This is a genomic window from Variovorax sp. 05T418, from assembly GCF_056396385.1.
Window position 1 is genome coordinate 109,529 of the sequence record NZ_JBFTLJ010000010.1, and the last position, 53,519, is coordinate 163,047.

Genomic DNA, 53,519 nt, shown 5'->3' on the forward strand with positions numbered 1-53,519 from the left:
CGAACCTGAGCACGCAGGTGGTCGACGACTACACCGTGGTGGTCATCAACAAGGAAATCGACCCCGACCTGCCCTTCGTGCTGGGCCAGGCCACGGCCGTGATCGTCGAGCCCAAGAGCGCCGACGGCAACGCCACCAAGCCGGTCGGCACCGGCCCCTACAAGCTCGACAACTGGGCCAAGGGCTCGTCGATCACGCTGAGCAAGTGGGAGGGCTTCCGCAGCCCGGCCACAGCCAAGATCAACAAGGTCACCTTCCGCTTCATTTCCGACACGGCCGCGCAGGCCGCCGCGCTGATGGCCGGCGACGTCGACGTGTTCACGCGCATCGGCACGCGCGCGGTGCCGCAGTTCAAGATGAACCCGCAGTTCCAGGTGATCCTGGCCGGCTCGCGCGCCAAGACCATCCTGTCGATCAACAACAAGAAGAAGCCGCTGGACGATGTGCGCGTGCGCCGCGCCATCCTCGCGGCCATCGACCGCAAGGCCGTGATCGAAGGCGCGGCCGACGGCTTCGGCGTGCCGATCGGCAGCCACTACGTGCCGGGCGCCGCGGGCTATGTCGACACCACGGGCATCAACCCCTTCGACCTCGAGAAGGCCAAGAAGCTGATGGCCGAGGCCGGCGTGAAGACGCCGCTCGAACTCACCATGACGCTGCCACCGCCGCCCTACGCACGCCAGGGCGGCGAGGTGATCGTGGCGCAGCTCGCCAAGATCGGCATCACGGTCAAGGTGCAGAACGTGGAGTGGGCGCAGTGGCTCAGCGGCACCTACGGCAACAAGGACTACGACCTGTCGATCGTCTCGCACGTCGAGCCCTTCGACCTCGGCAATTACGCCAAGCCCGACTACTACTGGGGCTACCAGTCGAAGCCCTTCAACGCGCTGTTCGACAAGATCAAGGCCACAGCCAATGCGGCCGAGCGCAACAAGCTGCTGGGCGAAGCGCAGAAGATGCTGGCCGTCGATGCAGCCAACGGCTTCCTCTACCAGCCGCAGTTCCCCACCATCGCGAAGAAGAACGTGAAGGGCCTCTGGAAGGAGAACCCGATCTTCGTGAACGACCTCTCGGCGCTGTCGTGGGGATGAGTGCCGACGTGTCCTCCTCCTCATCCTCTTCTTCATTGAACGAGCTTTCCGCCCAGGAACTCTCCGCCGCCTACCGCGACAGGCGCCTGTCGCCTGTCGAAGTCACGCAAGCCGTCATCGCGCAGATCGAGCGCTGCGAGCCCAGGCTGCAGGCCACCTGGCTCTTCAGGCCCGAAGCCGCGCTCGAGCAGGCACGCGCTTCGGAAGCACGCTGGCAGCGCGGCGACGCGCTCGGCCCGCTGGACGGCGTGCCGGCCACCATCAAGGAGAACATCGCGACCCGCGGCGATCCGATGCCGGCCGGCACGGCCGCCGTCGACCTGAAGCCCGCGGCCGCCGATGCACCGCCCGCCGCGCGCCTGAAGGAGGCCGGCGCGGTGATCGTGAGCAAGACCACCATGCCGGACTACGGCATGCTGTCTTCGGGGCTATCGAGCTTCCACACGCTGGCGCGCAACCCGTGGGACCTGAGCCGGACCCCCGGCGGCTCGAGCGCCGGCGCCGGTGCCGCGGCCGCCGCGGGCTACGGCCCGCTGCACATCGGCACCGACATCGGCGGGTCGCTGCGGCTGCCCGCGAGCTGGTGCGGCATCTTCACGCTCAAGCCGAGCCTGGGCCGCATCCCGATCGACCCGCCCTACATGGGCCGCGCGGCCGGGCCGATGACGCGCAGCGTGGGCGATGCGGCGCTGATGATGCAGGTGCTTTCGAAGCCCGATGCGCGCGACAGCATGAGCCTGCCGCCGCAGGACATCGACTGGGAGAGCTTCGACGTGTCGCCCGACCACCTGCGCGGGCTGCGCATCGGCCTGCTGCTGGACGCGGGCTGCGGCCTGGCGGTCGAGCCCGAGATCCAGGCGGCGGTCGAGCATGCGGCGCGCCTGTTCGAAAAGGCCGGCGCCATCGTCGAGCCGATGCAGCCGTTCATGTCGCAAGCCATGCTCGACGGCATGGACCACCTGTGGCGCATGCGCTCGCTGGTGGACATGAAGGCGCTGCGCCCCGACCAGCGCGCCAAGGTGCTGCCCTACATCCGCGAATGGGCCGAGAGCGCGGCCGAGTTCAGCGGCGAGCATGTGTTCCGCGGCTTCAGCCAGTTCCATGCGACCCGCGTGGCCACGGTGCAGGCCTGCGCGCGCTTCGACTACGTGATCTCGCCGGTGTCGCCGAACATGCCTGCGGCCGCGGAGGCGCCGTCCCCCACCAACGATCCGCTGCGGCCGCTGGAGCACATCGGCTTCACGGTGCCGTTCAACATGTCGGAGCAGCCGGCGTCGTCGGTGAACTGCGGGTACTCGGCGAGCGGGCTGCCGATCGGGCTGCAGATCGCAGGGCAGCGCTTCGACGACCTCGGCGTGCTGCGCGTGTCGCGCGCGTTCGAGCAGATTCGGGAGCCTCAGCGGCCCTGGCCTGTGGCGCCTTGAACGATGGGACAGCCGCTGCTGTTCAGGGCGCGCTCCCGCCGACGGGGTACCTTGCTCCGCGAATGTCCTCCGGCCTGCGGCCTCCCCCTTGATTTCGCTGCGCAAGGCACCCCATCGACGGGAGCGTTATTCAGAGCGGTCGTTGATCAGCGGTACACCAGCAGCGTGCCCCAGTGCCCAGGGCATCGGGTGCTCCCCGCAGCGAAATAAAGGAGGAGCCGAAGGCGGGGGACATTCGCGGAGGGGAGTACCCGGTGGCCTGGGCACGCGCCCTGAAAAACAACAGCGCTCGAACAAAACAGCAGCAACAAGAAATCAAGTCGCAGCGTAGCGCCCCGGCCTGTGGTTGATCCATAGAAAAAGCCCCATCACCACCGCAGCCAGCACCGACCATCCCACGCGCTGCGGCGGAATCACGAACAGCGCGAGCAGCACCACCGTGCAGTCGATGCCGATCTGCACCTTGCCGGCGGGCCAGCCGCGCTTTTCCTGCAGGTACAGCGTCAGCACCGTCGCGCCACCCAGGCTCGCACGATGCCGCGCGAGGAACAGGCATCCTGTGCCCAGCAGCAGGCCGCCGAGCACCGCTGCGAAGGCCGGGTGCAGCGAATCGATCGAGATGTAGCGCGGCGCCCAGTCGGTCATCACCGACAGCAGTGCAATCGCCGAAAACGTCTTGACCGTGAAGGCCCGCCCCATGTGGCGCCATGCAAACCAGTAGAACGGCAGGTTCACCAGGAAGAACACCTTGCCGAAGCTCACGCCCGTGGCGTAGTGCAAGAGGAATGCGACACCGGCCGTGCCGCCCGTGAGCAGCCCCGCCTGGCCGAACAGCATCATGGCAATGGCGACGAACAGGGTGCCCGAAAAGATGGCCTGCGCATCGTCGAAACGCGAGTGGCGCAGCAGTTCGGGGCGCGTGGCGGGTTGTTGTGGCGCATCCATGGCGGGCCTGACGCAAATCCCGCGCCACCTGGCGGCCTCAGACCAGGTGGGTCGCCAGCATCTCCCGCGCCCGCGTCACGAATTCGGTCTCTCCGCGGCGCGCGGGCAGGAACTGGAACGCGACCCGGGGCAGGGCCGGCAGGCCGTGCGGCGGCGCCAGCCGGCCAACCCCTTCGCACACCGCCGATTCGTTCAGGCAGGCCACCCCCAGCCCCGCAGCCAGCGCCGACTGCAACCCCGCGACGCCCGACGCCACGTGCGCCAGCACATACGGCACGCGCCGCCGCCGCAGCAGCGCCACCGTGTACTGGTGCAACGAGCAGGTGTCCGGCAAGGCCAGCAGCCGCACCGGCTCGCCGCGTGCGAGCCGCATGCCGGCCGCGCCGAGCCACGCGAGCGATTCGCGCCGGATCACCGGAGCCTTCGCACCCGGCTCGGTCGATGGCGACGTTCCGGCGATGTTCATCGCGAGCCCCACGTCGAAATCGCCGTGCGCATAGGCGGCCCGCAGCGCGTCGCTCTTCATGATGCTCACGTGCAGCCGCACCTGCGGATAGCTCTCGCCAAGGCGCCCCAGCAGCCGCGTGAGATCGCCGGGGCGAAAGTAGTCGGTCACGGCGAGCCGCAATTCGCCCTGCAGCGTCTCGCCATGCAGATCGCGGAACGCCTCGTCGCTGAGCGCGAGGATGCGACGCGCATAGGCCAGCAGGCGCGTGCCGGCCTCGGTCGGCGCCACGCCGGCCTTGCTGCGCGTGAGCAGCGACTGCCCTGCCCGCTCCTCGAGCTTGCGGATCTGCTCGCTGACCGACGACTGCGACAAGAACACGCGCGGCGCCGCGGCCGTGAGGCTGCCGGCATCGATCACGGCGGCCAGGGTGCGAAGCTGCTCCAGGTCGAAGGTCTGCATGGTTCATCCATCCGTTTACCCGATGGATACCATCATATCTTCCCGCTTTTCCGATTTCACTGCAGTTCCCACAATAGCCCCATCGTTCACTCATTCCTTCATGGAGCTCCCCATGCCGCACATCGTTGTCCACCTCTCGGGCGAGCCCGACGCCCAGCTCACGCGCAAGACGGTCGACGTGGTCGCCGAACTGACCCAGAGCGTGCTCGGCAAGCAGCTGCCGGTGATCGCCGTCACGGTGCAGTACATCGCCGCCGACACATGGTTCATCGGCGGGCAGTCGCTGGCCTCGCTCGGCAAGTCGGCCTTCCACCTCGACATCAGCATCACGGACGAGACCAACACCAAGGCGGAAAAGGCGCGCTACCTGCGCGAGGTGCATGCCGCCATGGCGCGGCTGCGGCCCGACCTGCACGAGGTTTCGTACATCCACGTGATCGACGCCCGCGGCGCGGCCTACGGCTACGGCGGAAAGACACAGGAGTACCGCCACCAGCAAGCGGGCGTTTGAAGCCCGCGGCGGGGCATGGCACCATGCGGCCATGCCCCCCGCCACCCTGCACGCCGACAGCTTCGGCAACCCGCTCACGCTCGACGATGCCGCCAGCCTGCCGCTGGTCGAAGACTTCACCATGGGCTTCGTGTCGACCGAGGCACGCGCGGTCAATCTGCTGGCCCTGGCCGACAGCGACGCGAGCCCGATGGTGCAGGCCTACTGCGCAACGCTGCACCTCTTCGCCGAATCGCGCGATGCCGCGGCCAATGCGCGGCCCTTTCTTGCCAAGGCCCGCGCCGCATCCGAACGCGCCACGCCGCGCGAACGGCGCTACATCGCGGCCATCGAAGCCTGGGCCGAGGGCGACATCGCCAAGGCCATCGCCCTGCACGCCGAGCAGGCTCGGGAGCATCCGCGCGACCTCGTGTCGGTGAAGCTGGGGCAATACCACTGCTTCAACACCGGCGACTGCCCGGGCATGCTGCGCCTGGCGCTCGCCGCGCTGCCGGCCGCATCCGACGTGCCCTATGTGCATGGCATGGCGGCCTTCGGCTACGAGCAGTGCCACCTGATGCGCGAGGCCGAGGCCAGCGCGCGCCGCGCCATCGGCATGTGCCGCAAGGAGCCGTGGGCGCACCATGCGCTGGCGCATGTGATGCTCACCGAGGGCCGGCTCTGCGAGGGGCTGGCCTTCATGCAGGGCGTGAGCGACAGCTGGAGCGGGCTCAACTCGTTCATGGTCACGCACAACTGGTGGCACGTGGCGCTGTTCCTGATCGAGCTCGGCCGCGACGATGAAGCGCTCGCGCTGTACGACCGCGAGGTGTGGGGCGTGGTGAAGGACTACTCGCAGGACCAGATCGGCGCCGTCTCGCTGCTGGCGCGCTTCGAGCTCGCGGGCATCGGCGTGGGTGCGCGGTGGGACGACGTGGCGAGCCACCTGCTGCAGCGCACGGCCGACCACGTGCTGCCCTTCCTCGACCTGCAGTACCTGTATGGCCTGGCGCGCGCCGGGCGGCCCGAAGCGGACACGCTGCTGCGCAACATCGAAGCCCATGCGGCGCGCGCGCCGCTCTCCACGCGCGCCGCCTGGCAGAGCGTGTGCGTGCCGGCCGCGCGCGGGCTCGTTGCCCATGCGCGCGGCGATTTCGCCGCCGCCATCGAAGGACTCGGCAGCGCCCTTCCGCGCATGCTCGAGATCGGCGGCAGCCATGCGCAGCGCGACCTGTTCGAGCAGGTGTACCTCGATGCGCTCGTGCGCACCGGCAGCCAGGCCGCGCTCGCGGGTGCCCAGGGCATCCTGCAGCAGCAGCTCAACGGCCAGCCCGAATCGCTGCGCCTGCGGCGCCAGGCCGGCGAGGTTTATGCGCGGCTCGGCCTCGGGCAGCTCGCCTCCCGTCCTTGAGAAAGGCCATGCCTTCCGGTCATGGGAGTTGGCGCAAAAGGAATTAACGGACACGCGGGGGCGACTTCTAAACTGCCCGCTCCACATCGCTCCGGTTCCTTTCCCATGCAGAAACCAGTTGTCGTGCTCGCCATCTCCGCGGCCTTGGCAGGCCTCTCGTCCGCAGCCCCAGCTGCGACCGATGCCCCCGTCGAACTCGACCTGCTGCTGCGCGGCGGCACCGTCTACACGGGCGATTCGGACCAGCCCGTGGTGGGCGATGTCGGCATCGTGGGCGACCGCATCGTCTTCGCGGGCCGGAAGGCGCCGCCGCAGTTCAGCGCGCGGCGAACCATCGACGCGGCCGGCCTCGTCGTGGCACCGGGCTTCATCGATGCCCACACCCACGCCGATGCCGACCTGCATTCCACCGATCCGCGCAAGCGCCTGAACATTCCCTTTCTCACCCAGGGCGTGACCACCGCGGTCATCGGCAATGACGGCTTCGGCGGCTTCGACATTGCCGCGCAGACGCAGCGCCTGCGATCGGCGCCCGTTGGAACCAACGTCGCCATGTACGTGGGCTTCGGCCCCGTGCGCATCGACCAGCTCGGCGAAGCCAATCGCACGCCGACGCCCGAGCAGCTCGACGCCATGCGCCGGCACGTGAGCCGCGCCATGTGCGACGGCGCGCTGGGGCTTTCGACCGGGCTTTTCTATCCGCCGCAGAATTTCTCGAAGACCGAGGAAGTGATCGAGCTCGCGAAGGTCGCGGCCCGCCACGGCGGCCTCTACGACAGCCACATCCGCGACGAGTCGATGTACAACATCGGGCTCAAGGGTTCCATCGAGGAAGTGATCCGCATCGGCCGCGAAGCCCGCCTGCCGGTGCATGTGGCGCACATCAAGGCACTGGGCGTGGACGTGCAGGGCCAGAGCGGCGACATCATCCGCCGCATCGAGAAGGAGCGTGCCGCCGGCCTCGACATCACGGCCGACCACTACCCGTGGACGGCATCGAGCACGCGTTTCTCGGCCGCGCTCGTGCCGCCCTGGGCGGTCGACGGCGGGCGCGCGGCGATGCTCAAGCGCTTCGATGACCCGGCCGTGCAGGAGCGCCTGCGCACCGGCATGCGCGAGAACCTGCGCCTGCGCGGCGGTCCTGAGAGCATCCTGTTTTCGGCCGGCAGCACCAAGTACGTGGGCAAGACGCTGGCCGACGTGGCCAAGGCCTCGGGTGCCGACCCGGTGGATGCCGCCATCGCCGTGCTGCGCGACGGCGACCTGATGATCGCCTCGTTCAACCAGAGCGACGACGACGTGCGCGCGTTCATGAAGCGGCCATGGGTCATGACCTCCTCCGATTCCTCGCTGGGCCATCCGCGCGCCTACGGCACCTTCGCGCGCAAGTACGACCAGTACGTGGTGAAGGAGCACACGATCTCGCTGGGCCAGTTCATCCGCAGCAGCTCGTCGCTGACCGCGGACACGCTGGGCCTGAAACAGCGCGGGCACCTGCGGCCGGGCTACTACGCCGACGTGGTCGTGTTCGACCCCGCGCGCTATGCCGCCAAGGCCACCTACACGCAGCCGACGCTGCTGTCGGAGGGCGTGGTCACGGTGTTGGTGAACGGCCGCCTCGCGGTGGATGCCGGCAAGCCCACGGGCGTGGGCGCGGGCCAGCCGTTGCTGCGCACGCCGAAGGCCGGCAGCTGCACCTGACGCGGCTCAGCTCTTCTTCAGATGCCGCCGCTGGTCGTAGGTCGGCTGCGGCGGCAGGTCGGCCAGGTGCCGCGTGTCGGCCCAGTCGAGGATCTCGATGGCGTCGGGCATGGCCGGGTCGGCAATGCGGATGCGGTTGAAGCCCGCGTTGGGAATGTCGCTCTGGCGCGGCCCGCTGAGGCTGAGCCCGCGCGCGGTGCGCCACACCATGTCGAGCACGCCGCCGTGCGTGACCACCACCAGCCGCTGCCCCCGGTGCGCAGCCGCCAGCGCGCCGATGGCCGCGACGATGCGCGTGTGGAATTCGCGCGCCGTTTCGCCTTCGGGCATGGCGTGGTCCTCGCGGAACTCCAGCCATTGCTCCCAGGCTCGCGGATGCAGCGCCTGGATCTCGTCGGCCCGCATGCCTTCGACAATGCCGAAATACTGCTCGCGCAAGCCCACCGACGTGACCACCGGCAGCGACAGCTGCTGCGCGGCCGGCGCGGCGGTCTGCTGCGCGCGCATGAGGTCGCTGCTGATGATGTGCTGCGCGGTGTCGCCCGCCAGCCGCAGCCCGAGGCGGCGCGCCTGCTCGTGGCCGATGTCGTTGAGCGGCACGTCGGCATGCCCCTGGAAGCGCAGCTCGCGGTTCCAGGCGGTTTCGCCGTGGCGGATCAGGATGAGTTCGGTCGCGGAGTCGGGTGAAGGCGTGGGCATGGACGCCCATTCTCCACTGCGTGCGTGACGCTCGGGACCTGGGTGGCGGCATCTGTTGCAGCGCCGCCACCTGCAGCTCGAACGGCGCCGCACTCGCCGCGCCGGCGATGGCGCAAAATCCGGCCATGCCCCACCTTGTCCTGCTGCCCGGCCTTGCCTGCGACGAGCGCATCTGGGAGGCCCAGCTTCCCGCGCTCGAGCCCCTGTTCGAAACGCGCGTGACCGATGCCCACATGCGGCACGACACCATCGAAGCCATGGCTGCGGCCGTGCTGCGCGAGAACCCCGGCCCGCTGCTGCTGTGCGGCGCGTCAATGGGCGGCATGGTCGCGATGGAAGCCGCGCGGCAGGCGCCCGAGCGCATCGCGGGGCTCGCGCTGCTGGGCACCAACGCACGGCCCGAGGCGCCCGAGATGTACGAGCTGCGCGAAAGCGCGATCGAACTGTTCGAGCGCGGCGAGCTGCGCGACGTGATCGAGCCCAATGTGGTGTTCGCCTTCCACCCCGCGCAGGCCGCCGATGAAGCGCTGGTGCAGCGCTACGTCGAGATCGTGCTGGACGCCGGCACGCAGCAGCTCATCACGCAGAACCGCGCGGTGATGCGGCGCCCCGACGCGCGCACCCACCTGCCCTCGCTGCGCGCGCCGGTGCTGCTGGTGTGCGGCGATACGGACCGGCTGACCCCGCCCGACTGCACGCGCGAGATCGCGGCGCTGGTGCCGCATGCCGAAGTGGTGTGGGTGCCGCAATGCGGCCACATGCTGACGATGGAGCAGCCCGCGTCCGTGAATGAGGCGCTGCTCGGCTGGCTCGCTCAGTGGAGCTGACCGCCGGTTTCGGCCACGTCCTTTTCAACGGCCAGCGCGGTCGCCACCGAGATGCGCAGCGCCTCGATCATGGTGGCCAGCGACATGCTCGGCACGCCGGGAAAGCGCGCCGCCTGCTCGGGCAGGTAGGGAATGTGGATGAAGCCGCCGCGCAGCCCGGCCGCCGGATGCATGGCGATGCGGTGCATCAGGCCGTAGAAGATGTGGTTGCAGACGAAGGTGCCGGCCGTGTTCGAGACCGCCGCCGGAATGCCGGCCGCACGCAGGTCGCGCACCATGGCCTTGATCGGCAGCGTCGAGAAATACGCGGCGGGCGCGCCGGGCACCACGGGCAGGTCGATGGGCTGGCGGCCAGCGTTGTCGGCAATGCGGCCGTCGTCGATGTTGATGGCCACGCGCTCGGGCGTGATCTCGGCGCGGCCGCCGGCCTGGCCGATGCACAGCACCAGCCGGGGCTGCAGTTCGTCCATCGCACTTGCGAGCACCTCGATGGCCTGGCCGAACACGCAGGGCATCTGGCGCGCATGCACGGTGGCGCGGCCGCACCGCCAGCCGTCGAGTGCGCGCACGGCCTCCCATGAGGGATTGAGGGCTTCGCGGTCGAACGGATCGAATCCGGTCAACAGGACATCGGTTCGCTGCGCCACGGCTTGAATCAGGCCATCGCGCGAACCGCGATGCCCTCTTGCTGCAGGCGCTCGCGAATGCGGCGCGCAAAGGCCAGCGCGTGGGCGCCATCGCCATGCAGGCACACGGTCTGGGCATTGACCGGCACGATGCTGCCGTCGATCGCCTTGACCTTGCGGTCGCGCACCAGCGAGAGCGTCTGGGCGAGGGACTGCTCCTCGTCCTCGATCAGCGCGCCGGGCTGGCTGCGCGGCACCAGGCTGCCGTCGGGCATGTAGCCGCGGTCGGCAAAAACCTCTTCGACCGGCGTGAGGCCGGCACGGCGCGCGGCGTCGATCATGCCGCTGCCCGCAAGGCCGAAGAAGCGGAGCGAGGGATCGAAGCGCCGCACCGCTTCGCAGAGTGCGTCGGCGAGTTCGGGCTCCTTCACGGCCTGGTTGTAGAGCTGGCCGTGCGCCTTCACGTGCGAGAGCTGGCCGCCCTCGGCCTTGGCGATCGCGGCCAGCGCGCCGACCTGGTAGAGCACGTTGGCCACGATCTCGTCGGGCGGCAGGTGCATGGTGCTGCGGCCGAAGTTCTCGCGGTCCGGAAAGCTCGGATGGGCGCCGATGGCCACGCCGTGCGCGATGGCCCAGCGCACGCATTGCCGCATGGTCTTGGCGTCGCCCGCATGCCAGCCGCAGGCGATGTTGGCCGAGCTCACGAGGCCGAGCAGCGCTTCGTCGCTGCCGGCGCCTTCGCCGAGGTCGGCATTCAGGTCGATTTGCATGGGGTGGGTTCCTTCTTCAAGACGGGCCGGCGCGTCGGGCCAGCCGGCGCGCCTGCGCTGCTCGCACAGTCTATGCCGGTCTCGTCCAGCCCGCTGCCGCCAGCCCTTGCGCGACCTGCGCAAGATAGCGCTGCTGCCCGGCCCAGGCCTCGAGCGCCGCGGCCATGTCGACCTGCACCAGCCGCAGTCGGCCGTCCAGCGGCGCCTGCGCGAGCTTCCACAGGTCGGCGCGGATCACCACGCCGATGCGCGGATAGCCGCCGGTGGTCTGCGCGTCGCCCATCAGGATGATCGGCTGGCCCGAGGGCGGCACCTGGATCGTGCCGGGAATGACGCCCGACGAGAGCATGTCGGCACTGCGCCGGCGCTTGAGCTCGGCGCCCGCGAGCCGGCTTCCCATGCGGTTGCTCTGCGCGGTGATGCGCCAGCGCTCGCTCCACAGCAGCGCCTGCGAGGCCACGGTGAACTGGTCGAACTCGGGGCCGGGCAAGACGCGCAGGGCGATGGCCGAATCGCTTTCCTCCGCTCCCCAGTCCGGACCGCGCAGGCCGAACGGGCGCCGCGCGAGCCGGGCGGCATCGAGCGCCGTGGCGCCCAGTGGGAGCCGGTCGCCCTTGCGCAATGCGCGTCCCTGGTGGCCGCCGAAGCCGGCCTTGAGGTCGGTGCTGCGCGAGCCGAGCACCGGCGGCACGTCGATGCCGCCCGCCACCGCGAGCCAGCTGCGCAAGCCGGCCTTCTTGGCGCCAGCCGCGTTGGCGCCCGCGAGCTTGAGCGTTTGCCCCGCCGCGACAGGCACGCTCCAGCAGGGCCAGAGCGGCGCGCCGTCGAGCCGGGCGCCAAAGCCGTCGCCCACCAGCGCGATGCGCGTGGCCGTCTCGAAGCGAATCTCGCAGCCGCCCATGGTGAGCTCGAGGCCGGCTGCACCGTCGGCATTGCCGACCAGCCGGTTCGCCAGTGTGAGCGCCAGCACGTCGAGCGCGCCGCCGGGGCAGATGCCGAGCTGGCGGTGCCCGTGCCGCCCCAGGTCCTGCACCGAGGCCAGCATGCCGGGCTTGTGCACCAGCATCATGTCTGCACGCTTTCGACGACGAAGCGCACGTGGTCGCCGGGGCGCAGCAGGGTCGGCGGCTCGGCCGACGGATCGAAGAGTTCGAGCGAGGTGCGGCCGATCAGCTGCCAGCCGCCCGGCGACACCAGCGGATAGATGCCGGTCTGCTCGCCGCCGATGCCGACCGAGCGCGCAGGCACCGCCGTGCGCGGCTCGGCGCGGCGCGGCGTGGCAAGCTCGGGCGGCAGCCCGCCCATGAAGGCGAAGCCGGGCAGGAAGCCCAGCAGGTAGACCACGTAGTCGGCCGCGCTGTGGCGCCGCACCACCTCGGCCGGCGTGAGTCCGGTGTGCGCCGCGACATCGGCAAGATCGGGGCCGTGCTCGCCGCCATAGGCCACCGGAATCTCCACCCGGCGGCCCTCGATGGCCGTGGCCGACAGCCGAGGCCAGGCCTCGTTCACGCGCGCCATCAATGCCTCGATATCGACCGCGGTCGGATCGAAGGTTAGCGTGAGGTTGTTCATGCCCGGCAGCACCTCGCCCACGCCAGCCCATTGCTGCACCTCGGCGCCCAGCGCCCAGATCTGCTGCTGCTGCGCCAGCGTGGCGGGCGGCGGCAGTTCGCAAAGCAGCGCCGCATCGCCCAGCGGATGCAGGCGCGGCAAGGGAAGCCGGCTACTCACGACCCAAGCTGCGCACCTTGGCTGCGAGCTGCTTCTCCACGTCGGGCGAGACGAACTTGTGGACCTCGCCACCGAGCATGGCGATCTCGCGCACGAAGGTGCTCGAGATGAACTGGTACTTGTCGCTCGGCGTGAGGAACACGGTTTCGACGTCGGGCATCAGCGAGCGGTTCATGCCCGCGAGCTGGAATTCGTAGTCGAAGTCGGTCACGGCGCGCAGGCCGCGCACCATGGCCTTGCCGCCGCGCGCCACCACGAAGTCGCGCAGCAGGCCCGAGAAGCTCTCGACCGTGACCTGGTCGCTGTAGGGCTTCACGGCCTCGCGCGCCATCTCGATGCGCTCCTGCAGGCTGAACAGCGCCTTCTTGTGATGGCCCGCCGCCACCGCGACGATGACCTTGGAGAAGAGCTGGGTTGCACGCCGCACCACGTCCTCGTGGCCGAGGGTGATGGGATCGAAAGTGCCGGGATAAACCGCGATCACGTTGCTGGCCATGGTTGCTTCTTCCTCATGCAGCCGGTGCGGCTTGTTCGGCGGATTATGCAGTCCCGTTTGCGGCCTGCCGCAGCAAGTGGGCGTGCACCGCCCCTGCCTTGAGGTAACGAAAACCAACAAGGCCGAGCGTGGCCAGCTCCTCGTCGCTCCAGCGGCGCGGTGCCTCCAGGTAGACGGCGCCCCCGCTTTTCATGGCGCGCGCGGCGGCCCGCAGCGAGGGTTCGTAGAGGGCGATGCTCTCGAAAGGCGGATCTAGAAAGACCGCATCCAGGCTGCCCGCCGGGGCGCGTTCGAGCGCGGTGAGCCCGCTGCCGCGCTCGATGCGCACGGCCTCGGCCGAGAGCTTGGCCTTGGCGGCCTGCAGCTGGGCCACCAGCGCGGCGTCCTGCTCGCAGAGCAGCACGCTCGCGGCGCCGCGCGATGCGGCTTCCAGGCCGAGCGCCCCGGTGCCTGCGAAGGCATCGACGCAGTGCCAGCCCGGCAGTTCGCCTCCGCCGGCACCCGCGATGCTCGCGAGCCAGTTGAACAGCGTCTCGCGCACGCGGTCGGGCGTGGGGCGAAGGCCCGGCTTGTCGGCCACCGAAAGGCGGCTGCGCTTCCATTGGCCACCGATGATGCGCACCTCGTGCGGCAGCGATTTCGATCGTGGCGACGGCGACGAGGGCGGCGTCGAAGGGGAGCGCCTGGCGGCTGCGGCTTTCTTCTGGGGCATGCGGCAAGCTTAACGCCGCCGCATGCGGGCTCAGGCCCCGAGCAAGGCCCGCCGCGCCAGCAGCGCGGCCAGCAGCAGCATCGTGCCGCCGATCAGCGCGTCGAGCATCTGCCAGGCGCGCGGCCGTGCAAACACCGGCGCCAGCCAGCGCGCACCGAAGCCCAGCGCCGAGAACCACAGTGCGCTCGCAACCGCGGACCCGGCGATGAACCAGGCCTTGAGTGCGCCGCCGTACTGGGCGCCGGTGCTGCCCACGAGCAGCACGGTGTCGAGGTAGACATGCGGATTCAACAGGGTGAAGCCCGCCGCCTGCGCCAGCACGGCGGTGCGCGAGAGCGAAACGCCCTGGGCCTTTGCCTGCAGCGCGCCGGGCTGCCGGGCACGCCACAGCGCGCGCAGCCCGTAGGCACCCAGGAACAGCGCGCCGAGGCCGGCGAGCGCGGTGGCCACCGCCGGCCGCCCTTTCAGTGCCTGCGCCATGCCTGCCACGCCGGCCGTGATCAGGATGGCATCGCTGGCCGCACAGAACAGCACCACGGCGCTCACATGCTCGCGCCGCAGCCCCTGGCGCAGCACATAGGCGTTCTGCGCGCCGATGGCGACGATGAGCACCAGGCTCATCAGGAACCCATTGACGAATGCGGCAGAGATTTGTTCGATCACCATGGCGCCAGCTTGCCGCTTCGTCTCTATTAATTCAAACTAAACTTCCTAAGCCATATTCAGTTTTTCTAATTCACGCGAACCATGCTCGACTACGCCGCCCTGAATGCATTGGCCGCCGTGGTGCGCGAAGGCAGCTTCGAGCGCGCGGCCCGCGCCCTCCACGTCACGCCCTCGGCCGTCTCGCAGCGCGTGAAGCTGCTCGAGGAGCGCACGGGCGGCGCGCTGCTGGTGCGCGGCCAGCCCTGCATCGCGACGGAAGCCGGGCAGCAGCTGTGCCGGCACATCGAACGCGTGGGCATGCTGGAACATGAGCTGCGCGAGGCGCTGCCCGCGCTCGGCATGGGCGGCCGCAGCGGCGAGGGAGCCGAGCGGGTCACGGTGCGGGTGGCAGTGAACGCCGACAGCCTGGCCAGCTGGTTCATGGCCGCTGCCGCCGCCTTTGCAAGGCAGGAAGAATCCGCCCTGCTCGACCTGACCGTGGACGACCAGGACCACACGGCCGAGCGCCTGCGCAGCGGCGCGGTGCTGGCGGCCGTCACCGCGCTCGCGCAACCGGTGGCCGGCTGCAACAGCGAGGCGCTGGGCGCCATGCACTACGTGGCCGCCGCAAGCCCGCAGTTCGTCGAGCGGTACTTCGCCAAGGGCGTGGGTGCGCGCACCCTGGCCCATGCGCCGAGCCTGGTGTTCGACCGCAAGGACCGGCTGCAGGCACGCTGGGTGCGGCGCATCTGCCACCGCAGCATCGAGACGCCGCGGCACTGGCTGCCCTCGGCCCAGGGTTTCGTCGAAGCGGCGCGCGCCGGCATGGGCTGGGGGATGCTGCCGGCCAGCATGGCGGCCGACGCAATGCGCACGGGCGCGCTGGTGGAGCTGGTGCCCGGCTCGGCGCTGCAGGTGCCGCTCTACTGGCAGCAGGCGCGCGCCGCGCCGCAACTGCTCGAGCGCCTCAAGGCCGCGGTGCGCGCAGCCGCCGCGAGCGGCGCGCACGCGCTGCGCTGAAAAACGCGGCCTCGGGACGCGGCCCTATTTGCCGCCCACCACCACCGTCACCATGCGTTCGGGCTGCAGCTTGCGCGCGAAGGCGGCCCGGACCTCGGCCGCCGTGACCGCGTCCATGCGCGCGGTCCAGGTGTCGAGATAATCGAGCGGCAGGTCGTGCCAGGCGATGTTGGCCACATTGCCGATGAGCTTGCGGTTGCTGTCCAGCAGCAGCGGGAAGCCGCCGATCAGGTTGTCCTTGGCAGCCTTGAGCTCGGCGGCGGTCGGGCCTTCGGCCACGAACCTGGCGAGCACGTCGCGCGAGACCTTCACCGCTTCCTCGGCCTGATCGGGGCGCGTCTGGAAACCGACGCGGAAGGCGCCGGCGTCCAGCCCCGGCGCGAAGCCGCTGTAGACGCTGTAGGCCAGGCCGCGCTTCTCGCGCACTTCGTTGGTCAGCCGCGAGACAAAACCGCCGCCGCCCAGCACGTAGTTGCCGAGCGTGAGCGCGAAATGGTCCGGATCCTTGCGCGGATAGCCGGGCTGGCCGATCAGCACGTGGGCCTGGGCCGAAGCGAAGGGAATGCGCTCGTCCTTGGGCGCGGTGAGCGCGGCCACCGGCGCAATCGCCGGGAGCGGCGTGCACGCCTCGGGCCCCGGCAGCCGGGAGAGCAGCGCGGTGGCCATGGCCTCGGCCTCGGCGCGGGTCACGGCGCCCACGATGCTGAGCTTGGCCCGGCACGGCACGATCAGCTCCTGGTAGCGCTGCCGCATGGCGGCGGTGTCGATGCGCGCGAGCGTGGCCTCGGTGACTTCCTGGCCGTAGGGATGGCCGCCGTAGACGGCCTTCGCGAAGGCGCGGCCCGCGATGGTTGCCGGCTTGGTGTTGGCCTCCTTCAGCGAGGCATTGATGCGCTCCCGCTCGCGCTGCCAGATGTCGTCGGGAAAGGCCGGCTCGCCGATCTCGCGCGAGGCCAGCGCCACCACCTTGGCGCGCAGCGCCGGGTCGGACAAGGTGCGCAGCGAGTAGCTGGCGCGGTCGGTGCCGGCGCTGGTGCCGAACTCGGCGCCCAGGTCGGCCCAGGCTTCGCCGAGCGCGTTCTCGTCGAGCGCCGGCTCGCCGTTCTTGCCGGCGCGCACGCCCTTCTCGACCATGGTCGCGGTTGCGCTGGCCAGGCCGGCCTGGCCGGCCGGATCGCGCCGGCTGCCGGCATCGAAATCGATCTGCACGTCGACGATGGGCAGCGCCTGGGTCGACACCAGGTAGATCTTGGCGCCGCTCGCGAGCGTCCAGTGCTCGATCGGCAGCGCGGCCTGTGCGGCGTTCAGGCCGGCGAAGGCCGTGGCGGCCGCGAACAGCGCGGAGCGCAGGATTTTTGTCATGGGGGTCATTGAAGAATCCGGGCCTTTCAGTGCAGTTCGCCCTGCGGGGCGGCAAAACCGCGGCCGCGCGGCCTGGCTTCGAGCGGCAAGGGGCGCAGCGTGGCCACGGTGAGCTGGTCGTCGCCGAAGTACTTGGCGGCCACGGCCTGTACCTGGGCCGGCGTCACGGCCTGCAGCTTCGCGACGATGCGCGCGCTGGTGTCCAGCGGCAGTCCCTGCACCCAGTTGCTGCCGAGTTCGCGGGCCTGCGCCATCACGGAGTCGCGCTTGTAGGTTTCGCTGGCCACCCACTGCGTCTTGACGCGCGCGAGTTCGGCTTCGCTCACGCCCTCCTTCGCGACGCGCGCCACCTGGGCGCGCAGCGCCGCCTCCACCGCTTCGGCGCTCTTGCCGTGGGCCGGCACGCCCACCAGCGTGAACAGCTGCGGCCCGCGGCCGGCCAGGCCCGAGTAGGCGCTGGCCGAATCGGCCACGCGGTCGGGGCCCTGGGTCAAGGCACGGTCGAGCCGTGCACCCGTGTAGCCGTCGAGCACGGCCGACAGCACTTCGAGCGCCCACACGTCGCTGTCCGCGGCATCGATGCTTTCCAGCTGCGGAATGCGGAACGCGAGCGACACGTAGGCCTGCTCGGCCGGCGCCTTGAACTCGATGCGGCGGATGCCGCGCTGCGCGGGCTCGGTGCGCGGCTTGCGCGCGGGCACGGCGCGCGCGGGAATGCTGCCGTAGTACTTCTCGGCCAGCGCACGCACCTGGGCCACGTCGACATCGCCCACCACCACCACGGCGGCATTGGCGGGCACGTACCAGTGGCGGAAGAAGGCGCGCGCGTCGTCGGGCGTCATCGCGTCGAGGTCGCTCATCCAGCCGACCACGGGGCGGTGGTAGGGCGAGGCCGTGAACACGGCCGCGTTCTGCTGCTCGCCGAGCAATGCGCGCGGCTGGTCTTCGGTGCGCAGGCGCCGTTCTTCCTTGACCACCTCGATCTCGCGCTTGAACTCGTCGTCGGACCACTGGTTGTTGGCGAAGCGGTCCGATTCGAGTTTCATGACCTGCTCCAGGCTGGCCACGGGAATCTGCTGGTAGTAGCCCGTGTAGTCGCGCGTGGTGAAGGCGTTCTCCTGGCCGCCCAGCGCCGCCACGCGGCGCGAGAACTCGCCGGGCTTGATGTCCTTGGTGCCCTTGAACATCATGTGTTCGAGCACGTGGGCCACGCCCGAGGTGCCGTCGACCTCGTCCACCGAGCCCACGCGCACCCAGAGCATCTGCACCGCGGTGGGCGCGCGCCGGTCGGGCTGCACCAGCAGCGTCATGCCGTTGGCCAGGGTGAATTGCCGGGGTGCGGATGCGGCCGCGGCGGCAGCGTCGGAGGGAGCGGCGGTGGGAACCGGTGTGGGCTGGGCCTGCGCAGGCATGGCCCACAGCGCGCAAAGCGCCATTGCCAGCACCGCACCGGACGCAGCACGGCGTGGCGAGGGGTGTTTCATAGAATGGGTCGGATTGTAAAAAGCTCCCGATGTTCAGTTTCTTCAAGAAAAAACCGCCTGCCGAAGCCCCGGCCGCGCCGGCGCCCTCACCGGCCGCCGAGCCGGCCCCTGCGCCCGAGCCCGCGCCTGAGCCCGCTGCCGCACCCGCGCGCTCGGTGTTCTCTCCGTCGAGCTGGTTCGGCTCGAAGCCTGCCGCGGAGGAAGCGGCGCCTCCGCCTGCAGCGCCCCCGGTGGCGCCTCCTCCGCCGCCACCCGCGGTTGCGCCACCCGCCGCACCCGTGCCTGCACCAGCACCAGCACCAGCACCAGCACCTGCACCTGCACCTGCGCCGGTGCCCGCTCCCGCTCCCGCCGTCCTCATCGAAGCCGCCATGCCCGCCGAGCGCAAGGGCTGGTTCGACAAGCTCAAGACCGGCCTGCGCAAGACCGGCACCGGCATCCAGGCCGTGTTCGTCAACGCGCAGATCGACGAAGCGCTGTACGAGGAGCTCGAATCGGCTCTGCTGATGGCCGATGCCGGCGTCAAGGCCACCGAATACCTGCTCGACGACCTGCGCGGCCGCGTCAAGCGCCAGATGGCAACCGATGCGGCGCAAGTGAAACGGCTGCTGGCCGATGCCATCACCGACCTGCTCCAGCCGCTCGAAAAACCGCTGGTGATCGGCCAGTTCACGCCGACGGTGATCATGGTGGCGGGCGTCAACGGCGCCGGCAAGACCACCTCGATCGGCAAGCTCACCAAGCACCTGGCCAGCGAAGGCGCCTCAGTGCTGCTGGCCGCGGCCGACACCTTCCGCGCGGCGGCGCGCGAGCAGCTGCTGGTCTGGGCCGACCGCAACACGGTCGAGATCGTGAGCCAGGAAGGCGGCGACCCGTCGGCCGTGAGCTTCGACGCAGTCACGGCCGGCAAGGCGCGCGGCAAGGACGTGGTGCTGGTCGACACCGCCGGCCGGCTGCCGACGCAGCTGCACCTGATGGACGAGCTCAAGAAGATCAAGCGCGTTGTCACCAAGGCCGACGCCACCGCGCCGCACGAGGTGCTGCTGGTGATCGACGGCAACACCGGGCAGAACGCCCTGGCGCAGGTCCGGGCCTTCGACGAGACGCTGGGCCTCACCGGCCTGGTGGTGACCAAGCTCGACGGCACGGCCAAGGGCGGCGTGCTCTGCGCCATTGCGCGCGAGCGGCCGATCCCGGTCTACTTCATCGGCGTGGGCGAGAAGCTGGAAGACCTCGAGACCTTCAACGCGCGCGAGTTCGCGCTGGCGCTGCTGGGCTGACGCGCCGGCAGCGGCCGCCCGCCCTCAAAAACCGAAGAGCGAGCGGGTGTCGCAGAGAAAGCCGCTGCAGTTGGCAGGCTTGACGTAGAGCGTCCTGATCTGGCCGCTCGGCAGGCCGTAGTCGCCCACCAGCGCGTTGCCCTTGGCGCCCTCGGCGTTCGCCTGCGCGATGTAGTCCGCGCTGTTGGCCGCGGGCTGCAGGCTCTGGTAGCTGAACGTGGCCGCTTGCGACAGGTCTTTCTCGTAGAGCAGTTTCAGGCCGTCCGAGAAGACGTAGCCGGTCTTGAACCGGAAGCCCTGGGCGCCCTTCGCCTCGAACTGGGCCAGGAAGTCGGAGTCGCTGCCGGGCTGGTCCAGCGCTTCATAGCCGTAGGTGGCATTGCCTTGCGCGTCCTTTTGGAAGACCAGCACCGTGGCTCCGCCGATCATGTACGCGCCGCCGACGCTGTAGTAGCCGTTGCCGCCCTGCGCATTGATCAGCGACAGGTAGGCGGCGCTGTCGGCGGGTGCCGCCTGCACGGCATAGGTGTAGGTCGATGCCGAGCCGTTGTCCTTGCGGTAGAGCGTGCGGATCTGGCCGCCGACCACGTATGGCCCGCCCCACTTGAAACCCCGGGCGCCCTGGGCGTTGAGTTGGGCCTGCAGGTCCGCCGTGGAGCCGGTGTCCGGCAGCAGTTCGAAGGCGTAGGTGGTGCCGGCATCCTTCACGTAGGCCTCGACGACCTCCGTGCTGGTCGGGCTCGTGGGGAAGGCCAGGCCGCTGAAGAAGCGGAAGGCCCTGGCGCCCTGGGCATTGAGTTGGTCGAGAAACGCCGAAGCGTCGGCGGCGGGCGGCAGCGCCTCGTACATGAAGGTGCGGGTGGCCGGGGCGGGTGCCGGGGCCGGGGCCGGGGCGGGTGCCGGGGCCGGCGCGGGTGCAGGAGGCGGCGGAACCCCGTTGCCCCAGCCAACCGGCAAGCCACCACCGCCTCCTCCACCCCCGCCGCCGCATGCCGCGAGGGCCAGCATGGTGGTGGTTGCGATTGCTACCGCTGCAAACTTGAATCTCATTCGGAATCCTCCCTGATCAATGTGTGTGTGCGACCCAGGGAAGGTACGTCCGGGGGGCTGACGGCCACCAGTGCCGAAAGTCATGACATCGCCGGCTAACGCCCCGGCAATTACCAGCCACACATTCGAAAGTATTCGATTCCGAGCCGCTAAGCGCTTGCCGCTCGGGCCATCATCCGGAACAGCGAATCGGCGGCCACCGGCTTGAACAGCACCGGAATCCCGGATTCCCGCACGCGCTGCAGCCTGTCGGGAGAGGTTTCGCCGGTGATCAGCAGCAAGGGAATCGTGGGCCCGCCCTGCCGCCGGCCGCTCAGGCGCAGGCCCACGTCCAGCCCATCGACGCCATCGGCCAGCCGGTAGTCGCACATCAGCAGGTCGAAAGGCCGCCTTTCGCTGCTCGCCTGCTGCAAGGCGGCGGCAGCGGCGGCTTCGTCCGCGACGGCGAGCGCGTCGATCGAATGCGAGCGCAGCAGGCCCGTCATGGCTTCGCGGATTTCGGATTCGTCGTCCAGCAGCAGCACCCGCGCGGGCAGTGCCGGGGCCGCTCGCCCGGGCCGTTTTTCCTGCCGCGGCGCCGCAGCCTCGGGCAGGAAAGGTCCGGCCAGCGCGCCCGCCTGCGGCGCAACGGCCGGCAGCACCACGCGGAAATGGGTGCCGCGCCCGAGCCGCGAGTGCATCTGCACCGGATGGCCCAGCAGGTGCGAGAGCCGCTGCACGATCGACAGGCCGATGCCCAGCCCCCTCGAGCGGTCGCGCCCCGGATTGTCGATCTGGTAGAACTCCTCGAAGATCCGGTTCGACTGCTCGGGCGCAATGCCGATGCCGGTGTCCCGCACCTCGATCCACACGAACTCCCCGCGTTCGCGAGCCGTCACGGTCACTCCGCCGCGCGCGGTGTACTTGAGGGCGTTGTCCAGCAGGTTGGACAGCATCCGATGCAGCAGCTGAGGGTCGCTGCGCACCCACAACCCGCTGGCGCGCACGCGCAGCTGCAGCTGCTTTTGTTCGGCCTGGGCCGAGAAGGTGTGGTTGAGCGGCAGGAACAAGGCATCGAGCTGGACGGCCTGGCGCACGGGCGTGACCACGCCGGCGTCCAGCCGCGAGATGTCCAGCATGATGTCGAGCGAGGCGCCCAGGGCATTGACGGCGCGCATCAGGCGCTGCGCGTTGAGCTCCTCCGGACGGCCGCGCAACTCGTTCTCGAGCGCGGCGCCGAACAGCGCAATGGCATGCAGCGGCTGGCGCAGGTCATGGCTGGCGCTGGCCAGGAAGCGGGTCTTTTCCCGGCTGGCGCGCTCGGTGGCGGCAATCTGCTCTTCCAGCCGCACGGCCAGGGCTTCCTTCTCGAAGCGCAGGACCAGCGAATCCGCCAGCAGCCTGTGCTCCTGCACGCCGACGCGCAGCATGAGAAACAGGTAGATCGAGGCGAAGGCCGCGAGAAAGAGATGGATGGAGTCGCGCTGCCACGCCAGCGCAACGATCAGCCCGCCCATCATGGGCAGCGTGTGGCCGAACAGCGCTGCCTGGAGCGGCCGCAGCGACTGCACGGCCCGGGCGCAGTTGCCCATCATCACCACCATCAGCGCGGCAGTGACCGGCAGGTTGCCCGCGGGCACGAAGATCCACGGCGCCAGCGCATCGGCAAACCCCAGCAGGGTCACGATGCGGGTGATCCTGCGCGCCCACCAGGCGCTGTCCGCCGCCGGAACCGACGGATTCCAGCGCGGCGTGAAGTACATGCCCAGGTACAGCGTCAGGTGCAGCACGACGAAGGGCAGCACCATCGGGTCGCCCAGCTGCAGGTACATGAATGCACCGAGCACCAGCACGAAGACGACGCGGGCCAGGAAGGTGGCGTTGTAGTTGAAATAGACCGACGCCACGTGTTCGCGCAGCACGCGCTGGTTCAGCGGCGTGTCGGCCATGCGCGGCGGCTCAACGCAGGCTGCTGATCAGCTGCGCACGCGAACGCACGCCGAACAGCAGCAGGATGGTCGATACGTGGTTCTTCACCGTGCCTTCGCTCAGGTTCGCGAGCTGGGCGATCTCCTTGTTCGCCTTGCCGTCGAGCACCCATTGCAACACCTGCATCTGGCGCGGCGTGAGCTCCTGCCAGGCGCTGGCCCGGGCCGATTCGGCGTAGCCGCCGGGCGCCTTCGGCATGGCGGCGGAAGGGGAAGCTTCAGGCGCGCCGGGCTCGAGCAGGCCGCAGGCGCGGATGAATCCCACCACCTCCTTCAGGTCCGCCGACTTCGGAAGAAAGGCGCTCGCGCCCAGCGCCACCGCGCCCTGCGCAAGCGAGGTGTTGCCGGTGCCCGACAGCACCACGATGCGGGCGGACGGGTGGCGCAGGCGGAATTCCGCGAGGCCGCTCAGGCCGTGGGTGTCGGGCAGCGCCAGATCCAGCAGCACCAGGCGGATCGACTCGCGGTGCCTGTCGTACAGCGCCAGCGCCTCGGCCGCGCTGGCGGCCTCGAAGACCTCGATGCTCGCCCCCGAGGAGGCGGTCTGCGCCTCGATCAGCGCACGCACGCCGAGCCGCAGCAAGTCGTGGTCGTCCACCACCAGGATGGCACCCGGCGCCCGCGCGGGGATGCCGCTCGCCAGAAGCGGCGGCGGCGGGTTGGAGGAAGATTCGAGCGAAGGCACGCGGTCGATCTTAGCGACGCGCCCGGCGCGCAACAGTGCACTAAGTCATGGGGTAGCCGCCGTTCCGGGGCATCGCTTGCTCTTGTTTTAATAGCACTTGCCATCCCCTGCGCGCGGGAGCACCATGCGCTACCCGCCGCACCGAACGGCGTTTGGAGACAACAACCATGATGCACACCGCCGATGCCCCGCTGGCAGCGGGCGAGCGCAAGGTCGACCGGCTGCTGGCCCACTATGGCGAAAGCCACCGCCATCCGATCAACGAGCTGATTCACTTCGCCGCGATCCCGGCCATCATGCTGAGCCTCGTCGGCCTGCTGTTCGCGTTGCACCCGTGGGCCGCCTACCTCTTCGTGGCGGCCAGCCTGGTCTACTACGCCCTGCTCCGCTCCCCTGCGTTCCTGCTCGCCATGCTGGCCGGCACGGCCCTGGTGCTGGCGCTGGTCCATGCGATGGGGAGCCTTGTACTGCCGGTTTCCGCCGCCATCTTCGTGGTGGCGTGGATCTTCCAGTTCATCGGCCACAAGATCGAAGGCAGGAAACCTTCTTTCTTCGAAGACATCCAATATCTTTGGGTGGGGCCGCTGTTCGTACTCTCGAAGCTGTTTTTGCGCCTCGGTATCCGCTGGTGATTCCCAGGGTCGGACGCCGCCGCAGGCCGGATCGCCGTCCGGCTGACAACTTTGGCTATCGGTGCGATAGAAACTTAGGGGGAACCCTTGGCTTAGCACTCCCTCCAATCGAGTGCTAATATGGCCAATACAAAGGAGTTTCCCCTGATGACCACGCTGTCTGGAGCCTCTGCCAACCAGCTCGCCGTCGCCAATCCATGGTCGATGGTGCCGCCGCTGGGCAACCTGGATGCTTATATTTCGGCCGCCAACCGCCTGCCGATGCTCACGCTCGAAGAAGAGCAGGGCTTCGCACGCCGTTTGCGCGACCACAACGACCTCGAAGCGGCCGGTGCGCTGATCCTCTCGCACCTGCGCCTCGTGGTGTCCATTTCGCGCCAATACCTGGGCTACGGGCTGCCTCACGGCGACCTGATCCAGGAAGGCAACGTCGGCCTCATGAAGGCCGTGAAGCGCTTCGACCCCGACCAGGGCGTGCGGCTCGTGAGCTACGCCATGCACTGGATCAAGGCCGAGATCCACGAGTACATCCTGAAGAACTGGCGCATGGTCAAGGTCGCGACGACCAAGGCCCAGCGCAAGCTGTTCTTCAACCTGCGCTCGATGAAGCAGGGCTTCAAGGCCGACTCGGCCGCGGCCGACAACGGCACGCACCGCGACACGCTGAGCCCCGACGAGGTGTCGCAGATGGCGACCCGGCTCAACGTCAAGCCTGAAGAAGTGCTGGAAATGGAAACCCGCCTGTCGGGCGGCGACGTGCTGCTCGATCCGGGTCCGTCGGACGACGGCGACGAGGCCTTCGGCCCGATCGCCTACCTGGCCGACGCCACGCAGGAACCCACCGCCCTGCTCGAGTCGCAGCAGCGCGACCGGCTTTCGAGCGACGGCATTGCCACCGCGCTCGAAGCGCTGGACGACCGCAGCCGCCGCATCGTCGAAGAGCGCTGGCTCAAGGTCAACGACGACGGTTCGGGCGGCATGACGCTGCACGACCTGGCGGCGGTGTACGGCGTGAGCGCCGAGCGCATTCGCCAGATCGAAGTCGCGGCCATGAAGAAGATGAAGAAGGCGCTGGCCGACTACGCCTGAGCCCTCTGAGCTTCACCCGAACAAGCCCGGCCGCGTGCCGGGCTTTTTCATGCCTGTTTGGCCAGCGTGCGCAGCGCCCGCCTGGCAATGTAGCGGGTGGCCGGTGTGTCCGACTCGGCCACCCAGCGCGCGCAGAGCCGGTCGACCCACTCGGGCTGGGTCTTGCTCGCGTCGTTGAGCCAGTTGGCCACCGAATTCTGCACATAGCGGCTGGCGTCGGCTCGCAGCGGCGCGAGGAGCGGCAGCGCGCGCCAGGGCTCGGCCTTGAGCGCGTCGATCTGCGCGCACCAGACGCCGCGCGGGCGCGTGAGCTCGCTGGCAAAGCGGCGGATGTTCGGATCGGCATCGGCCGTCCACGGCTGCAGCAGCGCGAGCGACTCGTCGAGCGAGGCGATGACCGCGTCGCGCACCGCCATCCAGGCGATTTCCCGCACGCCGAAGTGCGGATCGGCGGCAAAACGCCGCACCGCCTCCAGCTGCGCCGCCAGCGGCAGGCCCGAAAGCGTGACCCACTGCGCGGCCCAGCAGCGCGCGACGTCGCTCGCGTGCGTGGCCAGCCGGTGGGCGACGGCGTCGCGCTCGGCATGCAGCGCCGCCAGGTCGTAGAGCGCGCGGGCAATGTGGCCGTGCCGCTGCATCGGCTTGAATGCGCCGAGCATGGCGATGGTGTCGGCCAGCCGCTCGCTGGCCGGATCGAGCCCGATGTGGGCCGCCACGCTACGCGCGAGCCGCGGCAGCTCGAGCGCCAAGAATTCGTTGAGGTTGACGGTCTCGAGCAGCCCGTCGTTGAGCGCGCGCAGCACCTCGGGCGGAATGAGTGCGATGCGGAAGGCGCCCCGGCGCGCCTTCAGGTGCTCGACGGAGGCCAGGGCAAGGGCGGCGTCCATGGGCGCGCGGTCAGGACTTGAGCAGCGCCTTCACGTCCGACACCATCGGCGCCACGCCGGCGCCATAGCGCGCGTAGAGCCGCAGCCGGCCGTCGGTGTCGTAGACGAAGCTGGCGGCCGAATGGTCCATCGAGTAGCTCGTGGGAGTCTTGCCCTCGACCTTCTTGAAGTAGACCTTGAAGTCCTTGGCGACCTGGGCGAGCTGGTCGGCCGTGGGAATCAGCGCGACGAAGCCCGGGTCGAACGCGCCCATGTAGGCCTTGAGCACCTCGGGCGTGTCGCGCGCCGGGTCGACCGTGACGAACAGCACCTGCAGCTTGTCGCCATCGCTGCCGAGCTGCTGCTTGACCTGCGCCATCTCGGTCATGGTGGTGGGGCAGACGTCGGGGCACTGCGCGTAGCCGAAGAACAGCACGACCACCTTGCCCTTGAAATCGGCCAGCGTGCGCAGCTTGCCGTCGGCATCCTTGAGCGAGAAGTCGCGGGCATAGTCGGCGCCCGTGATGTCGACCGCATTGAAGCTGGGCTTGGCTTCGCTGCAGGCCGAAAGACCGAGGCCCAGGGTGGCGGCCATGGCGGCCCATCCCGCACCGCCGGCAATCAGTTGGAGGGCATTTCGCTTGTTCATGGGCACGGGCATTCGGTCAGTCAATCAATCAGCGGAGGTAATGGTCGACGAGCAGCGCCGCGAACAGCACGCTCAAATGGATCAGCGAGAACCGGAAGGTCTTGCGCGCCAGCGCATCGGAGTAGTTGCGCCAGAGGGCGAAGGCATAGCCCGTGAAGCCGATGCTCACGCCCACCGCCACCGCCAGGTAGAGCCAGCCGCTCATGCCGTAGATGAAAGGCATGAGGCAGGCCGCGAACAGGATGAAGGTGTAGAGCAGCACCTGCAGCCGCGTGAACTCGTTGCCGTGCGTGACGGGCAGCATCGGCAGGCCGGCCTTGCGGTAGTCCTCGACGCGGTAGAGCGCCAGCGCCCAGAAGTGCGGCGGCGTCCACAGGAAGATGATCAGGAACAGGATCAGCGCCTCGGGGCCCACGTCGCCGGTCATTGCGGCCCAGCCCAGCACCGGCGGCATCGCGCCCGAGGCGCCGCCGATCACGATGTTCTGCGGCGTCAGCGGCTTGAGGATCACGGTGTAGATCACCGCATAGCCGACGAAGGTGGCAAAGGTCAGCCACATGGTGAGCGGGTTGACCTGGAACCAGAGCAGCGCAGAACCGGCCGCGCACAGCAGCGCCGAGAACACCAGCGCCTGCAGGTCGCTGAGCTGCCCGCGCGCCGTGGGGCGCCAGGCGGTGCGCTTCATCTTGGCGTCGATGCCCTTCTCGACCAGGCAGTTGAACGCCGCCGCCGCGCCCGCCACCAGCCAGATGCCGATGCAGGCCAGCACGGCGCGCTGCACGTCGGCCCACGAGGGCAGCCCGGGCACGGCCAGCACCATGCCGATGAGGGCGCAGAAGACGATCAGCTGCACCACGCGCGGCTTGGTCAGCGCATAGAACTGGCGCAGCACGTTGGCGGTGCTTGTCTGCTGCACGGAAATCGGCGTGCTCACGCGGCGGCCTCCCTCTGGTTGTTGTGTGGGGCGCCGGGCGCCTTGTCCGTATCGTGTGCGGTCGCGGTCGCGGCCACGGCCACGCGGCGGCTCTCGCACAGCGCCCATGTCAGCACCACGGCCAGCGCCGCGGCGCCCCCGGTGTGCAGGACCGCGGCGACCAGCGGCCAGCCGAGCAGCACGTTGCCGAGGCCGGTGGCCAGCTGCAGCAGCGCGAGTCCCGCGAGCCAGCGCGCCTGCGGCCGCAGCGGCGGCGTGCGGCGCAGCTGCCACGCGAGCACGCCCAGCGCGGCGAACACGGCGTAGGCCATCAGCCGATGCACGTAGTGGATGGCGGTGAGCGCGGAAAAATCGAGCGGCACGCCGCTGCCGGTCACGCCCAGGTGGCGCCAGATCTCGAAGCCCTGGGCAAAATTCATCGGCGGCCACCAGCTGCCTTGGCAGGTCGGGAACTGGGTGCAGGCCAGCACCGCATAGTTGGTGCTGACCCAGCCGCCGAGCGCGATCTGCAGCAGCAGCAGGGCCGAGGTGGCGATCAGCCCGCTGCGCAGCGCAGGCGACACCGGCGTGGGCAGGCGGTCGGCGGCGGCCTGCCGGTAGCGCACCGCCTGGATGCACAGCAGCACCAGCAGCACCACGGCGCCCAGCAGGTGCAGCGTGACGATCGCTGGAAAGAGCTTCCAGGTGACCGTGAGCGCGCCGAATGCGCCCTGCAGGCAGACCCAGGCCAGCGTGAGCGCGGGCCACCAGGCGCTGAGCGTGGCGTGCTCGCCGTCCGCCGGCGCGGGCGGCATGCGGCGCTGGCGCCGCCGCACGGCCCAGGTGGCGCCCGCCAGCGCGAGGATCAGCACACCGACGCCGGTGGCCAGGTAGCGGTGCACCATCTCGACCCAGGCCTTGCTGTGCGTGACGGGGCCGGTCGGCTGGGCCGACTGCGCCATGGCGATCTCGTGGCGCGCGCCCACCGGGCTCGCGTTGCCGTAGCAGCCCGGCCAGTCGGGGCAGCCCAGGCCCGAATCGGTGAGCCGGGTGAAGGCGCCGAACAGCGTGAGGTCGAAGGTGAGGAACAGCGTCAGCACGGTGAGCGCATGCAGCCGGCGCGCCGGACCGGCGCCCGCGTTGCGGCGCCACACCCACACCAGCGGGCCGAGCGCGATCAGCACGCCGGCAGCCATCAGCCAGGCGACGGGGGTGAGGTCGTAGAGCGAGCCGGTGTCCATCATGCGGTGCTAGCGGCCGGGCTCGTCCCAGGAGGCGGAGGCGCGCAGCAGGCGGTCGAGGTCGCGCTTGGCGCGGCTCGCGCCCGCGGCGTCCATGCGGGCCGGAAATCGCATCATCCAGTTGCCCATCGGATCGACCACGTACAGGTGCTCGGCCAGCCCGTGGCCCGGGGCGGGCGCGAGCCACTTGGCCAACTGCTCGGCCGGCACGCGCAGCACGGTGGCGCCGCGCAGGCCGTTGTCCAGCCGCGCCGGAACCGGCGCCGCATCGCTCACGAGCCAGACGCGGTCGAGCCGGTCCTTCTCGCGGCCCAGGCTCTCGCGCAGCTGGCGCTGCAGGTAGAGCTGCTGTTCGCAGAGCGCGTCGCAGGCCGCATCGGCCACGGCCACCAGCAGCCACTGGCCCTTGAGCGTGGCCAGGTCGACCGGCGCGCCGCTGCGGTCCGTGGTGGCGAGCACAGGCAGCGTGCGCTGCGGATCGATGAGCTCGCCGTAGACGCTGCGCCCCTCGGGCCGGATCACGTAGTAGGTGAAGTACGACGCGATGACGGGCGCGGCGCACATCAGCATCACGGCAATCATCTTCCAGCGCCCGGCCACCGTGCGGCGGCCCTCGGCACCGTCGAGCGCCTGGTTGGGCGACGGCATCGAGTGCACCGTCAGGCCCAGCGGTTCGTCAGAGGCTGCGTTCATCGCGTGCGCGGCGCCTCGAGCGGCGGTAGGGGGAAATGATTTGGAACCAGACATAGAGGATGACCACGAGGGCCGAAAGCCCGAACCACTGGAATGCATAGCCGTAGTGCTTCTCCAGACCCAGAGCGGGGGCCGGCCAGTCGCGCTGCAACCCCTCGGAAGCGGGGCCGGCCTGCTGCAGCGACACGTCGGTTCGCAGCGGCAGCTTGGTTTCGGCGCGGAACGCTTCCAGGTCGAGATTCTGCCGGATGGGCGAAGACCCCGCGGATTCCGGTGCCGAGGCGGCCGCGGCCGGCTTGCCGAGCTCGAACAAGTGGCCCGGCGGCGGCTCGATCAGGCCCGTGACTTCGACGATGCCCGGCGGCGTCTCGACCGCGCCCAGCTGCGTGCGGTCGTTGAAGTTGCGCTGCACCCAGCCGCGCTGGATCATCACGGCCTGGTCGCTGCCTTCCAGCGCGAACGGCGTCAGCACGTAGAAGCCCGGCACGCCATGCATCTGCCGGTTGTCCAGGTAGACCGTCTGTGGCGTCAGCCAGAGGCCGCGCAGCCGCACCGGCCGGTGCAGCTCGCCGGCCGGCGCCTCGAGCGCCAGGAACTCGGCCTGGGCCAGCGGCGGCTTCTGCTTCTGGGCCTCGATCTCGGCCTGCAGCGCCTCCTTCTGCGCGGCGCGCGACAGCTGCCAGCGGCCCAGCGACACCGTGGCGCAAAGGGCCAGCACGGCGGCCAGCGTGACCAGCAGGAAGCGGCCCCGCCTGGGCCTCTGGCGGGCGGAATGAAGGGGTTCCGGCGTCACTGGAGTGGATGAGGCGTGCGGCCGATAATCGGGGTCATGAAATATTTCGTCGCCCTGGTTTTCGTGGGCATCTTCGCGAGCCTTGCCTTTGCGCTCTTCTACATGCTGAAAGACGGGCGCAACGGGCGCGCCAAGAGCGGCGGCATGGCGCGCGCCCTCACCTTTCGGATCGGCCTGTCGGTGTTTTTGTTCCTCTGCATGCTGCTGGCCTGGAAATTCGGCTACATCCAGCCCACCGGGCTCCCGCTCGGCAAGTAGATGGTGCTCGTTCCACGAGAACCATGAAAAAGGCGCCTTCCGGCGCCTTTTTTTCTGCATGCCGCGGGGGTCGCTCAAAGCCAGTACACCAGCATGTAGAGGCCGAGCCACACCACGTCGACGAAGTGCCAGTACCAGGCCGCGCCCTCGAAGCCGAAATGGCGCTCCGGCGTGAAGTGGCCCTTCTGCAGGCGCAGCGTGATGAACAGCAGCATCAGCATGCCGATGAACACGTGCAGGCCGTGGAAGCCGGTCAGCATGAAGAAGGTCGAGCCGTAGGCGCCGGAGCTGAGCTTGAGGTTCAGCTCGGTGTACAGGTGGTGGTACTCGTAGCCCTGCACGCCCAGGAACAGCACGCCGAGCAGCACGGTGAGCCACATGAAGCGGATGGTCTGGGCACGATGGCCGGCACGCAGCGCGTGGTGGGCAATGGTGAGCGTCACGCCCGAGCTCAGCAGCAGCGCGGTGTTGATCGTGGGCAGCCAGAACGGGCCGACGGTCTGGAAGGGCTCGACGATGTCGGCCGGCGAACCGGTGGCGCCGGCTGCAACGCTGGGCCACACGGCCTTGAAGTCGGGCCAGAGCAGCGCGTTGTCCAGGCTGCCGAGCGCCGGCAGCGAATGGGTGCGGGTCCACCACAGCGCGGTGAAGAAGGCACCGAAGAACATCACTTCGGAGAAGATGAACCAGCTCATGCTCCAGCGGAACGAGAGGTCGATCTTGTGGCCGTACTGGCCGCTTTCGCTTTCGCCGATGGCGGTGCGGAACCACACGAACAGCGTGGCGAGCCACCCGACCATGCCCGCCAGCAGGGACCAGGCGCCCCACTGGTGGCCGTTGATCCATTGGGCCGCGCCGAGAATCACGAAGAACAGGCCGGTCGCAGCCATGACCGGAAAGGCCGATGGCCCCGGCACGAAGTAGTAGGGCGTGGCGCCGTGGGTGGTTGAACTCATATCAGCTCCTGGCTTTCTTTCTTCTCTCGATTCGATGGGTTCTGGATGTCGTGGGCCATGCGGACCGGGCTCAGGGCGCAACCACGTAGCGCACCAGCAGCACCAGGCCGACGATGAAAACGATGACCGCTGCAAAGGCCACCGCGATGATGTGCAGCGGGTTCAGCTTGGCCAGGTCGTCCTGGTAGGCGCTTTTCTTGCGCACCCCGAAGAACGACCAGCACACGGCCTTCACCGTGTCCCACAGCGTGGCCTTGGGCGGCGTGTTCGGTGCGGTCACGAACGGGGCTCATGGGCAGCATTCGAAACAGCGGCCACCGGGGCCGCGGGCGTCTTGCCGCCGACTTCGAAGAAGGTGTAGGACAGCGTGATGGTCTTCACGTCCCTGGAGATCTTCGGGTCGATCACGAAGGCGACGGGCCACTGCTTCTTCTCGCCCGGGTCGAGCGTGTACTGGTTGAAGCAGAAGCACTCCAGCTTGTTGAAGTACGGCGCGGCCTGCTGCGGCGCATAGCTCGGGATGGCCTGCGCCGCCATGCGGCGGTTCTGCACGTTCTGGAATTCGTAGACCACGGTGTTGAGCTGGCCGGGGTGCACCTGAATCGTCCGCTCGGCGGGCTTGAAGTCCCAGAGGGCACCGCGCACGTTGGAGTCGAACTCGACCGTGATGGTGCGCGTGGTGTCGACCTGCGTGTTGTCGGGCACGCGCACGTTCTTGCCGCCGCTTGCGCCCCCCGGCACCTCGAGTTCGCTGAGCGCGAGGATGTTGATGCCGGTCATTTCGCAGATGGCGCGGTACAGCGGCACCAGGGCATAGCCGAACGCGAACATGCCGCAGGCCACCACGGCCAGCTTGCCGACCATGCGGACATTGGCGCGCTTGATGCGTTGACCGAGGCTCATGATGCGGGCGGCTCCGTTGGCTCGTGCTTCAGCGTCCGCTGAACCAGATCATGCGGACCAGGAATCCGAGAAAGAACAGCACGGCGATGGAGGCCAGCGTGAGCCCCATGCGGCGGTTGTTCCTTTTCTGTTCGGGCGTGGTCATCGTGGTCATGCAAGCCGGCGGCCGGTGCGGTTCAGCCGATCACCTTGGTGGCGGTCGCATCGAGCTTGGGCGGGTTCTCGAAGGTGTGGAAGGGCGCCGGCGACGGCACTTCCCACTCGAGGCCTTCAGCCGCTTCCCAGGGCTTCTGCGCTGCCTTCTCGCCCTTGCCGAGCATGGTCGGCAGCACGATGAAGAAGAAGAAGTAGACCTGGGCCAGACCGAAGGCGAACGCACCCACCGAAGCCACCGCGTTGAAGTCGGCGAACTGCATCGGGTAGTCGGCATAGCGGCGCGGCATGCCCGCGAGGCCGAGGAAGTGCATCGGGAAGAAGGTGACGTTGAACGAGATCAGCGACCACCAGAAGTGGATCTTGCCGCGCGTTTCGTTGTACATCACGCCGGTCCACTTGGGCGCCCAGTAGTAGTAGCCCGCGAACATGGCATAGAGCGAACCGGCCACCAGCACGTAGTGGAAGTGGGCCACCACGTAGTAGGTGTCCTGCAGCTGGATGTCGATCGGGGCGATGGCCAGGATGAGGCCGGTGAAGCCGCCCATCGTGAACACGAAGATGAAGCCCACCGCAAACAGCATCGGGGTCTCGAAGGTCATCGAGCCCTGCCACATGGTGGCGATCCAGTTGAAGATCTTCACGGCCGTGGGCACCGCGATCAGCATGGTCGCGTACATGAAGAACAGCTGGCCCGTGACCGGCATGCCGGTCGTGAACATGTGGTGCGCCCAGACGATGAACGACAGGATCGCGATCGACGAGGTGGCGTACACCATCGAGGCGTAGCCGAACAGCCGCTTGCGCGAGAACGCCGGCACGATCTGGCTGATGATGCCGAAGGCCGGCAAGATCATGATGTAGACCTCGGGGTGGCCGAAGAACCAGAAGATGTGCTGGTACATCACCGGGTCGCCGCCGCCGGCGGGGTTGAAGAAGCTGGTGCCGAAGTGGCGGTCGGTCAGCGTCATGGTGATGGCGCCTGCGAGCACGGGCATCACGGCGATCAGCAGGTAGGCGGTGATGAGCCAGGTCCAGCAGAACATCGGCATCTTCATGAGCGTCATGCCGGGGGCGCGCATGTTCAGGATGGTGACGATGATGTTGATCGAGCCCATGATCGACGAGGCGCCCATGATGTGCATCGCGAAGATGCCGGCGTCCATCGAGGGGCCCATCTGCAGCGTGAGCGGCGCGTAGAGCGTCCAGCCCGCGGCGGGCGCGCCGCCGGGCATGAAGAACGAGCCCACGAGCATCAGCGCGGCGGGGATCAGCAGCCAGAAGCTGAAGTTGTTCATGCGCGCGAATGCCATGTCGGATGCGCCGATCTGCAGCGGGATCATCCAGTTCGCGAAGCCGACGAAGGCGGGCATGATGGCGCCGAACACCATGATCAGGCCGTGCATGGTGGTGAACTGGTTGAACAGCTCGGGGTTCACCAGCTGCAGGCCGGGCTGGAACAACTCGGCGCGGATCAGGAGCGCAAGCACGCCGCCCACCATCAGCATGGTGAAGCTGAACAGCAGGTAGAGCGTGCCGATGTCCTTGTGGTTGGTGGCGAACACCCAGCGGCGCCAGCCGGTGGGCGCTGCGTGGTGCTCGTCGTGTGCGTGGCCGTCGTGGGCGTGACCGTGGGGGTCGAGGACTGCACTCATTTCGTTGTTCCTTGCAATTTCTTCGTCGCGGGGCGCTTGGACGCGGTCACTTGCCGCGCAGGGCCAGAACTTCGGCCGGCTGCACCAGCTGGCCCGTCTTGTTCGACCAGCTGTTCTTGGTGTAGGTGGCAACGGCCGCGAGGTCGGTGTCGCTCAGCTGCTTCCAGGAGGGCATCGCGCCATTGTTCTGGCCGTTGAGCAGCACCGTGAGCTGCACCTTGTGGTCGGTGTCGAGCACCTTGGGGCTGGCGTCCAGCGGCTTGATCGGGCCGGCGCCCTTGCCGTTGGCCTGGTGGCAGGCCGCGCAGTTGGCGGCATAGACCTTCTCGCCGCGCGCCAACATGTCGGGCAGGGTCCAGACCTTGCTCGGATCGTCGAGCTTGGCCGCGGCTTCCTTGCGCTTGCCATCGACCCAGGCCGTGTAGTCGGCGGCCGAGACCACCTTCACGTGGATCGGCATGTAGGCGTGTTCCTTGCCGCAGAGTTCCTGGCACTGGCCGTAGTAGTCGCCCACGGTCTCGGCGCGGAACCAGGTGTCGCGCACGAAGCCGGGAACCGCGTCCTGCTTGATGCCCAGCTGGGGCACGGCAAACGCGTGGATCACGTCGTTGGCGGTGGTGATGATGCGCACCTTCTTCTGGACCGGCACCACCATCGGGTTGTCGACCTTGAAGAGGTAGTCGTCGGGCATGGCGCCCTTGGCACCGGCGTCGGACATGGCGCGCTGCGAGCTGTCGAGCGTGGAGATGAAGGCCAGGCCCTCGCCTTCGCCGTTCAGGTAGTCGTAGCCCCACTTCCACTGGTAGCCGGTGGTCTTGATGGTGAGGTCGGCGTTGGTGGTGTCCTTCTGGGCCACCAGCACCTTGGTGGCGGGCAGCGCCATCACGATCACGATGATGAAGGGCACGATGGTCCAGATGACCTCGACCACCACCGATTCATGGAAGTTGGCCGCCTTGTGGCCGACCGACTTGCGGTGCTTCCATATCGAATAGAACATGACCGCGAACACGGCAACGAAGATGACCGTGCACAGGATCATCATCACCGTGTGCAGGAAATGCTGTTCCTGCGCAATCTTGGTGACGCCCAGCGGAAGATTCAGCTGGCGCACCGAGGGGCCGCCGGGCAGATCGTTGACTGCGTGCGCCGCGCCGCTGAAAGCCGCGCCGGCCGCCAGCAACAGATTCGCCGGCCTGTACTTATTGCGCCAAATGCTCTTCATCGTGTTCACGTTTCTTCAATTTTTTTCAACAAACCCAACCGTGCAGCGCCGCGCGAGCCCTCAGGCGCCACGCAACGCCATGCGAATCTCGCGCGCCAATGCGGCTCGCAACTCCGGGCGTACATAGCGCCCCACCCTGACCGATCGACCCTGACCCGAGACCTCGATCAGCGAACGATCGCTGGCCTGCGGTTCGATCCGCACCTGGTGCGGCAGAAATTCCGTGCGCTCGTAGTCGCCACCGTTCTCGAGTTCCACCACCAGCCGGCCGCCCTGCAGCGCAATCCGTTCTCCATCGGTTGCGTGCCGTGCGTACAGCATGAACGCGAAACCCACCGCGGCCAGTTCGAGCCAGGCAAAAGGCAGAACCAGCGGCGCACCGAGCATCCAGAAGACCGCGCCGATACCGAGCGATACCACGCACAGCGAGGCGTAGAGCCAGCCCAGCTGGCTCGGCGTCACCGAGCAATTGCGCTTCAGGAACCAGTGGATGTTCTGGCCTGAAACGGTGGCAAAACGAAACACGGAATTCGACACGGGCGAGTTCAGCAAATCGGTGCGTCGACGCTGCCAGACCCCTTGTCTCCACAGGATCGGACAGACCTCGTTCGCGGAACACTACCCGCGAGTTTCACGCAACGGCGGATTGTAGCGGGTAGACACAGGCGCCCGGTCGCGGATGCGCGGCTGGCCGGGCGCGCCGCTCAGGCGCCGGGCCGCCCGCGCTGCAGCATCGAGCGCATCTCGCGCAGCGATACCGCGCTCTCGGCCGAAAGTGCCACGCGCGGCGCGGGCTTGAAGGCATGGCCGTAGATGACCTCGAAGGTCAGCGCGATGCGCCCGCCGCCCTCCTGCGCCGGCGCCAGTTCGGGCAATGCGTGCTTGAGCGCCTGGTGCCATGCCTTGCCGCGAAGCGCCTGGAAGCGCGCCGGATGCAGGTTGCGCCCGAGCGTGCGCAGCTCGGCCAGTGCCGCTTCGGGCGTGGCCCAGGTGAGCACGATGCGTTCCATGTCCATCACCGGCTCGGCGAAGCCGGCATGCACCAGCATGTCGCCCCAGTCGTGCATGTCGGTGTATTCGTGGCCCGCGGCCGGCCAGCCCAGGCGCGCGTGCAGCGCCCGCAGCTCGCGCACCGTGTCGGGGCCCAGGCACGAGAACATCAGGAAGCCGTCGGTCGCCACCAGCCGGTGCCAGCGCGCGATGAGCGCCTCGGGGTCGGCCGCCATGTGCAGCGACATGTTGGCCCAGAGCAGGTCCACGCCGTCTTCGGGCGGTGCGTCGAAGCGCAGCTTGCTGCCCTGCCAGCGTCGCGCGCTCCACCAGGGCGCGGCCAGCGCCTCGCCGGCCGCGGCGGCCAGGTTCGCTTCGGGTTCGATCACGAAGCAGGCGGCTTCGCGGTAGCGCCGGGCCACCAGCTCGTGCGCCTCGAGGCCGCCGCGCAGCGGCGCCCAGTCGGCCCAGGTGCGTGGCTGCGCCTTGATCCATTGCAGCCGGTCTTCCATGCGGCGGCCGATTTCCTCGTGCAGCCAGGGTGAGCCGTCGGCGGGCGCGAGCCGGCTCCAGCGCGCGGCCGCCGTGGGATCGATGGTCGGCGGTCTTCTTGCGGGGTCGGTGGCCATGGGGCCGTGAGTATATTGAGCCCATGTTCAGCCGTTGGGCCGACCGGCCTTTGACCTCTCTGCTCGCACGGCTGCCCAGCCAGTGCGAGGTGTGCCGCGCATGGCCCTCGCGCCGCATCTGCGATGGCTGCGTGGCGCGCTTCGCGCCGCCGGCCGCGCGCTGCGGCAGCTGCGCCCTGCCGGTGCCCGAGGGCGTGGCGCGGTGCAGCGAATGCATGCGCGATCCGCCGCCGCTCGATGCCTGCTTTGCAGCCTGCGCCTATGCGTGGCCCTGGCCCGATTGCATCGCTCAATTCAAGTTCCACGGCGAGGCCGGCTGGGCCGGGCCGCTCGCCACGCTGATGCGCAGCGTGCCGTGGGTGGAGCCGGCGCTGGAGCAATGCGACCGGGTGCTGCCCATGCCGATGGCGCCGGCCCGGCTGCGCGAGCGCGGCTTCAACCAGGCGCTCGAACTGGCGCGCCGGCTCGCGCCCGCCAAGACCGACGCGGCGCTGCTGCTGCGTACCCGCGAGACGCCGGCGCAGAGCGGCCTCGCGCGCGCCGAGCGCCTTGGCAACCTGCGCGGCGCCTTCGCGGTGGAGCCCTTGCGCGCCCACGAGCTGCAAGGCCGGCGCGTGGTGCTGGTCGACGACGTGATGACCAGCGGCGCCTCGCTGTTCGCGGCCGCCGCGGCGCTGCGGCTGGCGGGCGCGGCGCACGTTACGGCCCTGGTGTTCGCGCGCACCGATCCGCCGCATTGAGCACCGCGACAATCGGCGCATGTTCCATATCGTCCTGGTCCAGCCCGAAATCCCGCCGAACACGGGCAACGTGATCCGCCTTGCCGCCAACACCGGCTGCACGCTCCACCTGGTCGAGCCGCTGGGTTTCTCGATGGACGACCGCCTGCTGCGCCGCGCCGGGCTCGACTATCACGAATACGCCGAAGTGAAGCGCCACGCCGGCTGGCAGGCGCTGCTCGAGGCCGAGCGGCCGGCCGCCGAGCGCATGTTCGCGCTCACCACGCGCGGCACGCGGGCCGTGCACGACGTGCGCTTCCAGCCGGGCGACTGGCTGGTGTTCGGCTCGGAGACCAGCGGCCTGCCGCCCGCTGTACGCGAGGGCTTTGCCGAACCGCAGCGCCTGCGGCTGCCGATGCGCGAAGGACAGCGCAGCCTGAATCTCTCGAATGCCGTGGCGGTGACCGTCTTCGAAGCCTGGCGCCAGAACGGCTTCGGCTGAGCAAAGACCTCAGCGGTAGCGGCGCACCACCGATTCGGCCACGCAGGCCGGCTTGGCCGCGCCTTCGAGCTCGATCGTGGCTTCCCAGGTCATCTGGATGCCGTCGTCGGCGATCGGCTCCGCCGTGAGCAGCTTCATGCGCGCGCGCAGCCGCTTGCCCACCGGCACCGGCGACATGAAGCGCACCCGGTTCAGCCCGTAGTTCACGCCCATGCGCGACTCGACCACATCGAGCGCCGCCTCGAAGAAGCGCGGCAGCAGCGACAGCGTGAGGAAGCCATGGGCGATCGGCCCGCCGAAGGGCCCGGCCTTGGCGCGCTCGACGTCGACATGGATCCACTGGTGGTCGCCCGTGGCCTCGGCGAACTGGTTCACCTGCGCTTGCGTGATGGTGATCCAGTCGCTCACGGCAACTTCCTGGCCGACGCAGGCCGCAAGATCCTGAAGCGTCTGGAATGTCTTTTTGGTCATGCGGGGCATTCTGGCGCGAAGGCCGGCGGCGCGGCTGTCGGCCTTGCGACAGCCGCGATCCTCAGCCTTCGAGCCAGTCGCAGATCGGCTGCCACTGCGCCAGGTCGCGCTGCACCCGGCCCGGCGCGATGTCGAACAGCGTGAGCCCGCGCGCCGCGAGCTGCACGTAGTTCTGGGTGTCGCGCAGCTCGCCCAGTACCGGCACGCCAAGGCTGGCGATGAACTCGTGCAGCCGGTCGGCCGCCAGGGTGCGGGCGTTCACGCGCATGCCCACGAGGCTGATCTTCGTCTTTTCGGCGCGGCGCTGCTCCTTCAGCCGGTCGAGGAAGTCGCGCGTGGCGTAGATGTCGAAGATGCTCGGCTGCAGCGGCACGATCACCCGGTCGGCCAGCGCCAGCACCTCCTTGAAGCGCCAGCCGTGCAGGCCTGCGGGGGTGTCGAGCACCGCATGCGTGGTGCCGCGCGGCGGCCGCACCACGGCGCTGTCGCCGGTGGCTTCCCAGGTGGCGATGGCCCGCGCCTGCGGCGGGCGCAGGCCCAGCCAGAGGCGCGAGGACTGCTGGCGGTCCACGTCGCCCAGCATCACCGCATGGCCGCGGCTCGCAAAGTAGCCCGCAATGTTGGTTGCGAGCGTCGATTTGCCCACGCCACCCTTGGGATTGGCGACCAGAACCACCGGCATAGCATCTCCTCCAGAGCTGGAAACCTCCGCATCGTAGCGACACGGGATGCGTTCGGCCCCGGCAAGCGCCAAACCTGCGCTATGTTCGCGGCATGACGACAACAACATCGGCCGCCGGCGACACCGGCGGCATCTACGTGCTCGCGGCCCATCCGCACTGGCGCGACTCGCGCGTGAACCGGCGCATGCTGGCCGCCGCGCGCGGCGTGCCGGGGGTCGATGTCAACGACATCTACGGCAGCTACCCGGACTTCTCGATCGACGTCGAGGCCGAACACGCCCGGCTCGCCAGGGCCCGCCTGGTGGTGCTGCTGCACCCGATCCAGTGGTATTCGATGCCGGCGCTGCAAAAACTCTGGCTCGACGACGTGCTCAGCTACGGATGGGCCTACGGCCCCGGCGGCACGGCCCTGCAGGGCAAGGACTGCTGGCTGGTCGCCACCACGGGAAGCCCCGAGGCGAGCTACCACCCCCAGAGCTACCACCGCTATTTCTTCGACGCCTTCCTGCCGCCCTACGAGCAGACCGCGGCGCTGTGCGGCATGCGCTTCCTGCCGCCGCTGGTCTTGCACGGCGCGCGCAGCGCCGCGGAGGACGAGGTGGCGGCACACGTCGAGGTGTTCGCCCAGCGGCTCGGCAGCTACCCGCAATGGCCCGAGCTCGAGGAGCTCGACGCCTGCGTGGCCTGCCCGGTGCCCGAAACCGACCGCCCGGCCGAAGCCGATGGCCTGGACGAGGCGGCGTCTGCCGCCAACGATGAACAGAACGACGAAAAAGGCATGGCCTGAGCATGGAACACGCACCCGCCTGGCTGACCAACAGCCTGATCTACCTGGGCGCCGCCGTGCTGGTGGTGCCGCTGTCCAAGGCGCTGGGCCTGGGCTCCATCATCGGCTACCTCGTGGCCGGCATCGCGATCGGCCCGTGGGGGCTCGGGCTCGTCTCCAGCGTGGAGGACGTGCTGCATTTCGCCGAGTTCGGCGTGGTGCTGATGCTGTTCCTCGTGGGCCTGGAGCTCGAACCCAAGCGCCTGTGGAACCTGCGCCGGCCGATCTTCGGCTGGGGCACCGCGCAGGTGCTGAGCTGCGCCGCGGTGCTGTTTGCCGTCGGCTTTGCCGCGGGCGTGGCGTGGCGGGTGGCGCTGGTGGCGGCGCTCGGCCTGGCGCTGTCTTCCACCGCCATCGCGCTGCAGGTGCTGGGCGAACGCAACCTGCTGAAGACCCCGAGCGGCCAGGCGGGCTTCTCGATCCTGCTGTTCCAGGACGTGGCGGCCATTCCGATCCTCGCGCTGCTGCCGCTCTTGGCCGGCGCCACGGCGGCCGAGCAGTCGCTCAGCGGGCTGGACCGCACGCTCGAGGGCCTGAAGATCGTCGGCGTGATCGCCGGCATCATCCTCGGCGGCCGGCTGGCCCTGCGTCCGCTGCTGCGCTGGATCGCGCGCAGCAACACGCCCGAGATCTTCACCGCCGCGGCGCTGCTCCTGGTGGTGGCCATCGCCGCGCTGATGCAGTTCGTGGGCCTGTCGATGGCGCTGGGCGCCTTCCTTGCCGGCGTGCTGCTGGCCGAGAGCGAATACCGGCGCGAGCTCGAGACCGACATCGAGCCCTTCAAGGGCCTGCTGCTGGGCCTGTTCTTCATTGCCGTGGGCATGTCGATCAACTTCGGCGTGCTGATCGCGAGCCCGGGGCTGATGGCGCTGCTGGTGGTCGGCTTCATGGCCATCAAGCTGGCCGTGATCTACGCGCTGGCCAAGGCCATGGGCCTGGCCTACCAGGAGCGGCCGGTGTTCACGCTGCTGCTGGCGCAAGGCGGCGAGTTCGCGTTCGTGGTGTTCCAGGCCGCGGGCCCCGACGTACTGCCGCCCGAGACCACCTCGCTCCTGATCGGCGCGGTGGCGCTGTCGATGCTGCTGTCGCCGCTCCTGCTGGTGCTGCTCGACAAGTTCGTGCTGCCGCGCTACAGCCGCAGCAACGGCACGCAGCTGGAAGAAATTTCGGAGCAGCAGGACGCCAAGGTGCTGATCTGCGGCTTCGGGCGCTACGGCCAGATCGTGGGCCGCATGCTGATATCGCAGGGCCTGCGCGTGACGGTGCTCGACCACGACGCCGACACCGTGGAGGGCCTGCGCCAGTTCGGCTTTCGCGTGTTCTACGGCGACGCGACGCGGCTGGACCTGCTGCGCACCGCGGGCGCCGGCACGGCCAAGGCCATCGTGGTGGCGGTGGACGACATCGAGCAGTCGCTGGAGATCGTCGATCTCGTGAAGGAGCACTTTCCGAAGGCCCGCATCATCGCGCGGGCGCGCAACGTGAACCACCTGTTCCAGCTGCGCGACCGCGGCGTGACGGACGCGGAGCGCGAAGTGTTCGAGTCGTCGCTGCGCAGCGCGCGCACCGCGCTCGAGGCGCTGGGCTGGCCGGCGCACGAGGCGCGCGAATCGGCCATGCGCTTTCGCCGCCGGAACCTCAAGCTCAGCGACGAGATGTACCCGCACTACAAGGACCGCGCCCAGCTGATCGCGGCCAGCAAGGCCGGCCGCCAGCAGTTCGAGGAACAGATGGCGCGCGAACGCGAGGAACGGCAGCGCCGCTCGGGCCTCGACTGGGACCTGATCGAGGAAAAGGAAGAGGCGGACGCGTAGCCCGCGCTGGGCGCCGCCTACTGGCGCTCAGTCCTCCAGCTTCAGCAGCCTGACCGCATTGCCCTTCAGGATGCCCGGCATCACCTCGGGCTTGAAGCCGGCCGCCTCGAAGTCCTTCATCCAGCGGTCGGGCGTGATCAGCGGATAGTCGCTGCCGAACAGGATGCGGTCCTTCAGCAGCGTGTTGGCGTACTGCACCAGCTGCTTCGGAAAGTACTTGGGGCTCCAGCCCGACAGGTCGATCCAGACGTTGGGCTTGTGCGTGGCCACGCTCAGCGCCTCGTCCTGCCAGGGAAAGCTGGGGTGCGCCATCACGATCTGCATGTCGGGAAAGTCGATGGCCACGTCGTCCAGGTGCATCGGGTTGCTGTACTCCAGCCTGAGCCCCCCGCCGCAGCGCATGCCCGAGCCGATGCCGCTGTGGCCGGTGTGGAAGATGGCCGGCAGCTTGTGCTCGGCAATCACCTCGTACAGCGGCCAGGCCATCTTGTCGTAGGGGTGGAAGGCCTGCACCGTCGGGTGGAACTTGAAGCCCTTCACGCCGTGCTCTTCAATCAGGCGCCGCGCCTCGCGCGCGCCCATCTTGCCCTTGTGCGGATCGATGCTCGCGAAGGCGATCATCATGTCGCTGTTCTTCTGCGCGGCTTCGGCGATTTCCTCGTTCGGGATGCGGCGGCGGCCCATGTTCGATTCGGCATCGACCATGAACATCACCAGCCCGATCCTGCGTTCGCGGTAGTAGGCCACGCTCTCGGCAATGGTGGGCCGGCCGCTGGAGCCGAAGTACTTGTCGGCGGCGCGGTCGTATTCCTCGCCGTAGTTGTCGAAGGGGTTCCAGCAGCTCACTTCGGCGTGGGTGTGGATGTCGATGGCGATCAGGTTCTGGTGGTCCATGTCGTTGTCTCCAGTACGGGTAAGTCCCTAGGGATCGGGGGTCTCAAGTGCCTTGAATTGATTATTTATCATAACCATAATCCAACTCACACACGAATGCAATCATGACCAATCCCGACCTCCAACTCGACATCCGCGACGACGTGGCCATCGTCCGCCTGACGCGCGGCGCCAAGCGCAACGCGCTCTCGGACAGCCTGATCCTCGCGCTGCGCAACACCTTCGAGACGCTGCCTTCCACGGTGCGCGCCGCGGTGCTCGATGGCGAAGGCCCGCACTTCTGCGCCGGCCTCGACCTGAGCGAGCTGAAGGAGCGCGACGCGGGCCAGGGCATGCAGCACTCGCGGCTGTGGCACGGCGCGCTCGACCTGATCCAGCACGGCCCGGTGCCGGTGATCGCGGCGCTGCACGGCGCGGTGGTGGGCGGCGGCCTCGAGCTGGCGAGCGCCTGCCACATCCGCGTGGCCGACCGCTCCACCTTCTACGCGCTGCCCGAAGGCTCGCGCGGCATCTTCGTGGGCGGCGGCGGCTCGGTGCGCATTCCCAAGCTGATCGGCGTGGCGCGCATGACCGACATGATGATGACCGGCCGCGTCTACAACGCCGAGGACGGCGAGCGCGCCAACTTCGCGCAGTACCTGGTCGACGAAGGCGCGGCCTTCGACAAGGCCTTCGAACTTGCCAAGCGCGTGGCCACCAATGCGCCGCTGACCAACTACGCGCTGATGCATGCGCTGCCGCGCATTGCCGAGCAGTCGGCCGACCACGGCTTCTTCACCGAGGCGCTGATGTCCGGCATCGTGCAGAACGCGCCCGAGGCCAAGGCGCGCGTGCGCGACTTCCTCGAAGGCCGCGGCGCCAAGGTGAGCAAGGAATGACCACCATCCGATACCGTCCGCTGGCCTTCGGCGTCACGCGCGCCGTGCTGCGCGAAGGCGCGCCGGGCACGCAGTACCTGAAGGCCGAGACGCCGCTCGCGCCCTACCGCGACCGCATGACCGACCGCCTCGCGCACTGGGCCGAGCAGGCGCCCGAGCGCACCTTCATCGCCCGCCGCGAACGGCTGGCCGACGGCAGCACCGGCGACTGGCAGCGCGTGAGCTACGCCGAGGCGCTGCAGAAGGCGCGCAGCATCGGCCAGGCCCTGCTCGACCGTGGGCTGGATGCGGAGCGCCCGGTCGCGATCCTCAGCGAGAACGGCATCGAACATGCGCTGATGGCACTCGGCTGCCTCTATGCGGGCGTGCCGTACTGCCCGGTGTCGCCGCCCTACTCGATCGTGAGCCAGGACTTCGAGAAGCTGCGCCATGTGCTGGACACGCTCACGCCCGGCCTGGTGTTCGCCGCCGATGCCGCGCGCTTCGGCCGCGCCATTGCCGCCGCCGTGCCCGCCGGCACCGAAGTCGTGATCGCCGAAGGCGCGATCGAAGGCCGCGACGCCACCGCGTTCGATGCGCTGGCCGCCACGCCGGCCACGCCCGCCATCGATGCCGCGATGCGCGCGACCGGCCCCGACACCATCACCAAGTTCCTCTTCACCTCGGGCTCCACCAAGATGCCCAAGGCGGTGATCAACACGCACCGCATGTGGTGCGCCAACCAGCAGCAGCTGCGCCAGTCGATTCCCGCCCTGGGCGAGGAGCCGCCGGTGCTGGTCGACTGGCTGCCCTGGAACCACACCTTCGGCGGCAACCACAACGTGGGCATCGTGCTGGACAACGGCGGCACGCTCTACATCGACGACGGCAAGCCCACGCCCGGCGGCATGGCCGAGACCCTGCGCAACCTGCGCGAGATCGCGCCCACCATCTACTTCAACGTGCCGACCGGCTTCGAGGCCATCGCGCACGCCATGGAAACCGATGCGGTGCTGCGCCGCAACTTGCTGTCGCGCGTGAAGATGTTCTTCTACTCGGGCGCCGCGCTCTCGCAGCCTGTGTGGGACAGCCTGCACAAGACGCAGGAGTCCGAAGTCGGCGAGCGCATCGTGATGGGCACGGGCCTCGGCATGACCGAATCGGGTCCGTTCGCGCTCTACGTCACGGGGCCCGAGGTCAAGTCGGGCGACGTGGGCCTGCCCGCGGCCGGCATCGAGCTCAAGCTGATCGAGGTCGACGGCAAGACCGAGGTGCGCTACCGCGGCCCCAACATCACGCCCGGCTACTGGCGCGCGCCCGAGGCCACGGCCGAGGCCTTCGACGACGAGGGCTTCTTCTCGACCGGCGACGCGGTGAAGTGGATCGACGAGTCGAACATCCACCGCGGGCTGCGCTTCGACGGCCGCATCGCCGAAGACTTCAAGCTCGCCACCGGCACCTTCGTGAGCGTGGGTCCGCTGCGCGCCAAGATCATCGCGGCCGGCGCGCCCTACGTGCAGGACGCGGTGCTGACCGGCATCAACCTGAAGGAAGTCGGCGCGCTGGTCTTTCCGACGCAGAAGGTGCGGGAGCTGGCCGGCCTGCCCGAAGGCGCATCGATGCAGCAGGTGCTCGAAAGCGCGCCGGTGCAGGCGCACTTCCAGCAGGTGGCCAATGCGCTGGCGGCCATGGGCACCGGCAGCGCCAATCGCATCGCGCGGCTGCACCTGATGGCCGAGCCGCCTTCCATCGACAAGGGCGAAGTGACCGACAAGGGCTCCATCAACCAGCGCGCCGTGCTCAAGCACCGCGCCGAGCTCGTCGAGGCGCTGCATGCCGACACCCTGCCCTTCACCCTGAAGCCCCGCTGAACCACCACCCGAGGAGACATACACCATGAAGATCGAAGGACAAGCCGCACTCGTGACCGGCGGCGCATCGGGCCTGGGCGAAGCCACCGCGCGCGAACTCGCGCGCCTGGGCGCCAAGGTGGCGGTGCTCGACCGCAATGCGGAGCTCGCCCAGAAGGTGGCCGCGGAGATCGGCGGCGTCGCGTGCGTCTGCGACATCACCGACACCGAGAGCGTCAATGCCGCGCTCGACAAGGCCGCGGCCGCGCACGGCCCCGCGCGCATCCTGATGAACGTGGCCGGCATCGGCAGCGCCAAGCGCATCGTCGGCAAGGACGGCAACCCCGCGCCGCTCGAAGACTTCGTGCGCGTGGTCAACATCAACCTGGTCGGCGGCTACAACATGGCGCGCCTCTTTGCGGCACGCTGCGCCAAGCTCGATGCTTTGGACAACGGTGAGAAGGGCGTGATGCTCTTCACCGCCTCCGTTGCGGCCTTCGACGGCCAGGTGGGCCAGCAGGCCTACAGCGCCTCCAAGGGCGGCCTCGTGGGCATGACGCTGCCGATGGCGCGCGACCTCGCGCAGCACGCGATCCGCGTCTGCACCGTGGCGCCGGGCCTCTTTGCCACGCCGCTTTTGATGGAACTGCCCGAAGCCGTGCAGCAATCGCTGGCCGCGTCGATCCCGTTTCCGCCGCGCCTGGGCAAGCCTTCGGAATTTGCCGAGCTGGCCTGCCACATCGTGACCAATGGCCACCTCAACGGCGAAGTGATCCGCCTCGACGGCGCCCTGCGCATGGCGCCGCGCTGATTTTCAGCCCCAGCAAACAGAGAGAGCCCCGCAAGGCAAGGAGACAACACCATGACCAACAGACGCCAATTCGTGCAGGCACTCGGCGGCGCAGCCGCGCTCGGCGCCCTGCATCCGCTTGCCGCACTCGCCCAGGCCGTGCAGCAGGCCAAGATCTACTACGGCTTTCCGGCCGGCAGCGCGGGCGACAGCGTGGCGCGCCGGGTGGCCGAGAAGCTGGGCGACACGCCCTATTCGAAGATCAACGCGGTGGTCGAGAACAAGCCCGGCGCGGGCGGGCGCATTGCGCTCGACACGCTCAAGGGCTCGCCGGCCGACGGCTCGGTGCTGTGCCTCGCGCAGGCCTCGGCGCTTTCGACCTACCCGCACATCTACACCAAGCTGAGCTACAGCCTTGCCGATTTCGCGCCGGTGTCCATCGGCGCCGTGATGACGCACGGCCTGGCCGTCGGCCCGATGGTGCCGGCCAGCGTGAAGACGCTGAAGGACTACATCGCCTGGGCCAAGGCCAACCCCGGCCAGGCCAGCTACGGCTCGCCGGGCGCGGGCTCCACGCCGCACTTCCTGGGCGCGCTGCTGGGCCTGAACACCGGCACCGACCTGCGCCACGTTCCCTACCGCGGCTCGCTGCCGGCCATCAACGATGTGGTGGGCGGGCAGATCGCCTCGAGCATGACGCCTGTCGGCGACTACCTGCCCTTCGCCAAGGCCGGCAAGCTGCGCGTGCTCGCCACCTCGGGCGCGCAGCGCGCGGCCTACCTGCCCGACGTGCCCACCTTCACCGAACAGGGCTTTCCGGAGATCGTGGCCGACGAATGGTTCGGCTTCTTCGCGCCGGCCAAGACGCCCGCCGCCGTCATTGCCACCGCGAGCACGGCGATCCAGGCCGCGCTCAAGGACAAGGCCGTGGCCGAGGGCCTGCTGTCGGTCGGCCTGGTGGCCCACGGTTCCTCGCCCGAGGACATGAAGAAATCGCTCCAGTCCGAATACGAGCGCTGGGGTCCGCTGGTCAAGAAGATCGGCTTCACCGCCGAGTCCTGACGCACCCATGGATTACCGCCCCCGCCCCGAAGACAGCCGCTTCATCCTGAACGCGGTGCTCGACGCACCTTCGAAGCTGCGCGCCCTCGCGCCCTTCGCCGAGGTCGACGAAGCGCTGCAGCAGCAGGTGCTCGAGGAAGCGGCGCGCTTCGTGGCCGAGGCAGTGGCGCCCATCAACCGCGGCGGCGACGAGACCGGCTGCCGCTTCGCCAACGGCGAGGTCGCCACGCCGCCCGGCTTCCGCGCGGCCTACCAGGCCTTCGTCGATGGCGGCTGGCCCGGCTTGTCGGCCGCGCCTGAAGACGGCGGCCAGGGACTGCCGACCGTGCTCGAGGCCATCCTCTACGAATGGCTGAGCGCGGCGAACCATGGCCTCACGATGGCACCGGGCCTGCTGCACGGCGCCTATGCCTGCCTCAAGCACCACGGCAGCGACGAACTGAAGGCGCTCTACCTCTCGAAGATCGCCACCGGCGAATGGCTCGCCACCATGTGCCTGACCGAAGCCCATGCGGGCAGCGACCTGGGCCAGGTGCGCACGCGCGCCACGGCGCAGGCCGACGGCAGCCTGCGCGTGAACGGCGGCAAGATCTTCATCTCGGGCGGCGAGCACGACCTCACGCCCAACATCGTGCACCTGGTGCTGTGCCGCATGCATGGATCGGAAGTACAGGCGCCCGCCGGCCCCAAGGGCCTGTCGCTGGTGCTCGTGCCCAAGCTGCTGCCGGACGGCACGCGCAATGCGGTGCACTGCGAGCGCATCGAGGAGAAGATGGGCCTGCACGGCAGCCCCACCTGCACGATGCGCTTCGACGACGCCACCGGCTGGCTGGTCGGCGAGCCGGGCCGCGGCCTGGCCGCGATGTTCGTGATGATGAATGCGGCGCGCCTGCATGTGGCGCTGCAGGGCATCGGCCTGCTCGACGCCGCCTGGCAGAAGGCCGACGCCTATGCGGCCGAGCGCCGCCAGATGCGCGCGCCCGGCGCCGTGCCCGCCAGCCGCGGCAGCGAGGCCGCGGACCTGATCGCCGAGCATCCCGCGATCCGCCGCATCCTCGACACCCAGCGCGCCTGGATCGACGGCGCGCGCACGCTCGCCTACCGCAGCGCGCTGATGCTCGACGTGGCCGCGCACGATGCCGATGCCAAGGCGCGCGAACGCGCGCAGCGCTGGTGCTCGCTGGTCACGCCCGTGCTCAAGGCCGCGTGCACGCAGCAGGCCTTCCATGGCGCGAGCGAATGCCTGCAGGTGTTCGGCGGCCACGGCTACGTGCGCGAATGGGGCATCGAGCAGATCGTGCGCGACGCGCGCGTGACCATGATCTACGAGGGCACCAACGAGATCCAGGCCATCGACCTGCTGGTGCGCAAGGTGCTGCCCGACGGCGGCGCCGCCATGTCGGCCGTGCTGCTCGAACTGCGCGACACGCTCGACGCCTCGCGCGACGCCGATGCCGACGTGCAGCGCCGGCTCGCGCAGCTGCGCTACCTGGGCACCACCATCGCGATGGCCGCGCAGGCCAACCCCGTGCTGCCCTACGAAGTGGCCGACGATTACCTGCGCGCCGTGATGCTCGCGATGCTGGCCTGGGCCTGGGCGCGCATCGATGCGGCCGAGGCGCCGGAGGCCGAGCGCGCCGCCAGGGCCGGCCCGGCGGCCGCGCTGCGGCGCTGGGTGCTGCCCGAATTCGACATGCGGCTGGCCATCGTCAAGCGCGCCTGCGAAGGTGTCGCCATGACGCACCACGCCGCAAAAACCCCGGCCGCCGCGCGCTGACGGAAGCCCGGTCGGGCCGGCCACGAGTTACGCTCGGGCCATGCCCCGTCCATCCAAGAACAGTCCCGCCAAGGCAGAGCCGGCCGCAGCGCCAAACGGCAAATCGGAGCGGCTCGACGCCCGCATGCTGGAAGCCCTGGTCGGCTACAACGCACGCCGCGCCTGGCTCATCGTGAGCAGCGTGTTCGCCGACCGCATGGCGCCGTACGGCCTCAAGCAGATCGACTTCTCGGTGCTGTCGCTGCTGGCGCACAACCCGGGCGCCACCTCGCGCCAGCTGTGCAACACGCTCGACATCCTGCCGCCCAACCTGGTGAGCCTGGTCGCCACGCTCGACAGCCGCGGACTCATCGAGCGCCGCCCGCATCCGCACGATGGCCGCGCGGTGGGCCTGCACCTCACCGAGGCCGGAGAAAAGCTGATTCGCGAGGCCGAGCAGACCGTGACGCAGCTCGAGGCCGACGCCAGCGCCCGGCTCACGGTGCGCGAGCGCGAAACGCTGATCCGGCTGCTGCAGAAGATCTACCTGTAGCCGGGGCCACCCAGGCTAAAGCCCCCGCTCCACCATGTCGATCAGCCGCTGCCCCAGCGCATGGCTGGATTGCGCGTCCAGGCCCTTGAGCGGTCCTTCGATGATCAGCAGCGCCAGGCCGTGCACGGCCGACCAGGCCAGGTATTCGGCATTGGGGCGGTGCGAAGGGTCGAGCGCACCTGCTTCCACGAGCCGGTCGATCGCCGCGCCCAGCAGCTGGAACGGATCCTTGCCGCTGGCCCCCTCCTTTCCCGGCCCCACCTCGCCTTCGGCGTCTTCCGACGACACCACGAAAGCGGTGCGGAACAGGCCCGGCTCGGCCTGGGCAAAGCGCAGGTAGCCGGTGCCGATGGCCCGCACCTGCGCCCGCGCGAAGTCGACGGGCGGCTGGTCGCAGGGCAGCACCGCCAGCTCCTTTTCCATCGCACTGGCCGCCGCCGACAGCGCGGCCGCGCGCACCGCCAGCAGCAGCTCCCGCCGGCTCGCGAAATGGCGGTAGGCCGCATTGGGCACCACGCCCGCGCGGCGCGTCACCTCGCGCAGCGCCACCGCATCGGGGCCGCCGTCGCGCGCCAGTTCGATCCCAGCGTCGAGCAGCGCGCGGCGCAGGTCGCCATGGCGGTAGGTGCTGCGGGCCGCGGGCGGGCTCGGGGCTGGCGGGACGATGCGGGGGCTCATCAGGAATCTCCATGTGGACAGTGTCCATTATGTCTGCTATTCTTTGTGGACGGTGTACACAAACTTAGTTATTCCGTATGCGCGCAGGTCTCTGCGCATCCTTTCATCCTCAGTCCAAAGGAAACGCCATGAAAGTCCAGTCCTATCTGTCGTTCGAAGGCCGCTGCGACGAAGCGCTCGCGTTCTACAAGAAGGCGCTCGGCGCCGAAGTCGTGCAGCTCATGCGCTACAGCGAGGCGCCGCAGATGCCGCCCTCGTCCGATGCCGACGCCAGCTGCGGCGGCGGCGCGCCGGCGGCCGACAAGGTGATGCACGCGGTGGTGTGCATCGGCGAAACCGAGCTGATGGCCTCCGACGGCCGGTGCTCGGGCCAGCCGGAGTTCAAGGGCATCATGCTGGCCCTCACCGCCGCCACCGACGCCCAGGCGCGCCAGTGGTTCGATGCGCTGGCCGACGGCGGCCAGGTGATGCAGCCGCTGATCCCGACCTTCTTCAGCTCCAGCTTCGGCATGCTCACCGACCGTTTCGGCGTGGGCTGGCTGCTGGTGGTGCACGCCGGCCAGTAACCCGTCGCCGCGACGCCCGCTCCCGCTCCAGGAATACCTTCATGCTCAAGAAAATCGCCCTCGCCATCCTCGCGCTGATCGCGATCGTGCTCATCTACGCCGCCGTCCGCCCCGGCAGCTTTCGCGTCGAGCGCACGGCGCGCATCGCGGCGCCGGCCGAGAAGATCTTTCCGCTGATCAACGACTTCCACCGCTGGGGCGAGTGGTCGCCCTACGAGAAGCTGGACCCGGGCATGAAGCGCGCTTTCGGCGGGGCACCCGCCGGCCGGGGCACGACCTACGCGTGGGAAGGCAACGACAAGGCGGGCGCGGGCCGCATGGAAATCGCCGAGTCCACGCCGGCTTCGAGGATCGCGATCCGGCTCGATTTCATCAAGCCCTTCGAAGCCCGCAACATGGCCGAGTTCACGCTGCAGCCGCAGGACGGCGCGACACAGGTGACCTGGGCCATGCACGGCCCGAGCCCCTACGTCGCAAAGCTCATGGGCATCTTCTTCAACATGGACCAGATGATCGGCAAGGACTTCGAAACCGGCCTTGCCAACCTCAAGACGGCCTCCGAAAAATAACCCCCGAAAGGAAACACCATGTCTCCCATCCACGCCTACCTGACGTTCGACGGCAACGCGGCCGAGGCCATGCGCTTCTACGAGAAGACGCTCGGCGGCACCATGCAGATGATGATGACCGTCGGCGAAGCGCCCGGTACCGAGCAGATGCCGGCCGAGGCCAAGAATCGCATCATGCATGCGTCGCTGGCCTACGGCGACGGCATGCTGATGGCCTCCGACGCCATGCCCGGCCAGGCCTACGAAGGCATGAAAGGCTTCGGCGTTGCGCTGACCCTCGAGACCGTCGCCGAAGCGCGCCGCGTGTTCGACGCCTTTGCCGAGGGCGGCACCGTCTCCATGCCCTTCGAGAAGACCTTCTGGGTCGAGGGCTTCGGCATGGTGACCGACCGCTTCGGCACGCCCTGGCTCATCAACGGCGGCAAGCCGCTGGTCTGAAATCACCTCACACGCAATTTGCAGGAACCGTTCTTCATGACCGACACACTCGACAACAACCGCAAGCGCTGGCTCGCACTGATGGTGCTGTGCCTGGGCGTGCTGATGATCGTTCTCGACACCACGATCGTGAACGTGGCGCTGCCCTCGATCCGCACCGACCTCGGCTTCACCGAGACCTCGCTGGTCTGGGTGGTGAATGCCTACATGCTGACCTTCGGCGGCTTCCTGCTGCTGGGCGGGCGGCTGGGCGACCTGTACGGCCACCGCAGGCTCTTCCTGATCGGACTCGTGCTGTTCACGCTGGCCTCGCTGGCCTGCGGCCTCGCCAACTCGCAGGCGCTGCTGGTCGCGGCGCGCGCGGTGCAGGGGCTGGGCGGCGCGGTGGTCTCGGCGGTGGCGCTCTCGCTGATCATGAACATCTTCACCGAGCCGGCCGACCGCGCCAAGGCGATGGGCGTCTACGGCTTCGTCTGCGCGGGCGGCGGCAGCATCGGCGTGCTGCTGGGCGGGCTGCTCACGAGCACGCTGAGCTGGCACTGGATCTTCCTGGTGAACCTGCCGATCGGCGTGGCCGTGTATGCGCTGTGCCTCGCGCTGCTGCCCTCGGCCCGCGGCCATGCCCATGGCGAGAAGCTCGACGTGGCCGGCGCCGTGGCGGTGACGCTGTCGCTGATGCTCGCGGTGTATGCCATCGTCAACGGCAACGAGGCCGGCTGGCAGTCGGCGCAGACGCTCGGCCTTTTGGGCGCGGCAGTGGTGCTGATGGCGCTCTTCATCGCCATCGAGGCCCGGGTGCAGCATCCGCTGATGCCGCTCGGCCTGTTCCGGCTGCGCAGCGTGTCGGTCTCCAACGTGGTGGGCGTGCTGTGGGCGGCGGCCATGTTCGCGTGGTTCTTCATTTCCGCGCTCTACATGCAGCTGGTGCTGGGCTACACGCCGATGCAGATCGGCCTGGCGTTCCTGCCGGCCAACCTGATCATGGCGCTGTTCTCGCTGGGCATCTCGGCCAGGCTGGTGATGCGCTTCGGCATTCGCCGGCCGCTGTCCGTGGGGCTGTGGCTCGCGGCCATCGGGCTGGCGCTGTTTGCGCGGGCGCCGGTGAACGGCAGCTTCGTGGTCGACGTGCTGCCGGGCATGCTGCTGCTCGGCCTGGGGGCGGGCATGGCGCTGAACCCGCTGCTGCTCGCGGCCATGAGCGAGGTGAGCCCGACCGAGTCGGGCCTGGCCTCGGGCGTGGTCAATACGGCCTTCATGATGGGTGGCGCGCTCGGGCTGGCGGTGCTGGCCAGCGCGGCCGTCGCGCGCACCGCGTCGATGGAGGCGGCCGGCGCAAAGCTGGCGCTCGCGCTCACCGGCGGCTACAACCTCGCGTTCCTGATCGGCGCCGTGTTCGCGGCCGTGGCGGGGCTGCTCGGGGCCGTGCTGCTTCGCACCGCATCGCCAGGGTCCACCCAGAACAACGAAGACAACAACAGCAAGGGGTCCGCGGCATCCGCAGGCACGGCCAACCGTGCGGCGGC

At 69.1% G+C, this 53,519-nt stretch carries 58 protein-coding genes (2 of these 58 running past the window's edge); 25 read left to right on the forward strand and 33 right to left on the reverse strand.

Annotated elements, in window-relative coordinates; all coding sequences use genetic code 11:
* Both AC1DMS_RS20435 and AC1DMS_RS20440 read left to right on the forward strand, forming a co-directional pair.
* On the forward strand, nt 1-1,091 hold the 3' portion of the coding sequence (locus AC1DMS_RS20435) for an ABC transporter substrate-binding protein (RefSeq protein WP_062365541.1). The gene continues 397 nt to the left of window position 1, outside the view; the window shows 1,091 of its 1,488 coding nt (coding positions 398-1,488); its start codon lies beyond the left edge, outside the window; its stop codon occupies nt 1,089-1,091.
* Entirely contained in the window at nt 1,088-2,515 is a 1,428-nt protein-coding gene (locus AC1DMS_RS20440) for an amidase (RefSeq protein WP_062365540.1), read from the forward strand. The genes AC1DMS_RS20435 and AC1DMS_RS20440 overlap by 4 nt, the downstream gene beginning before the upstream one ends.
* A gap of 315 nt (nt 2,516-2,830) precedes the next feature.
* Here the strand turns inward: AC1DMS_RS20440 and AC1DMS_RS20445 are convergent, their stop codons facing one another.
* Both AC1DMS_RS20445 and AC1DMS_RS20450 read right to left on the reverse strand, forming a co-directional pair.
* Entirely contained in the window at nt 2,831-3,460 is a 630-nt protein-coding gene (locus AC1DMS_RS20445; RefSeq protein ID WP_062365539.1) for a YitT family protein, read from the reverse strand.
* 37 nt (nt 3,461-3,497) lie between these two features.
* Entirely contained in the window at nt 3,498-4,367 is an 870-nt protein-coding gene (locus AC1DMS_RS20450; RefSeq protein WP_062365538.1) for a LysR family transcriptional regulator, read from the reverse strand.
* Nucleotides 4,368-4,479: 112 nt separating this feature from the next.
* On the opposite strand from AC1DMS_RS20450, the gene AC1DMS_RS20455 reads away from it, so the two are divergent.
* The 3 genes from AC1DMS_RS20455 (at nt 4,480) to AC1DMS_RS20465 (ending at nt 7,969) form a co-directional block, all read left to right on the forward strand.
* Nucleotides 4,480-4,878: a tautomerase family protein gene (locus tag AC1DMS_RS20455; RefSeq protein ID WP_015867129.1), complete on the forward strand. Its 399-nt coding sequence runs from the start codon at nt 4,480-4,482 to the stop codon at nt 4,876-4,878.
* Nucleotides 4,879-4,909: 31 nt separating this feature from the next.
* Entirely contained in the window at nt 4,910-6,268 is a 1,359-nt protein-coding gene (locus AC1DMS_RS20460; protein ID WP_062365537.1) for a tetratricopeptide repeat protein, read from the forward strand.
* 105 nt (nt 6,269-6,373) lie between these two features.
* Nucleotides 6,374-7,969: an N-acyl-D-amino-acid deacylase family protein gene (locus AC1DMS_RS20465; protein ID WP_478181701.1), complete on the forward strand. Its 1,596-nt coding sequence runs from the start codon at nt 6,374-6,376 to the stop codon at nt 7,967-7,969.
* Between the two features lie 6 nt (nt 7,970-7,975).
* Here the strand turns inward: AC1DMS_RS20465 and AC1DMS_RS20470 are convergent, their stop codons facing one another.
* Nucleotides 7,976-8,668 (reverse strand): histidine phosphatase family protein, encoded by a 693-nt coding sequence (locus tag AC1DMS_RS20470; RefSeq protein WP_062365536.1) that lies wholly within the window; start codon nt 8,666-8,668, stop codon nt 7,976-7,978.
* Between the two features lie 107 nt (nt 8,669-8,775).
* Between AC1DMS_RS20470 and AC1DMS_RS20475 the strand changes: the two genes are divergently transcribed.
* Nucleotides 8,776-9,495, forward strand: a complete 720-nt coding sequence (locus AC1DMS_RS20475; RefSeq protein WP_062365535.1) for an alpha/beta fold hydrolase — start codon at nt 8,776-8,778, stop codon at nt 9,493-9,495.
* Here AC1DMS_RS20475 and pcp read toward each other — a convergent pair.
* The 7 genes from pcp to AC1DMS_RS20510 all read right to left on the reverse strand — a co-directional run bounded on the left by pcp (nt 9,483) and on the right by AC1DMS_RS20510 (nt 14,496).
* Complete coding sequence (gene pcp, locus AC1DMS_RS20480) at nt 9,483-10,142, reverse strand: pyroglutamyl-peptidase I (protein WP_062365534.1); 660 nt, start codon at nt 10,140-10,142, stop codon at nt 9,483-9,485. The two genes, AC1DMS_RS20475 and pcp, sit on opposite strands and share 13 nt — an antisense overlap.
* Before the next feature lie 8 nt (nt 10,143-10,150).
* Nucleotides 10,151-10,891, reverse strand: a complete 741-nt coding sequence (gene pxpA, locus AC1DMS_RS20485) for a 5-oxoprolinase subunit PxpA (RefSeq protein WP_015867135.1) — start codon at nt 10,889-10,891, stop codon at nt 10,151-10,153.
* A 70-nt stretch (nt 10,892-10,961) separates the two neighbouring features.
* On the reverse strand, nt 10,962-11,960 hold the full coding sequence (locus AC1DMS_RS20490; RefSeq protein WP_062365533.1) for a 5-oxoprolinase subunit C family protein: 999 nt from the start codon (nt 11,958-11,960) through the stop codon (nt 10,962-10,964).
* On the reverse strand, nt 11,957-12,604 hold the full coding sequence (pxpB, locus tag AC1DMS_RS20495; RefSeq protein ID WP_062365532.1) for a 5-oxoprolinase subunit PxpB: 648 nt from the start codon (nt 12,602-12,604) through the stop codon (nt 11,957-11,959). Before pxpB ends, AC1DMS_RS20490 begins: the two co-directional genes overlap by 4 nt.
* 10 nt (nt 12,605-12,614) lie before the next feature.
* On the reverse strand, nt 12,615-13,118 hold the full coding sequence (gene coaD / locus AC1DMS_RS20500) for a pantetheine-phosphate adenylyltransferase (RefSeq protein WP_015867138.1): 504 nt from the start codon (nt 13,116-13,118) through the stop codon (nt 12,615-12,617).
* 43 nt (nt 13,119-13,161) lie between these two features.
* Nucleotides 13,162-13,830, reverse strand: coding sequence for an RsmD family RNA methyltransferase (locus AC1DMS_RS20505; RefSeq protein ID WP_062365531.1), 669 nt, complete (start codon nt 13,828-13,830; stop codon nt 13,162-13,164).
* Nucleotides 13,831-13,860: 30 nt separating this feature from the next.
* Nucleotides 13,861-14,496: a LysE/ArgO family amino acid transporter gene (locus tag AC1DMS_RS20510; RefSeq protein WP_062365530.1), complete on the reverse strand. Its 636-nt coding sequence runs from the start codon at nt 14,494-14,496 to the stop codon at nt 13,861-13,863.
* A gap of 81 nt (nt 14,497-14,577) precedes the next feature.
* Between AC1DMS_RS20510 and AC1DMS_RS20515 the strand changes: the two genes are divergently transcribed.
* Entirely contained in the window at nt 14,578-15,495 is a 918-nt protein-coding gene (locus tag AC1DMS_RS20515; RefSeq protein WP_062365529.1) for a LysR family transcriptional regulator ArgP, read from the forward strand.
* A gap of 24 nt (nt 15,496-15,519) precedes the next feature.
* Here AC1DMS_RS20515 and AC1DMS_RS20520 read toward each other — a convergent pair whose 3' ends face one another.
* Nucleotides 15,520-16,866, reverse strand: coding sequence for a M16 family metallopeptidase (locus AC1DMS_RS20520; protein WP_478181702.1), 1,347 nt, complete (start codon nt 16,864-16,866; stop codon nt 15,520-15,522).
* A 17-nt stretch (nt 16,867-16,883) separates the two neighbouring features.
* Nucleotides 16,884-18,341: a M16 family metallopeptidase gene (locus AC1DMS_RS20525; protein ID WP_374987734.1), complete on the reverse strand. Its 1,458-nt coding sequence runs from the start codon at nt 18,339-18,341 to the stop codon at nt 16,884-16,886.
* A 29-nt stretch (nt 18,342-18,370) separates the two neighbouring features.
* Between AC1DMS_RS20525 and ftsY the strand changes: the two genes are divergently transcribed.
* On the forward strand, nt 18,371-19,621 hold the full coding sequence (gene ftsY, locus AC1DMS_RS20530) for a signal recognition particle-docking protein FtsY (RefSeq protein ID WP_081247617.1): 1,251 nt from the start codon (nt 18,371-18,373) through the stop codon (nt 19,619-19,621).
* Between the two features lie 24 nt (nt 19,622-19,645).
* On the opposite strand, the gene AC1DMS_RS20535 is transcribed toward ftsY, so the two are convergent.
* From AC1DMS_RS20535 to AC1DMS_RS20545, 3 genes are all read right to left on the reverse strand, one after another.
* Complete coding sequence (locus tag AC1DMS_RS20535; protein WP_062365525.1) at nt 19,646-20,671, reverse strand: hypothetical protein; 1,026 nt, start codon at nt 20,669-20,671, stop codon at nt 19,646-19,648.
* Nucleotides 20,672-20,820: 149 nt separating this feature from the next.
* The gene (locus AC1DMS_RS20540) at nt 20,821-22,599 is read right to left on the reverse strand and encodes a hybrid sensor histidine kinase/response regulator (RefSeq protein WP_062365524.1); all 1,779 of its coding nucleotides are present in this window, start codon (nt 22,597-22,599) and stop codon (nt 20,821-20,823) included.
* Between the two features lie 10 nt (nt 22,600-22,609).
* On the reverse strand, nt 22,610-23,323 hold the full coding sequence (locus AC1DMS_RS20545) for a response regulator (protein ID WP_062366006.1): 714 nt from the start codon (nt 23,321-23,323) through the stop codon (nt 22,610-22,612).
* Between the two features lie 167 nt (nt 23,324-23,490).
* On the opposite strand from AC1DMS_RS20545, the gene AC1DMS_RS20550 reads away from it, so the two are divergent.
* Nucleotides 23,491-23,955, forward strand: a complete 465-nt coding sequence (locus AC1DMS_RS20550) for an Mpo1 family 2-hydroxy fatty acid dioxygenase (RefSeq protein ID WP_062365523.1) — start codon at nt 23,491-23,493, stop codon at nt 23,953-23,955.
* A 147-nt stretch (nt 23,956-24,102) separates the two neighbouring features.
* A complete protein-coding gene (gene rpoH / locus AC1DMS_RS20555) occupies nt 24,103-25,044 on the forward strand; it encodes an RNA polymerase sigma factor RpoH (RefSeq protein WP_015867149.1) in 942 nt (313 codons plus the stop codon).
* Between the two features lie 47 nt (nt 25,045-25,091).
* On the opposite strand, the gene AC1DMS_RS20560 is transcribed toward rpoH, so the two are convergent.
* From AC1DMS_RS20560 to AC1DMS_RS20585, 6 genes are read right to left on the reverse strand one after another with little or no spacing between them, the layout of a single operon-like run.
* Complete coding sequence (locus tag AC1DMS_RS20560; RefSeq protein ID WP_062365522.1) at nt 25,092-25,931, reverse strand: DNA alkylation repair protein; 840 nt, start codon at nt 25,929-25,931, stop codon at nt 25,092-25,094.
* Nucleotides 25,932-25,941: 10 nt separating this feature from the next.
* Nucleotides 25,942-26,559, reverse strand: coding sequence for an SCO family protein (locus AC1DMS_RS20565; protein ID WP_026284245.1), 618 nt, complete (start codon nt 26,557-26,559; stop codon nt 25,942-25,944).
* A 28-nt stretch (nt 26,560-26,587) separates the two neighbouring features.
* Complete coding sequence (gene cyoE, locus AC1DMS_RS20570; protein WP_015867152.1) at nt 26,588-27,493, reverse strand: heme o synthase; 906 nt, start codon at nt 27,491-27,493, stop codon at nt 26,588-26,590.
* Nucleotides 27,490-28,716, reverse strand: coding sequence for a COX15/CtaA family protein (locus AC1DMS_RS20575; protein WP_062365521.1), 1,227 nt, complete (start codon nt 28,714-28,716; stop codon nt 27,490-27,492). Before AC1DMS_RS20575 ends, cyoE begins: the two co-directional genes overlap by 4 nt.
* Before the next feature lie 6 nt (nt 28,717-28,722).
* Entirely contained in the window at nt 28,723-29,406 is a 684-nt protein-coding gene (locus AC1DMS_RS20580; protein WP_062365520.1) for a hypothetical protein, read from the reverse strand.
* Nucleotides 29,390-30,199, reverse strand: a complete 810-nt coding sequence (locus AC1DMS_RS20585) for an SURF1 family protein (RefSeq protein ID WP_062365519.1) — start codon at nt 30,197-30,199, stop codon at nt 29,390-29,392. Before AC1DMS_RS20585 ends, AC1DMS_RS20580 begins: the two co-directional genes overlap by 17 nt.
* 36 nt (nt 30,200-30,235) lie before the next feature.
* Here AC1DMS_RS20585 and AC1DMS_RS20590 point away from each other — a divergent pair, with 36 nt between their 5' ends.
* Entirely contained in the window at nt 30,236-30,457 is a 222-nt protein-coding gene (locus tag AC1DMS_RS20590) for a twin transmembrane helix small protein (protein WP_015867156.1), read from the forward strand.
* 74 nt (nt 30,458-30,531) lie between these two features.
* On the opposite strand, the gene AC1DMS_RS20595 is transcribed toward AC1DMS_RS20590, so the two are convergent.
* From AC1DMS_RS20595 to AC1DMS_RS20630, 8 genes are all read right to left on the reverse strand, one after another.
* Nucleotides 30,532-31,413 carry a cytochrome c oxidase subunit 3 gene (locus tag AC1DMS_RS20595; protein WP_062365518.1) on the reverse strand — a complete coding sequence of 294 codons (882 nt, stop codon included), beginning with the start codon at nt 31,411-31,413 and terminating at the stop codon, nt 30,532-30,534.
* Between the two features lie 70 nt (nt 31,414-31,483).
* Nucleotides 31,484-31,693, reverse strand: coding sequence for a DUF2970 domain-containing protein (locus AC1DMS_RS20600; RefSeq protein ID WP_015867158.1), 210 nt, complete (start codon nt 31,691-31,693; stop codon nt 31,484-31,486).
* Nucleotides 31,690-32,316 carry a cytochrome c oxidase assembly protein gene (locus tag AC1DMS_RS20605; protein WP_018906709.1) on the reverse strand — a complete coding sequence of 209 codons (627 nt, stop codon included), beginning with the start codon at nt 32,314-32,316 and terminating at the stop codon, nt 31,690-31,692. The genes AC1DMS_RS20600 and AC1DMS_RS20605 overlap by 4 nt, the downstream gene beginning before the upstream one ends.
* Nucleotides 32,317-32,344: 28 nt before the next feature.
* Nucleotides 32,345-32,470: a cytochrome oxidase small assembly protein gene (locus tag AC1DMS_RS20610; protein ID WP_015867160.1), complete on the reverse strand. Its 126-nt coding sequence runs from the start codon at nt 32,468-32,470 to the stop codon at nt 32,345-32,347.
* Nucleotides 32,471-32,492: 22 nt separating this feature from the next.
* Nucleotides 32,493-34,124 carry a cytochrome c oxidase subunit I gene (gene ctaD / locus AC1DMS_RS20615; protein ID WP_015867161.1) on the reverse strand — a complete coding sequence of 544 codons (1,632 nt, stop codon included), beginning with the start codon at nt 34,122-34,124 and terminating at the stop codon, nt 32,493-32,495.
* 46 nt (nt 34,125-34,170) lie between these two features.
* Entirely contained in the window at nt 34,171-35,349 is a 1,179-nt protein-coding gene (gene coxB, locus AC1DMS_RS20620; protein WP_015867162.1) for a cytochrome c oxidase subunit II, read from the reverse strand.
* A 60-nt stretch (nt 35,350-35,409) separates the two neighbouring features.
* Complete coding sequence (locus tag AC1DMS_RS20625; protein WP_015867163.1) at nt 35,410-35,886, reverse strand: DUF2244 domain-containing protein; 477 nt, start codon at nt 35,884-35,886, stop codon at nt 35,410-35,412.
* 167 nt (nt 35,887-36,053) lie between these two features.
* A complete protein-coding gene (locus tag AC1DMS_RS20630) occupies nt 36,054-36,968 on the reverse strand; it encodes a class I SAM-dependent methyltransferase (protein ID WP_015867164.1) in 915 nt (304 codons plus the stop codon).
* Nucleotides 36,969-36,991: 23 nt separating this feature from the next.
* On the opposite strand from AC1DMS_RS20630, the gene AC1DMS_RS20635 reads away from it, so the two are divergent.
* Nucleotides 36,992-37,708 carry a ComF family protein gene (locus tag AC1DMS_RS20635; protein WP_062365517.1) on the forward strand — a complete coding sequence of 239 codons (717 nt, stop codon included), beginning with the start codon at nt 36,992-36,994 and terminating at the stop codon, nt 37,706-37,708.
* 19 nt (nt 37,709-37,727) lie between these two features.
* Nucleotides 37,728-38,189 (forward strand): tRNA (uridine(34)/cytosine(34)/5-carboxymethylaminomethyluridine(34)-2'-O)-methyltransferase TrmL, encoded by a 462-nt coding sequence (trmL, locus tag AC1DMS_RS20640; protein ID WP_015867166.1) that lies wholly within the window; start codon nt 37,728-37,730, stop codon nt 38,187-38,189.
* Nucleotides 38,190-38,198: 9 nt separating this feature from the next.
* Here the strand turns inward: trmL and AC1DMS_RS20645 are convergent, their stop codons facing one another.
* Nucleotides 38,199-38,669, reverse strand: coding sequence for a MaoC family dehydratase (locus AC1DMS_RS20645; RefSeq protein ID WP_062365516.1), 471 nt, complete (start codon nt 38,667-38,669; stop codon nt 38,199-38,201).
* A 52-nt stretch (nt 38,670-38,721) separates the two neighbouring features.
* Complete coding sequence (locus AC1DMS_RS20650) at nt 38,722-39,342, reverse strand: ParA family protein (RefSeq protein ID WP_062365515.1); 621 nt, start codon at nt 39,340-39,342, stop codon at nt 38,722-38,724.
* A 92-nt stretch (nt 39,343-39,434) separates the two neighbouring features.
* Between AC1DMS_RS20650 and kefF the strand changes: the two genes are divergently transcribed.
* Both kefF and kefC read left to right on the forward strand, forming a co-directional pair.
* The gene (gene kefF / locus AC1DMS_RS20655; protein WP_478181703.1) at nt 39,435-40,130 is read left to right on the forward strand and encodes a glutathione-regulated potassium-efflux system oxidoreductase KefF; all 696 of its coding nucleotides are present in this window, start codon (nt 39,435-39,437) and stop codon (nt 40,128-40,130) included.
* Nucleotides 40,131-40,132: 2 nt separating this feature from the next.
* Nucleotides 40,133-41,983 (forward strand): glutathione-regulated potassium-efflux system protein KefC, encoded by a 1,851-nt coding sequence (gene kefC / locus AC1DMS_RS20660; protein ID WP_478181704.1) that lies wholly within the window; start codon nt 40,133-40,135, stop codon nt 41,981-41,983.
* A gap of 27 nt (nt 41,984-42,010) precedes the next feature.
* Here kefC and AC1DMS_RS20665 read toward each other — a convergent pair whose 3' ends face one another.
* Nucleotides 42,011-42,877: an amidohydrolase family protein gene (locus tag AC1DMS_RS20665; protein WP_478181705.1), complete on the reverse strand. Its 867-nt coding sequence runs from the start codon at nt 42,875-42,877 to the stop codon at nt 42,011-42,013.
* A 104-nt stretch (nt 42,878-42,981) separates the two neighbouring features.
* Here AC1DMS_RS20665 and AC1DMS_RS20670 point away from each other — a divergent pair, with 104 nt between their 5' ends.
* The 6 genes from AC1DMS_RS20670 to AC1DMS_RS20695 are packed head-to-tail and all read left to right on the forward strand — an operon-like array spanning nt 42,982 to nt 49,745.
* The gene (locus tag AC1DMS_RS20670; RefSeq protein ID WP_018906701.1) at nt 42,982-43,755 is read left to right on the forward strand and encodes a crotonase/enoyl-CoA hydratase family protein; all 774 of its coding nucleotides are present in this window, start codon (nt 42,982-42,984) and stop codon (nt 43,753-43,755) included.
* Nucleotides 43,752-45,605 carry a feruloyl-CoA synthase gene (locus AC1DMS_RS20675; protein ID WP_478181706.1) on the forward strand — a complete coding sequence of 618 codons (1,854 nt, stop codon included), beginning with the start codon at nt 43,752-43,754 and terminating at the stop codon, nt 45,603-45,605. Before AC1DMS_RS20670 ends, AC1DMS_RS20675 begins: the two co-directional genes overlap by 4 nt.
* A gap of 25 nt (nt 45,606-45,630) precedes the next feature.
* Complete coding sequence (locus tag AC1DMS_RS20680) at nt 45,631-46,395, forward strand: SDR family NAD(P)-dependent oxidoreductase (protein WP_478181707.1); 765 nt, start codon at nt 45,631-45,633, stop codon at nt 46,393-46,395.
* A gap of 51 nt (nt 46,396-46,446) precedes the next feature.
* A complete protein-coding gene (locus AC1DMS_RS20685) occupies nt 46,447-47,436 on the forward strand; it encodes a Bug family tripartite tricarboxylate transporter substrate binding protein (protein ID WP_018906698.1) in 990 nt (329 codons plus the stop codon).
* A 7-nt stretch (nt 47,437-47,443) separates the two neighbouring features.
* Nucleotides 47,444-49,213 carry an acyl-CoA dehydrogenase family protein gene (locus tag AC1DMS_RS20690; RefSeq protein WP_062365512.1) on the forward strand — a complete coding sequence of 590 codons (1,770 nt, stop codon included), beginning with the start codon at nt 47,444-47,446 and terminating at the stop codon, nt 49,211-49,213.
* A 40-nt stretch (nt 49,214-49,253) separates the two neighbouring features.
* Nucleotides 49,254-49,745 (forward strand): MarR family winged helix-turn-helix transcriptional regulator, encoded by a 492-nt coding sequence (locus AC1DMS_RS20695; protein WP_015867177.1) that lies wholly within the window; start codon nt 49,254-49,256, stop codon nt 49,743-49,745.
* A 15-nt stretch (nt 49,746-49,760) separates the two neighbouring features.
* Here the strand turns inward: AC1DMS_RS20695 and AC1DMS_RS20700 are convergent, their stop codons facing one another.
* Complete coding sequence (locus AC1DMS_RS20700; protein WP_062365511.1) at nt 49,761-50,423, reverse strand: TetR/AcrR family transcriptional regulator; 663 nt, start codon at nt 50,421-50,423, stop codon at nt 49,761-49,763.
* Nucleotides 50,424-50,551: 128 nt separating this feature from the next.
* Between AC1DMS_RS20700 and AC1DMS_RS20705 the strand changes: the two genes are divergently transcribed.
* The 4 genes in view from AC1DMS_RS20705 to AC1DMS_RS20720 are tightly spaced (at most 41 nt apart) and all read left to right on the forward strand, a layout consistent with a single transcriptional unit that may run on beyond the window.
* Nucleotides 50,552-50,989, forward strand: a complete 438-nt coding sequence (locus AC1DMS_RS20705; RefSeq protein ID WP_062365510.1) for a VOC family protein — start codon at nt 50,552-50,554, stop codon at nt 50,987-50,989.
* 41 nt (nt 50,990-51,030) lie between these two features.
* Nucleotides 51,031-51,558 (forward strand): SRPBCC family protein, encoded by a 528-nt coding sequence (locus tag AC1DMS_RS20710; RefSeq protein WP_062365509.1) that lies wholly within the window; start codon nt 51,031-51,033, stop codon nt 51,556-51,558.
* A gap of 18 nt (nt 51,559-51,576) precedes the next feature.
* Nucleotides 51,577-51,996, forward strand: a complete 420-nt coding sequence (locus tag AC1DMS_RS20715) for a VOC family protein (protein ID WP_436289677.1) — start codon at nt 51,577-51,579, stop codon at nt 51,994-51,996.
* 36 nt (nt 51,997-52,032) lie between these two features.
* On the forward strand, nt 52,033-53,519 hold the 5' portion of the coding sequence (locus AC1DMS_RS20720) for a DHA2 family efflux MFS transporter permease subunit (RefSeq protein ID WP_307595866.1). Its footprint extends 7 nt past the window's final position; only the first 1,487 of its 1,494 coding nucleotides appear in the window; the start codon lies at nt 52,033-52,035; the stop codon falls past the right edge of the window.

Excerpts from the sequence above, each read along its gene's own strand:
- AC1DMS_RS20680 (WP_478181707.1), top strand. The coding sequence starts at position 45,631 with ATGAAGATCGAAGGACAAGCCGCACTCGTGACCGGCGGCGCATCGGGC.
- rpoH (WP_015867149.1), top strand. The coding sequence starts at position 24,103 with ATGACCACGCTGTCTGGAGCCTCTGCCAACCAGCTCGCCGTCGCCAAT.
- trmL (WP_015867166.1), top strand. The coding sequence starts at position 37,728 with ATGTTCCATATCGTCCTGGTCCAGCCCGAAATCCCGCCGAACACGGGC.
- kefF (WP_478181703.1), top strand. The coding sequence starts at position 39,435 with ATGACGACAACAACATCGGCCGCCGGCGACACCGGCGGCATCTACGTG.
- AC1DMS_RS20565 (WP_026284245.1), bottom strand. The coding sequence starts at position 26,559 with ATGAACAAGCGAAATGCCCTCCAACTGATTGCCGGCGGTGCGGGATGG.
- AC1DMS_RS20670 (WP_018906701.1), top strand. The coding sequence starts at position 42,982 with ATGACCAATCCCGACCTCCAACTCGACATCCGCGACGACGTGGCCATC.
- AC1DMS_RS20535 (WP_062365525.1), bottom strand. The coding sequence starts at position 20,671 with ATGAGATTCAAGTTTGCAGCGGTAGCAATCGCAACCACCACCATGCTG.
- AC1DMS_RS20605 (WP_018906709.1), bottom strand. The coding sequence starts at position 32,316 with ATGAGCCTCGGTCAACGCATCAAGCGCGCCAATGTCCGCATGGTCGGC.
- AC1DMS_RS20560 (WP_062365522.1), bottom strand. The coding sequence starts at position 25,931 with ATGGACGCCGCCCTTGCCCTGGCCTCCGTCGAGCACCTGAAGGCGCGC.
- AC1DMS_RS20450 (WP_062365538.1), bottom strand. The coding sequence starts at position 4,367 with ATGCAGACCTTCGACCTGGAGCAGCTTCGCACCCTGGCCGCCGTGATC.
- AC1DMS_RS20705 (WP_062365510.1), top strand. The coding sequence starts at position 50,552 with ATGAAAGTCCAGTCCTATCTGTCGTTCGAAGGCCGCTGCGACGAAGCG.
- coaD (WP_015867138.1), bottom strand. The coding sequence starts at position 13,118 with ATGGCCAGCAACGTGATCGCGGTTTATCCCGGCACTTTCGATCCCATC.
- AC1DMS_RS20455 (WP_015867129.1), top strand. The coding sequence starts at position 4,480 with ATGCCGCACATCGTTGTCCACCTCTCGGGCGAGCCCGACGCCCAGCTC.
- AC1DMS_RS20635 (WP_062365517.1), top strand. The coding sequence starts at position 36,992 with ATGTTCAGCCGTTGGGCCGACCGGCCTTTGACCTCTCTGCTCGCACGG.
- AC1DMS_RS20630 (WP_015867164.1), bottom strand. The coding sequence starts at position 36,968 with ATGGCCACCGACCCCGCAAGAAGACCGCCGACCATCGATCCCACGGCG.
- AC1DMS_RS20475 (WP_062365535.1), top strand. The coding sequence starts at position 8,776 with ATGGCGCAAAATCCGGCCATGCCCCACCTTGTCCTGCTGCCCGGCCTT.
- AC1DMS_RS20715 (WP_436289677.1), top strand. The coding sequence starts at position 51,577 with ATGTCTCCCATCCACGCCTACCTGACGTTCGACGGCAACGCGGCCGAG.
- AC1DMS_RS20525 (WP_374987734.1), bottom strand. The coding sequence starts at position 18,341 with ATGAAACACCCCTCGCCACGCCGTGCTGCGTCCGGTGCGGTGCTGGCA.
- AC1DMS_RS20445 (WP_062365539.1), bottom strand. The coding sequence starts at position 3,460 with ATGGATGCGCCACAACAACCCGCCACGCGCCCCGAACTGCTGCGCCAC.
- AC1DMS_RS20440 (WP_062365540.1), top strand. The coding sequence starts at position 1,088 with ATGAGTGCCGACGTGTCCTCCTCCTCATCCTCTTCTTCATTGAACGAG.
- AC1DMS_RS20510 (WP_062365530.1), bottom strand. The coding sequence starts at position 14,496 with ATGGTGATCGAACAAATCTCTGCCGCATTCGTCAATGGGTTCCTGATG.
- AC1DMS_RS20610 (WP_015867160.1), bottom strand. The coding sequence starts at position 32,470 with ATGACCACGATGACCACGCCCGAACAGAAAAGGAACAACCGCCGCATG.
- AC1DMS_RS20575 (WP_062365521.1), bottom strand. The coding sequence starts at position 28,716 with ATGATGGACACCGGCTCGCTCTACGACCTCACCCCCGTCGCCTGGCTG.
- pxpA (WP_015867135.1), bottom strand. The coding sequence starts at position 10,891 with ATGCAAATCGACCTGAATGCCGACCTCGGCGAAGGCGCCGGCAGCGAC.
- AC1DMS_RS20490 (WP_062365533.1), bottom strand. The coding sequence starts at position 11,960 with ATGATGCTGGTGCACAAGCCCGGCATGCTGGCCTCGGTGCAGGACCTG.
- AC1DMS_RS20685 (WP_018906698.1), top strand. The coding sequence starts at position 46,447 with ATGACCAACAGACGCCAATTCGTGCAGGCACTCGGCGGCGCAGCCGCG.
- AC1DMS_RS20645 (WP_062365516.1), bottom strand. The coding sequence starts at position 38,669 with ATGCCCCGCATGACCAAAAAGACATTCCAGACGCTTCAGGATCTTGCG.
- AC1DMS_RS20595 (WP_062365518.1), bottom strand. The coding sequence starts at position 31,413 with ATGAGTTCAACCACCCACGGCGCCACGCCCTACTACTTCGTGCCGGGG.
- AC1DMS_RS20520 (WP_478181702.1), bottom strand. The coding sequence starts at position 16,866 with ATGACCCCCATGACAAAAATCCTGCGCTCCGCGCTGTTCGCGGCCGCC.
- AC1DMS_RS20540 (WP_062365524.1), bottom strand. The coding sequence starts at position 22,599 with ATGGCCGACACGCCGCTGAACCAGCGCGTGCTGCGCGAACACGTGGCG.
- AC1DMS_RS20675 (WP_478181706.1), top strand. The coding sequence starts at position 43,752 with ATGACCACCATCCGATACCGTCCGCTGGCCTTCGGCGTCACGCGCGCC.
- AC1DMS_RS20515 (WP_062365529.1), top strand. The coding sequence starts at position 14,578 with ATGCTCGACTACGCCGCCCTGAATGCATTGGCCGCCGTGGTGCGCGAA.
- AC1DMS_RS20460 (WP_062365537.1), top strand. The coding sequence starts at position 4,910 with ATGCCCCCCGCCACCCTGCACGCCGACAGCTTCGGCAACCCGCTCACG.
- ftsY (WP_081247617.1), top strand. The coding sequence starts at position 18,371 with ATGTTCAGTTTCTTCAAGAAAAAACCGCCTGCCGAAGCCCCGGCCGCG.
- AC1DMS_RS20650 (WP_062365515.1), bottom strand. The coding sequence starts at position 39,342 with ATGCCGGTGGTTCTGGTCGCCAATCCCAAGGGTGGCGTGGGCAAATCG.
- AC1DMS_RS20505 (WP_062365531.1), bottom strand. The coding sequence starts at position 13,830 with ATGCCCCAGAAGAAAGCCGCAGCCGCCAGGCGCTCCCCTTCGACGCCG.
- AC1DMS_RS20690 (WP_062365512.1), top strand. The coding sequence starts at position 47,444 with ATGGATTACCGCCCCCGCCCCGAAGACAGCCGCTTCATCCTGAACGCG.
- AC1DMS_RS20465 (WP_478181701.1), top strand. The coding sequence starts at position 6,374 with ATGCAGAAACCAGTTGTCGTGCTCGCCATCTCCGCGGCCTTGGCAGGC.
- AC1DMS_RS20710 (WP_062365509.1), top strand. The coding sequence starts at position 51,031 with ATGCTCAAGAAAATCGCCCTCGCCATCCTCGCGCTGATCGCGATCGTG.
- AC1DMS_RS20700 (WP_062365511.1), bottom strand. The coding sequence starts at position 50,423 with ATGAGCCCCCGCATCGTCCCGCCAGCCCCGAGCCCGCCCGCGGCCCGC.
- AC1DMS_RS20580 (WP_062365520.1), bottom strand. The coding sequence starts at position 29,406 with ATGAACGCAGCCTCTGACGAACCGCTGGGCCTGACGGTGCACTCGATG.
- AC1DMS_RS20470 (WP_062365536.1), bottom strand. The coding sequence starts at position 8,668 with ATGCCCACGCCTTCACCCGACTCCGCGACCGAACTCATCCTGATCCGC.
- AC1DMS_RS20590 (WP_015867156.1), top strand. The coding sequence starts at position 30,236 with ATGAAATATTTCGTCGCCCTGGTTTTCGTGGGCATCTTCGCGAGCCTT.
- AC1DMS_RS20665 (WP_478181705.1), bottom strand. The coding sequence starts at position 42,877 with ATGGACCACCAGAACCTGATCGCCATCGACATCCACACCCACGCCGAA.
- kefC (WP_478181704.1), top strand. The coding sequence starts at position 40,133 with ATGGAACACGCACCCGCCTGGCTGACCAACAGCCTGATCTACCTGGGC.
- AC1DMS_RS20550 (WP_062365523.1), top strand. The coding sequence starts at position 23,491 with ATGATGCACACCGCCGATGCCCCGCTGGCAGCGGGCGAGCGCAAGGTC.
- coxB (WP_015867162.1), bottom strand. The coding sequence starts at position 35,349 with ATGAAGAGCATTTGGCGCAATAAGTACAGGCCGGCGAATCTGTTGCTG.
- ctaD (WP_015867161.1), bottom strand. The coding sequence starts at position 34,124 with ATGAGTGCAGTCCTCGACCCCCACGGTCACGCCCACGACGGCCACGCA.
- AC1DMS_RS20695 (WP_015867177.1), top strand. The coding sequence starts at position 49,254 with ATGCCCCGTCCATCCAAGAACAGTCCCGCCAAGGCAGAGCCGGCCGCA.